Source organism: Ruegeria discodermiae (genome assembly GCF_030758345.1).
Classification (GTDB): domain Bacteria; phylum Pseudomonadota; class Alphaproteobacteria; order Rhodobacterales; family Rhodobacteraceae; genus Ruegeria_C.
The window spans coordinates 223,925-279,249 of the sequence record NZ_JAVAMO010000004.1; the positions used below are offsets into that span (position 1 = coordinate 223,925).

55 protein-coding genes (2 of these 55 running past the window's edge) are annotated in these 55,325 nt (G+C 60.3%); 23 read left to right on the plus strand and 32 right to left on the minus strand.

Features of this window, described 5'->3' with window-relative positions:
* From Q5Y75_RS12245 to Q5Y75_RS12295, 11 genes are all read right to left on the minus strand, one after another.
* Positions 1–722: the 5' portion of a zinc-dependent alcohol dehydrogenase gene (locus Q5Y75_RS12245; protein ID WP_306197697.1), read on the minus strand. It extends 319 nt beyond the left edge of the window; 722 of the gene's 1,041 nt are visible here — the first part of the coding sequence; it begins with the start codon at positions 720–722; its stop codon lies off the left edge, out of view.
* A 54-nt stretch (positions 723–776) separates the two neighbouring features.
* A complete protein-coding gene (locus Q5Y75_RS12250; protein WP_306197699.1) occupies positions 777–1,640 on the minus strand; it encodes a sugar phosphate isomerase/epimerase family protein in 864 nt (287 codons plus the stop codon).
* 12 nt (positions 1,641–1,652) lie between these two features.
* Positions 1,653–2,540 (minus strand): NAD(P)-dependent oxidoreductase, encoded by an 888-nt coding sequence (locus Q5Y75_RS12255; RefSeq protein ID WP_306197701.1) that lies wholly within the window; start codon positions 2,538–2,540, stop codon positions 1,653–1,655.
* Between the two features lie 135 nt (positions 2,541–2,675).
* Positions 2,676–3,566, minus strand: coding sequence for a DMT family transporter (locus Q5Y75_RS12260; RefSeq protein WP_306197703.1), 891 nt, complete (start codon positions 3,564–3,566; stop codon positions 2,676–2,678).
* Positions 3,567–3,582: 16 nt separating this feature from the next.
* Entirely contained in the window at positions 3,583–4,479 is an 897-nt protein-coding gene (locus Q5Y75_RS12265) for an NAD(P)-dependent oxidoreductase (RefSeq protein ID WP_306197705.1), read from the minus strand.
* A gap of 18 nt (positions 4,480–4,497) precedes the next feature.
* Positions 4,498–5,526 (minus strand): Gfo/Idh/MocA family protein, encoded by a 1,029-nt coding sequence (locus Q5Y75_RS12270; RefSeq protein ID WP_306197708.1) that lies wholly within the window; start codon positions 5,524–5,526, stop codon positions 4,498–4,500.
* A 7-nt stretch (positions 5,527–5,533) separates the two neighbouring features.
* On the minus strand, positions 5,534–6,481 hold the full coding sequence (locus tag Q5Y75_RS12275; protein ID WP_306197710.1) for a phytanoyl-CoA dioxygenase family protein: 948 nt from the start codon (positions 6,479–6,481) through the stop codon (positions 5,534–5,536).
* A 16-nt stretch (positions 6,482–6,497) separates the two neighbouring features.
* Entirely contained in the window at positions 6,498–8,126 is a 1,629-nt protein-coding gene (locus Q5Y75_RS12280; protein ID WP_306197711.1) for a TRAP transporter large permease, read from the minus strand.
* Positions 8,126–8,974, minus strand: a complete 849-nt coding sequence (locus Q5Y75_RS12285) for a TRAP transporter small permease subunit (protein ID WP_306197715.1) — start codon at positions 8,972–8,974, stop codon at positions 8,126–8,128. The genes Q5Y75_RS12280 and Q5Y75_RS12285 overlap by 1 nt, the downstream gene beginning before the upstream one ends.
* Positions 8,975–8,991: 17 nt before the next feature.
* Positions 8,992–10,158 (minus strand): mandelate racemase/muconate lactonizing enzyme family protein, encoded by a 1,167-nt coding sequence (locus tag Q5Y75_RS12290; RefSeq protein ID WP_306197717.1) that lies wholly within the window; start codon positions 10,156–10,158, stop codon positions 8,992–8,994.
* Between the two features lie 104 nt (positions 10,159–10,262).
* Complete coding sequence (locus Q5Y75_RS12295) at positions 10,263–11,282, minus strand: TRAP transporter substrate-binding protein (RefSeq protein WP_306197719.1); 1,020 nt, start codon at positions 11,280–11,282, stop codon at positions 10,263–10,265.
* Positions 11,283–11,467: 185 nt separating this feature from the next.
* On the opposite strand from Q5Y75_RS12295, the gene Q5Y75_RS12300 reads away from it, so the two are divergent.
* Positions 11,468–12,127, plus strand: a complete 660-nt coding sequence (locus tag Q5Y75_RS12300) for a GntR family transcriptional regulator (protein WP_306197721.1) — start codon at positions 11,468–11,470, stop codon at positions 12,125–12,127.
* Here the strand turns inward: Q5Y75_RS12300 and denD are convergent.
* Together denD and Q5Y75_RS12310 are read right to left on the minus strand one after the other, a co-directional pair.
* Positions 12,124–13,101 carry a D-erythronate dehydrogenase gene (gene denD / locus Q5Y75_RS12305; protein WP_306197723.1) on the minus strand — a complete coding sequence of 326 codons (978 nt, stop codon included), beginning with the start codon at positions 13,099–13,101 and terminating at the stop codon, positions 12,124–12,126. The two genes, Q5Y75_RS12300 and denD, sit on opposite strands and share 4 nt — an antisense overlap.
* Complete coding sequence (locus tag Q5Y75_RS12310; protein ID WP_306197725.1) at positions 13,098–13,985, minus strand: NAD(P)-dependent oxidoreductase; 888 nt, start codon at positions 13,983–13,985, stop codon at positions 13,098–13,100. Before Q5Y75_RS12310 ends, denD begins: the two co-directional genes overlap by 4 nt.
* A 141-nt stretch (positions 13,986–14,126) precedes the next feature.
* Between Q5Y75_RS12310 and Q5Y75_RS12315 the strand changes: the two genes are divergently transcribed.
* The 5 genes from Q5Y75_RS12315 (at position 14,127) to Q5Y75_RS12335 (ending at position 19,356) form a co-directional block, all read left to right on the plus strand.
* A complete protein-coding gene (locus Q5Y75_RS12315) occupies positions 14,127–15,923 on the plus strand; it encodes an IlvD/Edd family dehydratase (protein WP_306197727.1) in 1,797 nt (598 codons plus the stop codon).
* Between the two features lie 7 nt (positions 15,924–15,930).
* Positions 15,931–16,884: a 2-hydroxyacid dehydrogenase gene (locus Q5Y75_RS12320; RefSeq protein WP_306197729.1), complete on the plus strand. Its 954-nt coding sequence runs from the start codon at positions 15,931–15,933 to the stop codon at positions 16,882–16,884.
* A 172-nt stretch (positions 16,885–17,056) separates the two neighbouring features.
* Positions 17,057–17,764, plus strand: coding sequence for an FCD domain-containing protein (locus Q5Y75_RS12325; RefSeq protein ID WP_306197732.1), 708 nt, complete (start codon positions 17,057–17,059; stop codon positions 17,762–17,764).
* A gap of 22 nt (positions 17,765–17,786) precedes the next feature.
* Positions 17,787–18,719 carry a sugar kinase gene (locus Q5Y75_RS12330; protein ID WP_306197734.1) on the plus strand — a complete coding sequence of 311 codons (933 nt, stop codon included), beginning with the start codon at positions 17,787–17,789 and terminating at the stop codon, positions 18,717–18,719.
* Positions 18,720–18,792: 73 nt separating this feature from the next.
* Positions 18,793–19,356, plus strand: coding sequence for a DUF4202 domain-containing protein (locus Q5Y75_RS12335; RefSeq protein WP_306197736.1), 564 nt, complete (start codon positions 18,793–18,795; stop codon positions 19,354–19,356).
* 8 nt (positions 19,357–19,364) lie between these two features.
* On the opposite strand, the gene Q5Y75_RS12340 is transcribed toward Q5Y75_RS12335, so the two are convergent.
* Genes Q5Y75_RS12340 through Q5Y75_RS12350 form a run of 3 tightly spaced genes read right to left on the minus strand, consistent with a single transcriptional unit; the run spans position 19,365 to position 22,404 of the window.
* A complete protein-coding gene (locus Q5Y75_RS12340; protein WP_306197738.1) occupies positions 19,365–20,399 on the minus strand; it encodes an ABC transporter substrate-binding protein in 1,035 nt (344 codons plus the stop codon).
* Positions 20,369–21,742 carry a sensor histidine kinase N-terminal domain-containing protein gene (locus Q5Y75_RS12345; RefSeq protein ID WP_306197740.1) on the minus strand — a complete coding sequence of 458 codons (1,374 nt, stop codon included), beginning with the start codon at positions 21,740–21,742 and terminating at the stop codon, positions 20,369–20,371. The genes Q5Y75_RS12340 and Q5Y75_RS12345 overlap by 31 nt, the downstream gene beginning before the upstream one ends.
* Positions 21,739–22,404, minus strand: a complete 666-nt coding sequence (locus tag Q5Y75_RS12350; RefSeq protein WP_306197743.1) for a response regulator transcription factor — start codon at positions 22,402–22,404, stop codon at positions 21,739–21,741. Before Q5Y75_RS12350 ends, Q5Y75_RS12345 begins: the two co-directional genes overlap by 4 nt.
* A 105-nt stretch (positions 22,405–22,509) precedes the next feature.
* Between Q5Y75_RS12350 and Q5Y75_RS12355 the strand changes: the two genes are divergently transcribed.
* The 3 genes from Q5Y75_RS12355 to Q5Y75_RS12365 all read left to right on the plus strand — a co-directional run bounded on the left by Q5Y75_RS12355 (position 22,510) and on the right by Q5Y75_RS12365 (position 25,609).
* Positions 22,510–23,496 carry a Bug family tripartite tricarboxylate transporter substrate binding protein gene (locus Q5Y75_RS12355; protein WP_306197745.1) on the plus strand — a complete coding sequence of 329 codons (987 nt, stop codon included), beginning with the start codon at positions 22,510–22,512 and terminating at the stop codon, positions 23,494–23,496.
* Between the two features lie 84 nt (positions 23,497–23,580).
* Positions 23,581–24,084 carry a tripartite tricarboxylate transporter TctB family protein gene (locus tag Q5Y75_RS12360; RefSeq protein ID WP_306197747.1) on the plus strand — a complete coding sequence of 168 codons (504 nt, stop codon included), beginning with the start codon at positions 23,581–23,583 and terminating at the stop codon, positions 24,082–24,084.
* Position 24,085: 1 nt separating this feature from the next.
* A complete protein-coding gene (locus Q5Y75_RS12365) occupies positions 24,086–25,609 on the plus strand; it encodes a tripartite tricarboxylate transporter permease (protein ID WP_306197749.1) in 1,524 nt (507 codons plus the stop codon).
* A 96-nt stretch (positions 25,610–25,705) separates the two neighbouring features.
* Here the strand turns inward: Q5Y75_RS12365 and yghX are convergent, their stop codons facing one another.
* Together yghX and katG are read right to left on the minus strand one after the other, a co-directional pair.
* Positions 25,706–26,593 (minus strand): YghX family hydrolase, encoded by an 888-nt coding sequence (yghX, locus tag Q5Y75_RS12370; protein WP_306197751.1) that lies wholly within the window; start codon positions 26,591–26,593, stop codon positions 25,706–25,708.
* 290 nt (positions 26,594–26,883) lie between these two features.
* Positions 26,884–29,094, minus strand: coding sequence for a catalase/peroxidase HPI (katG, locus tag Q5Y75_RS12375; RefSeq protein ID WP_306197753.1), 2,211 nt, complete (start codon positions 29,092–29,094; stop codon positions 26,884–26,886).
* A gap of 208 nt (positions 29,095–29,302) precedes the next feature.
* Between katG and Q5Y75_RS12380 the strand changes: the two genes are divergently transcribed.
* Together Q5Y75_RS12380 and Q5Y75_RS12385 are read left to right on the plus strand one after the other, a co-directional pair.
* A complete protein-coding gene (locus Q5Y75_RS12380) occupies positions 29,303–30,202 on the plus strand; it encodes a hydrogen peroxide-inducible genes activator (RefSeq protein WP_306197755.1) in 900 nt (299 codons plus the stop codon).
* 25 nt (positions 30,203–30,227) lie between these two features.
* Entirely contained in the window at positions 30,228–30,563 is a 336-nt protein-coding gene (locus tag Q5Y75_RS12385; protein WP_306197757.1) for a DOPA 4,5-dioxygenase family protein, read from the plus strand.
* 154 nt (positions 30,564–30,717) lie between these two features.
* Here the strand turns inward: Q5Y75_RS12385 and Q5Y75_RS12390 are convergent, their stop codons facing one another.
* A complete protein-coding gene (locus Q5Y75_RS12390; protein ID WP_306197759.1) occupies positions 30,718–31,458 on the minus strand; it encodes an SDR family oxidoreductase in 741 nt (246 codons plus the stop codon).
* 88 nt (positions 31,459–31,546) lie between these two features.
* Positions 31,547–32,476 (minus strand): quinone oxidoreductase family protein, encoded by a 930-nt coding sequence (locus Q5Y75_RS12395; RefSeq protein WP_306197762.1) that lies wholly within the window; start codon positions 32,474–32,476, stop codon positions 31,547–31,549.
* A gap of 91 nt (positions 32,477–32,567) precedes the next feature.
* On the opposite strand from Q5Y75_RS12395, the gene Q5Y75_RS12400 reads away from it, so the two are divergent.
* Positions 32,568–33,404, plus strand: coding sequence for a LysR family transcriptional regulator (locus tag Q5Y75_RS12400; RefSeq protein ID WP_306197764.1), 837 nt, complete (start codon positions 32,568–32,570; stop codon positions 33,402–33,404).
* A 3-nt stretch (positions 33,405–33,407) separates the two neighbouring features.
* On the opposite strand, the gene Q5Y75_RS12405 is transcribed toward Q5Y75_RS12400, so the two are convergent.
* The 5 genes from Q5Y75_RS12405 to Q5Y75_RS12425 form a co-directional block, all read right to left on the minus strand.
* Entirely contained in the window at positions 33,408–34,100 is a 693-nt protein-coding gene (locus Q5Y75_RS12405) for an SDR family NAD(P)-dependent oxidoreductase (RefSeq protein ID WP_306197765.1), read from the minus strand.
* Between the two features lie 10 nt (positions 34,101–34,110).
* Positions 34,111–34,620 carry a nuclear transport factor 2 family protein gene (locus tag Q5Y75_RS12410; protein WP_306197766.1) on the minus strand — a complete coding sequence of 170 codons (510 nt, stop codon included), beginning with the start codon at positions 34,618–34,620 and terminating at the stop codon, positions 34,111–34,113.
* A 60-nt stretch (positions 34,621–34,680) separates the two neighbouring features.
* A complete protein-coding gene (locus Q5Y75_RS12415) occupies positions 34,681–35,634 on the minus strand; it encodes an alpha/beta hydrolase (RefSeq protein ID WP_306197768.1) in 954 nt (317 codons plus the stop codon).
* A 112-nt stretch (positions 35,635–35,746) separates the two neighbouring features.
* Positions 35,747–36,634 (minus strand): AraC family transcriptional regulator, encoded by an 888-nt coding sequence (locus tag Q5Y75_RS12420; protein ID WP_306197770.1) that lies wholly within the window; start codon positions 36,632–36,634, stop codon positions 35,747–35,749.
* 86 nt (positions 36,635–36,720) lie between these two features.
* On the minus strand, positions 36,721–37,617 hold the full coding sequence (locus Q5Y75_RS12425) for a LysR family transcriptional regulator (protein WP_306197771.1): 897 nt from the start codon (positions 37,615–37,617) through the stop codon (positions 36,721–36,723).
* Positions 37,618–37,758: 141 nt separating this feature from the next.
* On the opposite strand from Q5Y75_RS12425, the gene Q5Y75_RS12430 reads away from it, so the two are divergent.
* Together Q5Y75_RS12430 and Q5Y75_RS12435 are read left to right on the plus strand one after the other, a co-directional pair.
* On the plus strand, positions 37,759–38,253 hold the full coding sequence (locus tag Q5Y75_RS12430) for a nuclear transport factor 2 family protein (protein WP_306197777.1): 495 nt from the start codon (positions 37,759–37,761) through the stop codon (positions 38,251–38,253).
* Positions 38,254–38,444: 191 nt separating this feature from the next.
* Positions 38,445–39,047 carry an NAD(P)H-dependent oxidoreductase gene (locus Q5Y75_RS12435; protein ID WP_306197778.1) on the plus strand — a complete coding sequence of 201 codons (603 nt, stop codon included), beginning with the start codon at positions 38,445–38,447 and terminating at the stop codon, positions 39,045–39,047.
* Here Q5Y75_RS12435 and Q5Y75_RS12440 read toward each other — a convergent pair.
* A complete protein-coding gene (locus Q5Y75_RS12440) occupies positions 39,040–39,174 on the minus strand; it encodes a hypothetical protein (protein ID WP_306197779.1) in 135 nt (44 codons plus the stop codon). The two genes, Q5Y75_RS12435 and Q5Y75_RS12440, sit on opposite strands and share 8 nt — an antisense overlap.
* An 87-nt stretch (positions 39,175–39,261) precedes the next feature.
* Between Q5Y75_RS12440 and Q5Y75_RS12445 the strand changes: the two genes are divergently transcribed.
* A complete protein-coding gene (locus Q5Y75_RS12445) occupies positions 39,262–40,299 on the plus strand; it encodes an adenylate/guanylate cyclase domain-containing protein (RefSeq protein ID WP_306197781.1) in 1,038 nt (345 codons plus the stop codon).
* A gap of 401 nt (positions 40,300–40,700) precedes the next feature.
* On the opposite strand, the gene Q5Y75_RS12450 is transcribed toward Q5Y75_RS12445, so the two are convergent.
* The gene (locus Q5Y75_RS12450) at positions 40,701–42,329 is read right to left on the minus strand and encodes an acyl-CoA synthetase (protein WP_306197782.1); all 1,629 of its coding nucleotides are present in this window, start codon (positions 42,327–42,329) and stop codon (positions 40,701–40,703) included.
* A gap of 231 nt (positions 42,330–42,560) precedes the next feature.
* Between Q5Y75_RS12450 and Q5Y75_RS12455 the strand changes: the two genes are divergently transcribed.
* From Q5Y75_RS12455 to Q5Y75_RS12465, 3 genes are all read left to right on the plus strand, one after another.
* Positions 42,561–43,952, plus strand: coding sequence for an aminotransferase family protein (locus Q5Y75_RS12455; protein ID WP_306197784.1), 1,392 nt, complete (start codon positions 42,561–42,563; stop codon positions 43,950–43,952).
* A gap of 125 nt (positions 43,953–44,077) precedes the next feature.
* Positions 44,078–44,539, plus strand: a complete 462-nt coding sequence (locus Q5Y75_RS12460; protein WP_306197786.1) for a hypothetical protein — start codon at positions 44,078–44,080, stop codon at positions 44,537–44,539.
* A gap of 54 nt (positions 44,540–44,593) precedes the next feature.
* Positions 44,594–45,184 (plus strand): GNAT family N-acetyltransferase, encoded by a 591-nt coding sequence (locus Q5Y75_RS12465; protein ID WP_306197788.1) that lies wholly within the window; start codon positions 44,594–44,596, stop codon positions 45,182–45,184.
* Positions 45,185–45,194: 10 nt separating this feature from the next.
* Here the strand turns inward: Q5Y75_RS12465 and Q5Y75_RS12470 are convergent, their stop codons facing one another.
* Complete coding sequence (locus Q5Y75_RS12470) at positions 45,195–46,178, minus strand: quinone oxidoreductase family protein (protein WP_306197789.1); 984 nt, start codon at positions 46,176–46,178, stop codon at positions 45,195–45,197.
* 195 nt (positions 46,179–46,373) lie between these two features.
* Between Q5Y75_RS12470 and Q5Y75_RS12475 the strand changes: the two genes are divergently transcribed.
* Positions 46,374–47,231 (plus strand): DUF2189 domain-containing protein, encoded by an 858-nt coding sequence (locus tag Q5Y75_RS12475; RefSeq protein WP_306197791.1) that lies wholly within the window; start codon positions 46,374–46,376, stop codon positions 47,229–47,231.
* A 42-nt stretch (positions 47,232–47,273) separates the two neighbouring features.
* Here Q5Y75_RS12475 and Q5Y75_RS12480 read toward each other — a convergent pair whose 3' ends face one another.
* Positions 47,274–48,260 (minus strand): NAD(P)H-quinone oxidoreductase, encoded by a 987-nt coding sequence (locus Q5Y75_RS12480; protein WP_306197792.1) that lies wholly within the window; start codon positions 48,258–48,260, stop codon positions 47,274–47,276.
* 48 nt (positions 48,261–48,308) lie between these two features.
* Positions 48,309–49,013: a COQ9 family protein gene (locus Q5Y75_RS12485; protein ID WP_306197793.1), complete on the minus strand. Its 705-nt coding sequence runs from the start codon at positions 49,011–49,013 to the stop codon at positions 48,309–48,311.
* 111 nt (positions 49,014–49,124) lie between these two features.
* Between Q5Y75_RS12485 and rpsU the strand changes: the two genes are divergently transcribed.
* Positions 49,125–49,331, plus strand: a complete 207-nt coding sequence (gene rpsU / locus Q5Y75_RS12490; RefSeq protein ID WP_005614280.1) for a 30S ribosomal protein S21 — start codon at positions 49,125–49,127, stop codon at positions 49,329–49,331.
* A gap of 203 nt (positions 49,332–49,534) precedes the next feature.
* On the opposite strand, the gene ppk2 is transcribed toward rpsU, so the two are convergent.
* Positions 49,535–50,425 carry a polyphosphate kinase 2 gene (gene ppk2 / locus Q5Y75_RS12495; RefSeq protein ID WP_306197968.1) on the minus strand — a complete coding sequence of 297 codons (891 nt, stop codon included), beginning with the start codon at positions 50,423–50,425 and terminating at the stop codon, positions 49,535–49,537.
* A gap of 419 nt (positions 50,426–50,844) precedes the next feature.
* Here ppk2 and htpX point away from each other — a divergent pair, with 419 nt between their 5' ends.
* Positions 50,845–51,723, plus strand: coding sequence for a zinc metalloprotease HtpX (gene htpX / locus Q5Y75_RS12500; RefSeq protein WP_306197794.1), 879 nt, complete (start codon positions 50,845–50,847; stop codon positions 51,721–51,723).
* Between the two features lie 60 nt (positions 51,724–51,783).
* Complete coding sequence (gene htpG / locus Q5Y75_RS12505) at positions 51,784–53,649, plus strand: molecular chaperone HtpG (protein ID WP_306197795.1); 1,866 nt, start codon at positions 51,784–51,786, stop codon at positions 53,647–53,649.
* Between the two features lie 119 nt (positions 53,650–53,768).
* On the opposite strand, the gene Q5Y75_RS12510 is transcribed toward htpG, so the two are convergent.
* Entirely contained in the window at positions 53,769–54,503 is a 735-nt protein-coding gene (locus tag Q5Y75_RS12510) for an AraC family transcriptional regulator (protein ID WP_306197796.1), read from the minus strand.
* A gap of 90 nt (positions 54,504–54,593) precedes the next feature.
* On the opposite strand from Q5Y75_RS12510, the gene Q5Y75_RS12515 reads away from it, so the two are divergent.
* Positions 54,594–55,325 carry the 5' portion of an MFS transporter gene (locus Q5Y75_RS12515; protein WP_306197797.1) on the plus strand. It continues 468 nt past the right edge of the window, so 732 of the gene's 1,200 nt are visible here — the first part of the coding sequence; it begins with the start codon at positions 54,594–54,596; its stop codon lies off the right edge, out of view.

Sequence of the window (55,325 nt, forward strand, 5' to 3'; positions counted from 1 at the left end):
GACACCTCGAACACCACATCCGCACCCTTGCCGCCGGTACGTGCCTCGACAACGGCCTGCAGATCGGACTCGACCGGGTTTACGGTGTCAAACCCCAGCGCCTCAGCGATCGCCAGCCGGTTCGGATTGACCTCCGAGATCAGCACATTGCCCCCCGCATCGCGCGCGACCATCGCCACCAATACGCCAATAGGGCCGCCGCCGATCACCACAACGTCCTCACCCGGTTGCAGCCCCGAGAGCCGCACGTCGTGACAGGCCACGGCCACGGGTTCGATCAGCGCGGCATGGTCCATGCGCAGATCGTCGGGCAGAACATGCAGCGTATGGGCGGGAACCGTCCACAACTCCTGCATCGCACCATCGGTGTCGAGGCCGAGAAACTTCAGCTTGTGGCAGATATGCTCATGGCCCGCCTTACAGGCCGGACACTCCCCGCAAGGGTCCAGCGGACGCACCACCACTTTCTGGCCCGGTCTGACAGTCCCGACATTGGCGCCGATCGCCTCAACCGTGCCGGACATCTCATGACCGATCACGCGGTCAAAACCCACCCGCGCATCCATATTGCCGTGATAGACATGCATGTCGGTGCCGCAAATGCCGCAATAGGCGATGCGGATCGTGACCTCATCGGCACCCGGTTCAGGCGCTGTCCTCAGTTCGACCGAGAATTTCTTGTCGCCACGATAATAGGCAGCGGTAATGGTTTGATCGCTCATGATCTCGCCTCCTTGTCTAGCTTGTCTTTGCCCGCCCCGAGGACATTCCAATCGTCAACCGAAATGCGCTTTGAACCGGGCGATGCAGCGGCGAAACCCGGCCTCGAAATCGCCATTCCCGGGGTGGTAGACGGATTCGAAACTGATCACCCCGTCATAGCCATCTGCGCGCAGCGCATCGCCCATGGGCTGGAACTGATCGGCCAGTTGCCCCGTCCCTATCTCGCGCACCTCAAGCGTGGCCCTCGGAGTGTCGACCTTCACATCCTTGATATGGATATGGCCCAGATAGCCATCCTTCACCTCGTCATAGCCATCGGGATAAGCGCGTTCATGGCACCAGCAATTGTTGGCCGGGTCCCAGAGCACCTTCAGCGTGTCCTTGGCATCCAGATCGTCGATCAGTTTGCGGGCGGTGTAGTTGGAGTTGACCATGGTGCCGTTGCCGGTTTCGACCACCAAGGTCACACCCGCATTGCGCGCCAGATCAACCGCCGGGGCGACTAGCGGCAGCATCGCGTCCCAGGCGCCATGCGCCACATTCCATTTCTCTGCCCCGCCGAAGCCCCAGAGTATCTGCTCTTTCTTCGGCGTCATGATGCGGACCAGCGGTGACCCCACCACATGGGCCATATCGATCACGCGATTTAGCGCGTCCATGTGCAGGCTGTGCAGATCATCGCCGAGCTTGTTGGCTGCGGTCATCCCCGCAAAGATATGGCGGCTGAGGCAACTGACCAGCTTTCCTCGGGCGCGCAGCAGCGCGTCGATCTCGCGGATCTCATTGGACGAATGATCGCCCACCTCCGTATCGCCCACGAATTGCAGTTCGGCATAGGTCAGGTCAAATTCGTCCATCACATCAACCGCGTGAACCAGATCCCGGCTGATGCCGTCACAGATTACACCAAGCTTCATCTCCGCCTCTCCCTAGCGATGCAGTTCCGCGCCGACGATTTCTTCCATCACGCAGGCACAGATCCAGTTATCGCCATGTGGGTACTTGGTTTTGCCCTGGTGGAAGATCTGCATCGCGCTCGCCGCCATGAAAAGCGGCACGCCAAGCTCTTCGGCCATGCTGAGCGAGATGGTCAAGTCCTTGTGCATGGTCCCGATGCCCGAGCCGGTCCCCTCGAACTTGCGATCGATGATATTGCCAAGGGCGGTGTTGGTGATGCCGCAGCCCGCGCTTGAGGTGGAGACCACGTTGTAAAGCACCTCACCGCTCACCCCTGCCTTGGCGGCCAATGCCGCTGCTTCGAAGGTTGCGCCGAACATGGCACCGATCAGCGATTGCAGGCAGGCCTTGACCACCTGCCCCTCGCCCGGCTGCGTCCCAACCCGGTGGATCGTGGCCGAGACCGCCTCCATCACCGGTGCGAAACGATCCAGCACGTCCGCCTCACCTGCCGCCATCATGGTGAGCGTTCCACCCTGCGCGCCGGGAAACCCGCCCGAGACCGGGCTGTCAATCAGGTGGATGCCCGAGCCCTCCATCGCCGCGCCGATTTCGCGCGCCTCGGCGGGTTTGATCGTGGCGGTCAGGATCACCGCGCCGCGAGGCTGCATCTGGCCGATCAGGCCGTCCTCGCCCAGAATGACCGATTTGGCCTGATCGCCGTTCATCACCATGACATAGACCGCGTCGGAACGCGCCCCAACCTCGGCGGCGCTTACCGCAGGCGCACCGCCCATATCCGCAAAGGCCTGCATCCGCGCATCATCCAGGTCCAGACCACAGGTCTCAAATCCGTTTGCTATCAGGTTCCTGGCCAGCCCGCTGCCCATGTCGCCCAGTCCAATTACACCTACTCGCATATCAACTTCCCAGTTTCTTCCGGTGTCACCGGTGTTGCGTCTGGCGCCTTGGCGCCGGTTCAAGCCGGGGTTTCAGGCGCTATGCAATGCGCCGGGCGGTCCGGAAGACACCCCGTGCCCTATTTGAATGGCGCGCTAAGATACCGCGCCAGCAGGACGATCCCGCTTGCGTTCCCGTTGCCAGATGATCACGCCGGACAGAACGATCAGCGCCGCGCCCAGCAAGGTCGCGGCATCTGGCAGTTGATCAAACACGATATAACTGGCGATCGTGAGGTAGATGAGAAAGCTGTAGGAGAACGGCATCAGCACGCTTGCCGTGGCAAAGCGATGTGCGCGGGTCAGAAGCTCGTGCCCGGCCCAGGCGCAGGCTCCCAATGCCACCCACAGCGTCAGGACCAAAGGATCGGAAGAGGGCTGCCAGATCGCAATGGCAAACGGCGCAAGAAGTACCGTCCCCACCGCGCCGGTAAAGAACTGCATGGTGCGGCTGCTGACCTCACCCGCCAGATGCCGGGTCAGCAGGGCATAAATCGCAAGGCCCGTCGCATTCAGGATCGCGAGCGGTGCCGCCCAGTGGAAATCAGCGCCAAACGGGTTGATGGCCACCAGCACGCCAACAAATCCCAACAGGATCGCGCCCCAGCGCCAGGGCCCGACATGCTCTCCCAGCAGCGGGACGGATAGCAGGCAGACGATGATCGGGGCCGAGAACATGATCGCGGAGACAAGCGTCAGCGACAGGTAGGTCAGCACAAAGAAGTTACCGACCGTCGCCAAAGCCAGCGACGCCGCCCGGAGCGTCAAGAGCCCGAAATGCCTGCGAATGGGCGCAATCGGCCCCAACCCGCGCAGCCCCGCCTCGCTGAGCGAGATCACGAAATGGCCCGCATAGCGCAAGAAGGCCAGTTGCAAGGCCGGAAGCCCCAGCGCCAGCATCCATTTGACCGAGGTATCGACGACGGAAAACAGCAGATAGGCCGTCAGCATCATCACGATGCCCAGCGTGGGACGGTCAGAGAGCACCGGGGCCGTCAATGCCTCAGCCCGGTTTGGTCGCGAAACGCGCCACAAAGTGGTCAAGCATCTGGCTGACCATGTCATCGCCGCGCCCTTCATCCACCGCTTCGCGCAGCGCGCCCAGCGCCGCCGGGGCCATCTGCGAGGAAACCCCCGCATCACGTGCCATCTGGTCGTAATAGCCCACATCCTTGGCGGCATTCTTGATGGCAAAGGCCAGCATCGCCGGATTGCCATCAACCCCATAGGCCTTGACGAAATCCATCATGCCCGAATGCAGCGGCCCGGCGGCCATCACGTCGTAGACGCTCTGCCGCGGCACACCGGCGATATCGGCCATGGCGAAAGCCTCGGCCATGGCATTGGCCACGGTCATGCCGAAGAAATTGTTGATCAGTTTCGTGGTGTGGCCCGCACCCGTGTCACCTAGATGAAAGACATTCTCGCCCAGATCATCCAGCACCGGCTTGACCCTGTCATACGCCGCCTTGTCCCCCGCCGTCATGATGTTGAGCTGCCCCTCCAGCGCATGTGAGGGCGTCCGGCCCAGCGGCGCATCCAGATAGCTGCCTCCGGCGTCGGCGACCTCTGCGGCCAGCGCCCGGGTGCTGGCGGGCAGCGAGGTGCCGAAATCCACCACCACAGCGCCAGGCCGCAACCCGGCGATCACGCCATCGGGGCCACGCATCCGGCCCTCCACACTGGCCGAAGTGTCCATACACAGCATCACCACATCGCTGGCTTCGGCAACCTCCCGCGCGGTGCCGATCTCAGCCGCACCGCGCGCCACCGCCGCATCGATATTGGGACGGGACCGGTTGGCGGTGACCGTCACATGATAGCCCCGATCCTGCAGCCGGTTGACCATGGCCGAACCCATAAGACCGAGACCGATGAATCCGATGTCAGGTTTGTTCATTTACAGCCCTCCCAGGCGTTAGGATTTTGCAAATTCAGGCACATGCGCACCCTTGCGGGTCTTGATATCGGCGGCCAGCAGGGCCTCGATCCGGCAGGTTGCCTCAAGCGTCCGGCTGGCATCTTCCAGATTGATGATCGGCGCAGTATCCCCACCTATCACGTCGATAAAGTGATCGAGCTGCGCCTCAAGCGGGACAGCGCTTTGCACCGGCAATTGCGCGGGCTGAGGTGCTTGCGACCAGTCTTGCGCACCGGTCCAGAGCGTCAGAGATGGGAAAGAAACGGCGCCTTTTGTGCCGGTGATCCACCACATATCCTGACCGCTGCTCGCGATGTTGGGGTTTTCATCCGTTGCCGCCTCGAACCCCCAGGGGCTTGGCGTGGTATCGGCGAAGCTGATTGTCCCGCAAGCACCGGAGTCGAACCGAAGCGCCACAGCCCCGCTTTCAACCCGTGCACCGTTGCGCTGATGATCCGTGCCAAAGCCGCAGATATCGGTGATCTCGCCCAGCACGAAACGCAGCAGGTCGATGTCATGGACCAGATTGATCATCACCGGGCTGCCCTCGGACTGACGCCAGAGCGTGTGGAAATAGTCGTCGGGCTTGCGCATCGACCAGATCAGCGTCGAATTCACCGGATCGCCTATGGCCCCGGAGGTGATCACCTCGCGCAGTTGGCGCACAGCCGGGTGATAGCGGCGGTGATGCCCGACGAGACAGCGCACATTTGCCCGCGCCGCGCTGCATGCCAGTTCATGCGCTTGTTCCACCGTGGTCGCCACGGGCTTTTCGATCAGCATATGCCAGCCGCGCGCGGCGCAATGCGCGCCCTGTGGGTGATGCAGCCCGGTCGGCGTTGCAATGATCGCGCCGTCAACCTCCACATCTACATCAAAGAGATCCTGAAAGAACGGTGCCGTTCCATCCGAGCGCGCCGGATCCGCATCAACCACCCCGGCAAGATGGCAGCGCGGATGCTGGCGCACCGCCTGCACATGACGACTGCCGATCAGCCCGGCCCCTATGACGAGAATGCGCTTCACCTGTCCCTCATGCACAGAACGGCGCATCCGCTGGCCAGCGGTGCTGCGGCCTATGCGCGGTATTGGCCAGATGATGGCGGGCGTCCCGCCAGCTTTGCAGCCACATGCGCCAGTCCTTGAGCTCGGTTTCCGGCGCCGCACGAGAACGCGCGACAAAATCTGGAAACTGAGGCCGCCCCGTTGGTTGCCCTATCACGTTGTAGCGAATGTCAAAGGACCAGCGATACCCGTCCGACCGGTTTGGCCCGGCACTATGGGGCGTATACGGGTCAATCAGGATGATCCCCCCTGCCCCGATCTCAGCCGCGACCGCGCGCGACGCATCAAGATGGCCGGGCGCGATGGCGGTCTGACCTTGCGGGCAATGCGGCAGCATTTCAGCGGGCGGGTTGGGGATCAGTTGCAGGCATCCGTTCCTGACATTGGCATCCGTCACCGCGATCCAGACGGTCACGAAATCCGTCTCGTCAGCTTCTTCAAGCGTCACGCCCTGATCCTGATGCCAGGCGGTTGAGACGATATGCGCCCGCGCCTCATCGCCCGGGACCTCGCGTTGCGGGGGTTTGATCCGTACATGCTGGATCGGGTTCGAGGTGATCTCTCCTCCGATCAGCGTCTCGACGATGTCCAGAATGCGCCGATGGGTCAGTAGGTCGAACACGGCGGGACCGAAATGCATCGGCGTGTCTTCGGTGATCCCGTCATGAGGCAGGCTGATATCCATCGGCTGGAACCACTCCAACCCGGCGGCGCGGATGCGATCCAGCCTCTCCCAAAAGCTCCATCCGGGATCGGGCACGGGTAGCAGACCCTGGCGCTGCCACCCCTCATAGAGCCCATCCAACAGCCCGGCATATTCGGCTTGCACCGCATCCAGTGTCGTCGTGTCGATCACGTTTTCCACAACCAGATATCCGTCTTGCCGGAACTGGCGGATTTGGGTTTCGGACAGCATGAGACGCCCTCCCTCTCTAAAGCAGTACGGTCACGATGGACGGCCAGATCAGCAGCACCGCCAGCGCCACAAGCTGCACACCGATAAAGGGCAGGAAACCGCGGAAGATATCGGTCAGCGAGATATGCGGCGGGGCCACGGATTTGAGATAGAATGCCGCCGGTCCAAAGGGTGGAGACAGGAAACTGACCTGCATGTTCATACAGAATAACACCCCGAACCAGATCGACACATGCTGCGGGCTGAGTTGACCGATGAAACCGATCTCTTCGATGGGCAGGCGCTGCACGATGGGCAGGAAAACCGGGATGATCAGCAGAACGATCCCGACCCAATCCATGAACGCGCCCATGAAGAGCAGGATCAGCATCATGGTCAGCAGCACCAGCATCGTTGGCATTTCAGCCCCCACGATCAGATCAGCGATGTAGCGCGGACCGCCCGCCAGCGTGTAGGCCCCGGACAGTGCCGCCGCGCCCACGGTGACCCAGATGATCGTACCGGTAGAGCGCAGCGTGCGCATCAGGCTATCCCAGACTAGCGCGACCGAGGCTTCCCCCCGAAACAGCGCGATGATGAACACCGCCATCGCGCCCATGCCAGCGGCTTCGGTAATCCCGGTAATGCCTCCATAGATCGAGCCGAGCACCACGCCGATTACCGTAAACGGCGGCACCAACCCCTTGCCATGCGCCCAACCGAGCTTTGAGCGCTCGCGCCCGAAGATGACAAAGATCAGCGCCAGCCCAACAACAAAGCAAATGGCCAGCCACGGGATATGATGCGGCATACCGAGTGCGATCGGATCGACATTCTCGCCGAGCGCCGCGTTCTGACCGGTGAGCGTCAGGAATCCGACCCGCACCAGCAGCAGGGCAGAAACCCCCGCCAGCAGGATAGACAGGAAGGCCGCAAACATACCCAGCTTCTGCACCCCGGTCGGATCGCCGGGCTGCGGTTCGGGCAGCGGCGCGTCCTCGGGCCTCAGCTGGGTGCGGATCACGATATAGAGGATGATGAAACTGGCCAGCATGAAGCCCGGCACAAAGGCCCCGGTAAACAGCGCCTTGATCGAGGTTTCGGTGATCAGCCCATAGATGATCAGAACAATCGAGGGCGGAATCATCGTGCCCAGTGAACCGGAGGCACAGATCGTGCCGATGGCCAGGTTCTGATTATAGCCCAGCCGCAGCATCTGCGGCAGCGCGATCAGGCCCAGCAGCACAACCTCACCGCCGATGATCCCAGACATGGCCGCCATGATCACCGCCATCAGCGAGGTGACAATCGCAATCCCGCCGCGCACCCGGCTGAGCCAGAAATCCAGCGCGTTATACATCTCTTTCGCGATACCGGATCGTTCCAGCAGCGCCGCCATGAAGATGAACAAGGGCACGGATATGAGCACATATTCCGTTAAGAGATCGAATATCTTCTGGGTCAGGATATAAAGCGCGCCTGTGCCGGGCCGCCCGGTCAGCATCCCTTCGCCAAAGCTGAGCGGGTTGAAGATCAACTCCGGCTCGAATTTCATGATCATAACCGCCAGCGCCAGCACGGCAGAGGCAAAGCCCAGCGGCATCCCGATCGCCAGCAGAATGATCAGGCCAAAAACCAGAACAAGTGAGATCGTTCCTACATCCATCAGTCAGACCCCACGCTGCGTTTGATTGCTTCTAGTTCTTCTTCGTCGATATCATCCGCCGCCGAATGCACGGTCGGCTCCAGGTTCCAGTCGGCGATCAGGTTAACCAAGGCCTGCAGGGCGACCAGCACGATGGTGATCAGCACCATGGGCTGCATAGTGGCCGGAATGGGAGGGTCGAAAGCAGTGCCGAACATCTCCCATTTGTAGAATTTCGTGACAAACACCTGGTGGTAGCTGCCAAAGACCAGAAAGAAGGCAAAGACCGCCAGCAATATGACCGAAATCGTGTCGAAGAGCTTCTGCATCCAGCGGGGCGCCAGATCATAAATAATGAAGATCCGGATATGGCTGCGCTGCTGCATGGCATAGATGCCCGATGCCATGAACACGAACCCCGCGATCCATAGCGTCAGCTCATTGGCCCAAAGCGTCGGGGCCTCAATCACGTAGCGCAGGAACACCTCATAGAGCATCACGCCGGTCATAGAGATGATCATCATCATCGTGACCCGGCCGATGAACAGGGCGATCCGGTCGATCGAGCGCCAATGCGGGTATTCCATCGGCGCGACCTTCACGTTCAGACAGCCGATCACGAAGATGATCGGGATCAGCACTAGCGCGGCCCAGTCCAGCACATCGGCAAACCCGCCGAACAGCCCCGGCAGTCCGGGGACCACATCCTTGCGTTGATGCAATTCGCTCATCTGGTCGAACAGGCTGGGATTGTCTGGCGGGATGAAATCCAGAATGTAGGCGGGCGTGTGCCAGATCGCCCAGCCCGTGCAGATCAGAAAGGCAAAGGGGATCACCCATTCCCAAAATCCACCGGTTTCCTCTTTCAAGACGTCCCCTCCCTTTCTTATGTGATCTCATAGTGCCGGATGATATCCGGGTCAGGCTCAACGCCCAGGCCCGGCCCGGTCGGTACCGTCACGCGACCACCGTTCTTTTGAACCTGTCGCTGAATATCGAGCGGCTCGGTCAGCAATTCGTCGCGGAACCTGTTGTCGGTCGTGTCGAATTCGAGCATCGGCTCCCACGGGTGCAGCCCACCCGGCATCGGCGGCATCGCCGCCAGAAGCTGTAAGTTCGCCGCCACCGCGATGGCCGAGCCCCAGACATGGTTCACCACCGGCGTGAAGTGCGCGTGGCACAGCGCCAGCACCCGCAGGTATTCGGTGATGCCTCCCAATGCGCAAACCTCTGGCTGGGCGATGTCCAGCCCCCGGTTCTCCAGTATCTGGCGCCAGCCCCAGCGCCCGAACTCTGCCTCGCCACCCGAGATGTTGATCTTCAGCCCCGCCCGCAACTCGCGATAGCCGTCATGATCTTCGGGCGCGACGGGTTCTTCGAACCAATAGGCGTCCAGTTCCTCCAGCGCCCGCCCGACATAGAAGGCATCGCTGGTCGTATAACAATGGTTAGCATCGACCATAAACGGGAAGTCATCTCCGACGCTGCGGCGCACAGCTTGGGCCAGTGCGATATCCGGTTTCGGGCCGAACCCGACCTTCATCTTGGTGGCGACAAAGCCCATTTCGCGAATTGCGACGGCCTCATCCTCGAACCGGCGGGCCAGGTCAGCGACGGGTTCATCGCGCAGCATCATGCCATAGCCATAGACCGGAACATCGCTGCGATGGGCGCCGCCGATCAGCTTATGCACGGGCAGGCCCGCCGCCTTGCCCGCAACGTCCCAAAGCGCGATATCGACCCCGGACAATGCCTGCATTGGCATGCCTTTCTGCCCGTGATCACGCAGAAGATTGTAGACCTTGTGCCAGATCACATCGCGGTCCAGTGCGTCCATACCCAGCACCATGGGCTGAATTACGCGCTCGACGATGGTTTTATTGGCCAATGCCACAGATCCGGGGCCAAAGCACTCTCCCCAGCCGGTCAGCCCTGCATCGGTCTCAACCCTGACCAGATGTGCGCTGCGTTTGCTGTAATATTGCTGCGAATAGCCCAACGGTTCCGGCAGGTCGTACTGCAGCACATGGCTGGTGATCCCGGTGATCTTCATCCTGCGCCAGTCTGTCAGATATCGGTTGTCAGATTTTGGATAAGTCGGCAGGGCTGTCTGCGCCCTGCCGGCCTTCGCATATTGTGCAAAGCACGTGTGCTGGGTTACATCGCACCCATGCCGGTCAGGAACTCGATATGGCTGTTCAGCAGTTCCTTGGATTCCGGCGTGGTGGCAAACTCCGTCCAACCGGCCTTCACCGCCTGGCGGAACTTAGCAAGCTCTTCGGGCGACCATTCATAGAGGTTCACGCCCTGATCCCGCAGCAGCTTGGCGTTCTGCGCGTTCTTGACCTCGTTCAGCGTGGCGTTGTGCAGCGCCAGCGAATCCATGGCCACTTCCATGATGGCCTTGTGGTGGTCTGGCATTGCCTCCCACACATCCATGCGGCAGGCCAGATGGTCAGCCGGCATCGAGTGGAAGCCCGGATAGTTGGTATGCTTGGCGATGTCATAAAGGCCCAGACCAATGTTGTTGGTCAGGTTGGCCGCATCCGCACCGTCGATGATACCGGTTTCCAGCGCTGTGAAGATTTCGTTGAAATCCATCACGATGGGCGAGGCACCGAGATTCTTGAATACCAGTGTCGCCATGCCCGGAGGCGAGCGGAATTTCCAATCCTTGAAATCTTCGACACTGCTGATCGGCTTGGTCGAAGACAGCGATTCAGGCCCCGGAATCCACCAGCCAATGAACTGCATGTTGTGGCCGTTATAGAGCTCGTTGATCTTCTCACGACCATCACCATGCAATAGCCAGGCCATCTGCTGATAGGGGTTGGCATAGCCGCCCATCAGGTCGCCCGCGAACTGGAATGCCGGGTTCTTGCCGGTCTGATAGGCCCCGCCGGTCATGTCGCAATCGAGAATGCCGGTCGCGGCCGCGTCAAAAGTCTCAGCCGATTTTACGACGGCAGAGGAATAAAACATCTCGATTTCAATCTCACCATTGGACATGGCGGTGACATCATCGACAAATTTCTTGGCCAGTTGGCCAGACAGCGTCTCGGGTGAGAAATGGGTCTGAATGCGCAGCGTGGTGGTCTCTGCCGAGGCCGAAAGCGCCGCCCCAACCGATAAAGCCGCAGCCGATACTGCAACCGAAAATGTCCTGAGTAATTTCATTATGTCCTCCCTGGTTTTTCAGATTCGACGGACGGCTCCTCTTCCCTCCGCCGAATTTGGTATGACTAAACTAGTCAGGCCCCGATTTTCTGACAAGATAATTGTGCGGTTTTGAAAAATTTCGTAAATCAAGTTGTTCCGCGAAATTCTTTGCGTATTTTAAACCAGTAATTTGGAGCAGCTTCATGACCCCGACGCCCTCGCTTCATGACATTCTGCGCGACCGCGTTGTGAATGGGGAATTCGCGCCGGGACAACGGCTTAGGCCGGAAGCGTTGCGAAAAGACTGCAATTGTTCCGCCAGCGCGGTGCGCGAAGCCCTGTTCCGCTTGTCCACCGTGGGGCTTGTCGATTTTCAGGAGCAGCGCGGCTTTCGCATCCCGCAGCGCTCACCCGCCCTTCAGCATGATCTGACGCAATTCCGAATCCTTCTGGAATCGGAAGGGGCGTGCCGGTCGATCCGCAATGGCGGTGTCGCATGGGAGGCGCGCCTGGCGGCGGCGCATCACAAACTGTCCCATATCGAAAGCCGGATTGGCGGTGGCATGGGCGCACCCAAGCTGCTGACGCTCTGGACCGAGGCGGAGCTGGAGTTTCACCAGACCCTGATCGAAGCCTGCGGATCGGACGTTCTCAAACAGACCCATGCGCGGATATACCAACAGTTCCGCCAGCAGATGATCAGTAGCGACCGGGAGTTTTCCTATATCGCGGAAAACGTCGAAGAGCATCGCGGAATTCTCGAAGCAGCATTGGCTCATGACGAGGACCTCATCCGGCAGCGCATCCACAATCACCTGTCGCGCAACCTGCTGCCATCCGAGCACAGCCGGGCCGATATTTAGGCCCGGCCCATGTCATCGGCCATATAGACCGCAATGATCTCGTCATAACTGCGCTCGGCCACGAACCCCAGATCACGCGCCCGAACGGTGTCGAAATCGCGCGGCCATCCTTCGACGATGCGCATGATCTCAGTGTCTGGTTCATAGCGGATCAGATCGACCGCCGATTGACCAGCGGCCCGGCGCAGCGCCTCTATCTGCTCGGCGACCGTGCAACTCAGCCCCGGCATGTTGAGTGCCCTTCGCCCCGCCAGACGCTCCAGATCCAGCGTTGCGGCATGGGTCAGAAACCCCGCTGCGGATCGGGGCGAGGCATGCCAGTGGCGCACGGTGTCTGGCACCGGCAGGATCGCAATCTGGCCATTGAGCGGTTCACGGATGATTGAGGAAAAGAAGGACGAGGCAGCTAGGTTCGCCTTGCCCGGACGCACCGTGATCGTGGGCAGACGGATCGAGATGCCCTCAAGAAACCCCTTGCGGCTGAAATCGTTCAGCATCGCTTCACTCACGGCTTTCTGCGCCCCATAGCTGGTTTGCGGCGCCGACAGGAACGTATCGTCGATCTTATCGGGATAAGGCCCCCCGAACACCGCGATCGACGAAGTAAAAACCAAACGGGGGCAATAGGTTCCGCCACTGGCCGCGTGTTCAGCCTTGATGGCGCTCAGCAGGTGCCACATTGCGAACATGTTGACCTGCCACCCTTTGTCGAAATCGCGTTCGGCTTCGCCTGACACAATCGAGGCGAGATCGAAGATCACGTCAGGGCGCGCTTGAGTCAGCGCTGCGACCGCGCCCGTTTGCGACAGATCGCCCGTGACCTGAGCCACGCCTTCTGGGGCTGCCCCCGCAAATGCGAGGTCGTGCAACGTGACCTGTAGGTCGCGATCACCGTTCAAACCGTCTGCCATCAGTCGCGACAACAACTTTTGCCCGACCATGCCACCGCCGCCGAGAATCAGAACCTGTCTCATGATTTCAATCCATTCAAGTCCAGCAATTCCTCATACAGGCCCGAATGATCACGCTCGCCGCCATCCAGACCACTCACATATCGTTGGAACCGGTCACGGATTGCGCTGGCCGTGGGCAACACAAGGCTCAGACCCTCTGCCTCTGCCAAAGCGTTGTCCAGGTCCTTGACCTGCAAATGCGAGGGCCCGCCCGGCGCGAAATCACGGGCGCTCATCCGAGCACCGTGCTGTTGCAGGATGGTGCTGTCGGCAAATCCGCCTTTCAGCGCGTCACGCACCGCCGCCACATCCGCCCCGCCAGCCTCCAACAGCAGCGTGGCCTCGGCCACGGCGCCGATGGTGATGGCAACGATGGTCTGATTGGCAAGTTTCGCCAATTGCCCCGACCCGGTTGGCCCCACATGTACCGGCCTCCCCAGCGCCTGCAGGACGGGACGGGCGTGCTCCAGCACCTCCGGGGCGCCACCGACCATGATGGCAAGGCTTGCCTGCTCTGCCCCACGCGTTCCGCCCGAGACGGGCGCATCCAGCACCTGAACGCCGATCTGCTGCAAGCTGGTCGCCAGCGCCCGCGCCTCCTGCGGTTTGGTGCTGGACATGTCGATCCATGTCGCCCCCTGCCCCAATGCCGCGCGCAGATCTTCCTGCCCGGCAAGATCCAGCACCGCCGCGCCATCCGACAGCATGCTGATCACGACATGCGCCCCGGCGACCGCATCAGCAGCCGTGGCGGCGACCCGCGCACCGAAGCCGGCCAAGGGTGCGGCCTTGTCGGCGCTGCGGTTCCATACGGCAATGTCAAAGCCCCCAGAACAGAGGTTCCGAGCCATCGGAAATCCCATCAAACCGGTCCCTAGCACCGCGACTTTCAGTTCTGATTGCATATCCCGTCCCCTTTCCCAGTCGACCAGATGGCATCTCCGTAAAGCTACAGGCCAAAATTCGCCCTTGCAGCCCCGCGCCGCTTCCTGTCTGATTGCGCTAACGTCAAATTTGGTCCGACAAAACTCATGGGAGGGGAAATCATGGCGAAAGTAAAGCCCGAAGACCTGCGATCACGGCAATGGTTCATGAACCCGGAAAACCCGGAGATGACCGCGCTCTATCTTGAGCGCTATCTGAACTACGGGCTGACCCGGGAAGAGCTGCAATCCGGCAAGCCGATCATCGCCATTGCCCAGACCGGAAGCGACCTGAGCCCGTGCAACCGGCACCATCTGGAACTGACCAAGCGCGTGCGCGACGGGATCATCGCAGCGGGCGGCACACCGCTGGAGATCCCCGTGCACCCCATACAGGAGACCGGCAAGCGGCCCACGGCCATGCTAGACCGCAACCTCGCCTATCTGTCACTGGTCGAGACGCTGTTCGGTTATCCGATCGACGGAGTGGTGCTGAATATCGGCTGTGACAAGACCACGCCTGCGCTGCTGATGGCCGCCGCCACGGTGAATGTGCCCGCCATTGCGCTGAGCGTCGGGCCAATGCTGAACGGCTGGTACCAAGGCGAGCGTGCCGGGTCGGGAACCGTGATCTGGAAGGCGCGCGAATTGCTGGCCGCCGGTGAGATCGACGATAACGAGTTCATGGAGATCGCTGCTGCGTCAGCCCCTTCGGTGGGTTATTGCAACACGATGGGCACGGCAACCACGATGAATTCGCTGGCCGAAGCGCTTGGCATGCAACTGCCCGGCGCGGCGGCAATCCCTGCGCCCTATCGCGAGCGCGGGCAGATCAGCTATGAGACTGGCAGACGGATCGTAGACATGGTCTGGGAGGACTTGCGCCCCAGCGACATCATGACCCGCGCGGCCTTCGAGAATGCTATCGTCATCAACTCCGCCATCGGCGGGTCGACCAATGCACCCATCCACCTCAACGGCATCGCCCGGCATCTGGGCGTGCCGCTGGACAATGACGACTGGCAGGCAGTGGGCCATCAGGTGCCTTTGCTGGTCAATCTTCAGCCTGCCGGTACCTATCTGGGTGAAGACTACCACCGCGCCGGGGGCGTGCCGGCGGTGATCGGAGAGTTGCTGGCGGCCGGGCTGCTACCCCACCCTGGGGCGATCACCGCAAACGGGCATAGCATGGGTGATAATTGCCGATCTGTGCGCTCGGGCAATGCAGACGTTATCCGGCCCCTTGCTCAGGCGTTGAAACCTGAGGCGGGATTCATCAACCTCAAGGGCAACCTGTTTGACAGCGCGATCCTGAAAACCAGCGTCATCAGCGCGGATTTCCGCGCCCGCTACCTGTCAAACCCCGATGATCCAAACGCCTTTGAAGGGCGCGCGGTGGTCTTCGACGGGCCGGAGGATTTTCATCACCGAATCGATGACCCGGCAGAAGAGATCGACGAGACCTGCATCCTGTTCATGCGTGGCGCGGGCCCCAAGGGCTATCCCGGCGGGGCCGAGGTGGTGAACATGCGCCCCCCCGCCTATCTGCTGAAACGCGGGATCGACGCGCTGCCTTGTGTCGGCGATGGGCGGCAATCGGGAACCTCCGGCTCGCCGTCCATTCTGAACGCCTCGCCCGAGGCGGCGGATGGCGGCGGTCTGGCGCTGCTGCGGACCGGGGATCGGGTCAGGTTCGACCTGAGCAAAGGGACGGCGGATATGCTGGTGGACGAGTCAGAACTGGCGGCGCGCAGGGCGGATTTGCAGGCGCGGGGCGGCTATCCTGTCCCGGATAGCCAGTCGCCCTGGCAGCAGTATTTCCGCGAACTCGTGCAGCCTTTCGACAAGGGCATGGTGTTGCGGGATGCACCAGAATATCGAGACATCTCGCGCAAATCGCTGCCTAGAGACAATCACTGAAATCGGGATGAGTGACCTTCTTGTTTTAGCCCCGCTGACCGAACACATGCGCGCCCTGTTAGATGCAGACTTTACGCTGCATCACGTATCGGACATGGCTGATCCGCAGCTCTGGCTGGACAAAAATGGCGCAGGTATCCGATATGTGTTGACCGACGGGCATTTGGGCCTGCCTGCCGCCTATCTGAACACTCTGCCCGCGCTGGAACTGATTTCAAGCAACGGTGTCGGGTATGACGCAATCGACACCGATGCAGTGGTCGAGCGCGGGGTGCTGGTCACCCATACTCCGGATGTGCTGAACGAAGAGGTCGCCAGCACCGCCTTGCTGCTTTACCTGTCCTGCTACCGCAACTGGGAAGCTCAAATGGCACAGGCCCGGACAGGTCGGTGGCAAACCGAGGGCGAACTGCCCCTGGCTCAGAGCGCAGATGGGCGGACCGTCGGCATTCTGGGATTGGGCCGAATCGGTATGGCGATTGCCCGAAAGCTCGAAGCTTTCGGCTGTACCATTTGCTACACGGCCCGTGCGCGCAAGGATGTCGGCTATGCGTTTTATGACGATCTGGTCAAGCTGGCCCATTCCGTGGATGCGCTGATCTGCGTGATACCAGGTGGTGCCGCCACGCGGCACATGGTGAATGCCGAGGTCATCGCCGCACTGGGTCCCCAAGGCGTTCTGATCAATGTCGGGCGCGGCTCAGTTGTCGACGAGGCAGCGCTTGTAGTGGCACTGCAGGAGGGTCACCTTGGTTGGGCGGGGCTGGATGTGTTCGAGAACGAACCTCACATCCCTCACGCCCTGCGCGCCCATCCCCGCGCGATCCTTACACCGCATATTGGCAGCGCGACCGTGGAAACCCGTGCCGCGATGGGACAATTGGCGGCGGAAAACCTCTTGCTGCATAAGCGCTCCGGCCGGGTCAAATCTCCGGTACCGGAATGCGCCTCGCTGCTCTAGCGGGTGCGCAAGATGTTGGCTGAATAATTTGGTACAACCAAACCTAGAGCATTTCCAGAAAATCCCTCGCAATCTCGCCCATATTGCATTTCTCGCGCCCATTTTGTATGACAAAATGAGGCGTTTCGCCAACTCTGCCAGCCGAGGGGCTCGTGAGACAGGAGTCACAGATTTGAACACAGGCGCAAGATCGGGTCGGGCCGCTGACCAGATCGTTCAGTCACTGGAAGACAGGATCAGATCCGGCCGATTGGCGGACGGCTACCCGTTGCCCTCGGAACGCGAGTTGATGGAAGAGTTCGACATCTCGCGCACGGTGGTCCGTGAGGCGGTGCAGACGTTGTCGAGCAGGGGCCTGGTCGAGACCCGGCCCCGGTACCGCCCCGTGGTGCGCAAGCCGGGCTTTGACACTGCGATAGCAACGATCAGCGGCGTGGTCGGGCATCTGCTGAATCAGCCGGGCGGCGTGCGCAATCTGTTTGAGACCCGCATCATGGTCGAGGCCGCCCTGGTGCGCGAGGCCGCAAAGGACGCGACGCGTGATGACATCGCAGCGCTCAAATATGCGCTGGACGAAAACCGGATGGCGATTAACGACTCCGAATTGTTTTATCTGACCGACACCCAATTCCATGCCGTGTTCTTCAACATTTCGGGCAACCCGGTCCTGCCTGCGGTGCAACGCGCCTATACCACCTGGCTCGCGCCGCAATGGATGCGCATGCCACGGCTGCCCGAGCGCAACCAGCGTAATTACGAGGCGCATCAGGCGATCTTCGAAGGCATCCTGATGCGCGATCCCGATGCTGCCGAAGCGGCCCTGCGCGACCACCTTGCCGAAGCCTGGGCACAGGTACGGGCCACATTTGGCGATATCTGACCCTGACGGAGAGACCCCGACCATGACGCCCAAGCGTAGCATCCGCAGGCTTGCCTGCATCGGCGAAGTGATGATCGAGTTGTCGACCGATCCACAGGGCCAAACCCGGCTGGGCATCGCCGGGGACAGCTATAACACTGCCGTCTACCTCAAACGCTTGCTGCCCGGGGCGGACACGACTGTCTCTTATGTGACTGCGCTTGGGACCGACCGGTTCTCGACGCGTATTCTGGACGATATGGCCACGCATGACCTCGACACGACGCATATCGAGCGGCGCGCGGACAAATCCCCCGGCCTCTACGCCATCGACACCGATGCAAGCGGTGAGCGCAGTTTTACCTACTGGCGCTCGGATTCGGCGGCGCGCACATTGTTTTCTGCGCCGTGCGAAGTAACACCGGATGTGCTGGATCAGTTCGATCTGGTCTATCTTTCGGCCATTACGCTTGCGATCCTGCCTGATGCGGTCCGCGCCCTGCTGGCCGAGCGGATCGACAGGTTCCGCGAAGCGGGGGGGTGGTTAGCCTTTGACAGCAATTACCGGCCAACGCTGTGGGAAGATTCCGAAACAGCGCGCGACTGGACCATGCGGTTCTGGAGGTCGTCCGATCTCGCAATGCCCTCGGTCGATGATGAAATGGCGCTGTTTGGAGACAGCAATGAGAACGCGGTTCTGGCCCGGCTGACCAAGGCCGGCGTAAAACGTGGGGCGCTGAAACGCGGGGCCGAGGGGCCGTTGAGCCTGGCCGATGGATCGGTGCCGGATGGTCTGGCGCGGGTGGATCAGGTGATCGACAGCACCGCCGCCGGTGACAGTTTCAATGCGGGCTATCTGGCGGCCATTGCCGAGGGCGGCTCGGATCACGAGGCGATGCGGCGCGGCCACAATCTGGCAGCGCGGGTGATCGCGCATCGCGGCGCGATCATTCCGCCGCAGGAGATGGCCGGTTAGCATAACTGGACAAGCCCGGAAAACGCTGCGCCAATAGGGCCGATTGTTAAGACAGCCACAGCTGGAGTCCGCCATGACCACTGCCCTCGCCCGCGTGATCGACGCCATCGACGCCGCCAATGCCAAAGACCCGCGCCAGGATGAGGGCCAGCCCGAGGCGCTGCTTTATGGTCAGCGCATGAGCGAGGAACTGGCACGCTTGTTCCCTGATGCCTCTGAACCGCTGCAGATCGCGGCGCGCGGCCAGCATGTGGAACGCTGGAAACTGGCGCGCAGCGAATATCCCGAAGGCCGCGCCGGATATCTGGCCTGGCGGCGCGCGCAGGCCGAACATCACGCGGAGGTGGTCTGCACCCTGATGGAAACCGAGGGCTATGGCGTCGAAGATACCGAGGCTGCGGGCCGGATGCTGCGCAAACAAGGCATCAAGCGCGACACCGAGGTGCAGGCGCTTGAGGATGTGATCTGTTTCGTTTTCCTGAAATGGTATTTTGCCCCTTTCGCCGAGAAACACTCACCGGAGAAGATTGAAAGCATCGTGCAGAAGACGGCACGCAAGATGTCATCTGAGGCGCGCGCGCGCGTGTTGACCGAGTTCGATCTGCCCGCCCCTCTGGCCACTGCGTTTCAGGACTAACGCCAAGCTTACCACCGCATCGCATCACGCCATTCCGACAGAAAGGCACGGCGTTTCAAGCCGTCGAGATAGACCAGCAGCCCCGGCCCCAGCCGGATTGGGCGGCGGGTGGCGCTGACCGCGCCCTCCGGTGCGGGAAAGCGGGGGAATGGGTAATAGTCAAGCTCGGCAGGCCCCCAGGCTGCGCGGATCAGGTGGTCGATGAACAGGCCTGCCGCCTGTGGGTTGGGGGCGTCACGCAGGATGGCGGCGGTTCGTAGCATCATGATCGTGTAATCCTGCAACTCGACGATACGGATACCGTCGGCAAGGTCGGTGCGGGCAGTGGCGTAGCTGCCCAGCACGTTGTAGGCCATGGCGATCTCGCCTGTGGCCACCTTCTCGATCATCTCACTGGTGCAGCAAAAGAACCGCGTGCCGAGATTGCCCATCACCTCGGACAACCGCCAATAGCTTTCCGAGGCGCGCGCATCCTGCGTGGCAAAGAGATAGCCCGCCCCGCTCTGCGAGATGTCATAAGTGCCGATACGCCCCCGGAACCGGTCTTCGTGGTCGCGCAGCAGGCGGATCAGGTCCTGCCGTGTTTGCGGGATGTCGAGTCCCTCGAAGGCGGCGGGCGAGATGACCAGCGTCACGGTTTCCTGCGAAAAGGCAAAGAGGTGATCGCGCCAGTTGCCCCAATCCGGCACCAGATCGGTGGCGGCCGAACTATAGGGCTGGGTGTACCCGTCATTGGACAGTTTGGTCTGCAGATCCATGGCCGAAGACAGAACCAGATCAAATGGCTCGCCCCCCTGCACCGCCTTCATCACCTCGGCGCTGCTGGCGACCACATAATCGATGGCAATCTCGGGATTTGCGGCGACAAATGCGGCCAGGAAAGGCTCGAACAAGTCAATATCGGTGGTCGAAAGGATGCGCAATTGGGCATCCGCATCCGGATCACCCACCATCAGTTCATCTTCGATTTCATAGGCATGCAGCGCGCTGGCATAGCTGAGCCAGAACGAAATCAGGAGGCCGGGAACCACAGCGTGACGCATGCGCCATCTCCTTTGTTTTCAAGGGTAAGCCTGCCACCATGCGCTTCCAACACCTCGCGTGCGATAGTCAGGCCAAGGCCCGAACCAACCGTGCCACCGGCATTGTCGCCGCGCGCAAAGCGCTCGGTCATGCGGTGCAAGGCCCCTTCGGGGAAGCCACCGGCATGATCTCTCACCATGATGAAGCAATCGGACGCCTCGCGCCCGATACGGATATCCACGTCGCTATCGGGCGCGGAGTATTTGATCGCGTTATCCAGCACATTGCGCAGGGCGTTTTCGATCAGCACCGCATCGCCCAGCACCTCTGGTGTGCCCTCGCTCTGCATCGAAAGCCCGATATCGCGCAGATCGGCAACCGGGCGCAGCCGGTCGACCAGTTCTTCGGCCAGTTCGGTGAGCAGCACCCGCTCCTTCTCAAGATGGTCGGTGCGGAAAGTGACCATCGCGTGATCCAGTAGCTGTCCGGCGGCGCGCGAGCTTTCATCAAGCGCCCGGATCATCTCTTTGATCGCGGCGCGGTTTTCGGGGCGCTCGACACGCCTGAGCGCGATTTCGGCCTGCGTGCGCACGGTGAAGAGCGGCGTGCGCACGCGATGCGCCGCTTCGGCAATGAAGTCCTCGGACCGGGACAAGGAATAGCGCAGCCGGTCAATGAACGAATTGAGCGAGATAACCAGCGGGGCCATTTCCTGCGGCACCGGGCCTTTGACCGAACGCAAATCCTTTGGGCCGCGCCGTGACACGGCGCCTGCGAGATCGCGCAGCGGCCGCAGGCCGAATTCGGTGGTCAACACGGCCAGCAAAGCCGCCAGCACAAAGAAGCCGATGCCCACCGCTGCGCCCCTGCGCGAGACCTGCGCAAGGGTCTGCATCAACCCCTGCCGGGTCTGAGCAACAGAGACGGTGACCATGATCGGCGTCCCCGCAACAGACAGGCGGCGCTCAGCCGTGGCCATGCGTACTTCGGTCCCGGCATAAGGCGCGGTGATATAGCCGCCATCGCGGCCCGGATCACCGGGATCGGGCAGATCCTCATAGCCGGTCAAAAGCTGGCCATCGGCCAGAATGCGATAGAACACGCGATCTTCGCTGACATTTCCCAGCATTGACAGCGCGGCATAGGGTAGATCGACGGAAATCTCGCCGTCGCGCACCGTCATCGTATCGAGGATCGAGGTCACACTGGCCATCAGGATGCTGTCCTGCGTGTCCTGCGCCACGTTACGGGCCAGATTGGTCACCAGCAGAACCAGCACAGCCGCCAGCACAGCGGAACCCAGTACCAATTGCCCGATCAGGCGGCGGCGGATCGAGCCGCTGATCTGTGCCGCACGGCTCATGCGCGTGAAATCCTGTAGCCCATACCGCGCACCGTGACGATTTCTACGTCTGATCCGACCAGATGCTTGCGTAACCGACCCACATAGACCTCGATCGCATTGTCCGAGACATCCTCGTCATAGCTGAACAGGCGGTCGACCAGTTTGGGTTTGGAAAAGATGCGGTCCGGCGCGCTCAGGAAAATCTCCAGCAGACGCAATTCCTTGTTGCGCAGGCTGACACGACGATCGCCCACGGTAAGTGTCCCGGCCAGCGGATCGAAGGTGACATCACCGAATCGCTGGACGGTCGATGCCCCCCCGCCCCGCCGCCTGAGAACCGCGCGGCAACGGGCCTCAAGCTCGGAAAAGTCGAACGGTTTGGTGATGTAGTCATCCGCGCCAAGGTCCAGAACACTGACCCTGTCCGACACTGCAGACCGCGCGGTCAATACGATTACGGGCGTCTCGTTGCGGGCCTGCCGATGCGATTTCAGGAAGTCGCGCCCATCGCCATCGGGCAGCATAATATCCAGCAAAATCAAATCGTAATCGGCCGCCTCGGCAAAGGCGCGCGCTTGTTCCACATCCGGTGCATGATCCACAACATGACCGTCCAGACGCAACCGGTCCAGCACCGCAGAGGCGAGCGTCATCGAGTCTTCTACCAGCAGGAACCGCATCCTTGAGCCTTCGCTTTCGTCCGCCGCGACAGGTTTGTGTCAGCTTCGCGTGTTTGACTCCAGTGATGGGCGGCCCGGCCGCCTTTTGTCAAACGGGAGGACACCATGACAAAACTGAACGTGACCCGCCGGGTCATGATGGCTGCGACTGTGGCTGCGCTGAGCTTTGGGGGCCAGGCGGCAATGGCGGCGGATCAGGTCGTAGAGAGCATCCACTTCCTCATCCCCGGCGGCGCAGGCGGCGGCTGGGATGGCACCGCGCGCGGCACTGGTGAAGCACTGACCAAGGCAGGGCTTGTGGGCACTGCATCTTACGAAAACATGTCCGGCGGTGGCGGCGGCAAGGCGATCGGGTATTTGATCGAAAATGCCAACAGCCAGCATGGCACGCTGATGGTCAACTCGACCCCCATCGTGATCCGCTCGCTGACAGGCGTATTCCCGCAGAGCTTCCGCGATCTGACGCTGGTTGCCGGTACCATTGGTGATTATGCAGCACTTGTGGTCCCTGCGGATAGCGACATTCAAGACCTCAATGGTCTGATCGAAGCCTTCAAAGCAGACCCCAACGGCACGGCCGTGGGCGGTGGCTCGGTTCCCGGTGGTATGGACCATCTGGTTGCGGCCATGGTGATGGAATCCGCCGGAGCAGACCCGGTTGCGATGAAATACGTCCCCTATGATGGCGGTGGCGCCACCATGGCGGGCCTGCTCTCGGGCGAGGTTCAGGCGGTGTCTACCGGGTTCTCAGAAGCGGTGGAACTGGCCAAGGCCGGTGAGGTGAAGATCATCGGCGTGACCGCGGACGAGCGCGTAGATGCGTTCCCCGATGCACCCACCATGAAAGAGCAGGGCAACGACACCACCTTCGTGAACTGGCGCGGTTTCTTTGCTGCCCCCGGCCTGCCCGAGGACAAGCTGGCCGCCTATCAGGCCGCGATCGAAGCAATGTACGCGACACCCGAATGGGCGGAAGTGCGTGACCGGAACGGCTGGGTCGACATCCACAACAATGGCGACGACTTCAAGGTCTTCCTCGAAGGCCAGGAACAGACCATTGGCGATCTGATGAAGAAGCTGGGCTTCCTCTGATCCGGGCTTAAGCCACTCACTAAGCAGCGCCCGGGGCACCAAAATCCCCGGGCGTTTTTTTAAAACAAAGGGAGGGACACCGAGATGGCGCTGGATCGCTGGATCGCCTTTGTCATTCTTCTGGTCTGCATGGCCTATGGCTATGCCGCCTATTTCACCATGGACTCGGTGTTGCCACCGATCATGCAACGCAGCCCGATCTGGCCGTCGAGCTTTCCCAAGGTTCTGGCCGTGGGTGCCATCCTGTTCTCGCTGGCAATTGTTCTGGGGCTTGAAAAAGCGCCCGAGAAAAAAGACGCCGCCGATATCAACCTGTCTCGGCTGGGCGACTACAATGTCGGTCAAGCACTGATGCTGCTGGGACTGATGGTGGCCTATGCGCTGCTCTTGCGGCCTCTGGGCTTTCTGGCGGCGACCTTCCTGTTCCTGTTTCTGGGATCTTTCATCCTGGGCGAGCGGCGATTTGTGTTGATGGCGGTGGTTGCCGCGATCGCGGCGGGCTGTGTTTGGTACCTGGTCGATGCGGTTCTGGGCATCTTCCTGAGCCCTCTGCCCGGCTTCATGAACAGCGTAGCAAGCGGAGGCTGACATGTTTGAAGGCATTATGACGGGCCTCGCAACGGCCTTTACATTCACCAATATCATGATGGTCATTGGCGGCTGTCTGATCGGGACCTTCATCGGCATGTTGCCGGGTCTTGGCCCGATGTCGATTATCGCGATCATGATCCCTGTGGCGATCACCATCGGCGATCCCTCGACCGCGCTGATCCTGCTGGCGGGCGTCTATTACGGCGCTGTCTTTGGCGGATCGACCTCGTCCATTCTGATCAACGCGCCGGGGGTCGCGTCAACCGTGGCTACCAGCTTTGACGGCTATCCGCTCGCCCGATCCGGCCAGGCGGGCAAGGCATTGACCGTGGCCGCGATCTCGTCCTTTGCAGGGGGCTCGATTGGGGCGATCCTGCTGATGATCTTCGCGCCCATGCTGGCCTCGGTAGCGTTGCTTTTTCACTCGTCCGAATATTTCGCCCTGATGGTGGTGGGACTTTCGGCTATTGCCGCATTCGCGGGCACCGGACAGGTGGCCAAGGCATTGCTGATGACCTTCCTGGGTCTGATAATGGCCACCGTGGGCGAAGGCGTTCTGTTCAACATGCCGCGCTTCACCATGGGGATCATGGACCTGCAATCTGGCTTCGGCTTCATCACGCTGGCCATGGCGATGTTTGCCTTGCCCGAGGCGATCTATCTTGTGCTCGACCCGAGCCGGTCCAAAACCGGCGATGGTGAGGATGGCGGCAAGATCACCAATCTGCGCATCAACCGGCAGGAGGCAAAAAGCATCGCGCCGGTGATTGGCCGCCAGTCGCTGCAAGGCTTCTTCATCGGCGTTCTGCCGGGTGCAGGGGCAACCATCGCGTCCTTCCTCGGCTACGCGGTCGAACGCAACATTGCCCCCAAGGAAGAGCAGGAGCAGTTCGGCAAAGGCGCGATCAAAGGCATCGCCGCACCGGAAAGCGCCAACAACGCCGCCTGTACCGGATCTTTCGTGCCGCTGCTGACGCTTGGTATTCCCGGTTCGGGCACCACCGCGATCCTGCTCGGTGCGCTGATTGCGCTCAACGTCTCGCCCGGCCCGCGCCTGATGGTGGATGAGCCGCAGATCTTCTGGGCGGTCATCATCTCGATGTATCTAGGCAACCTGGTTCTGCTAATCCTGAACCTGCCGCTGATCCCCTATATCGCCAAGGTGCTGGCGGTGCCGCGCAACTTCCTGATCCCGTTCATTTTGTTCTTTACCCTGATGGGGGCCTATATCGGGCAGAACAACGCAACGGAGTTACTGATCCTGGTAGGCTTCGGCATCTGCGCGACGATCCTGCGCTTTGCCGATTACCCGCTGGCACCGCTGCTGATCGGATTCATCCTCGGCCCGCTACTGGAGAACAACTTCTCGCGCGCGATGCAGCTTTATGACGGGATGGGATTCATCTGGTCACGTCCGATGACGCTGGGGCTGCTGATCTTTGCGGTGGTCCTGGTGGTGCTGCCCAGCTACCGCGCCCGCCGCGCCCGCGCCCGGGCCGAAGGGGTGGCCGACGGCGATTGACCCGGGTTTCCGAAGAGTTGGAAGGGGCCGGCGCAAGCTGGCCCCTTCGTGTTTGGATAGCTACAAGGCAGAGCGTTGGCGCCAGCCGCTGTCAGATCATCTCAGATAGGTATTGAACCAATCAATCGTCCGATCCCAAGCCAATTCAGCCATGGCCTCGTCATATCGCGGCGTGCTGTCATTGTGGAAACCGTGGTTCGCCCCTTCGTAGATATACGCTTCATAGACGTTGCCGTTGGCTTTCAAGGCCGCTTCGAAATCAGGCCAGCCCGCGTTGATGCGCTCATCGAGTTCACCCATCTGGATCAACAAGGGCGCCTTGATCTTTGACACATCCTCTGCTGCGGGCTGACGCCCGTAGAACGGCACCCCGGCAGCAAGCTCCGGGTACGCCACAGCGATGGCGCTCACAACACCTCCGCCATAGCAGAACCCGACCGCACCGACCTTGCCGGTGCTGTCCTCGCGCGTTAGCAGATATTCGAAACCCGCGAAGAAGTCGTTCATCAGCTCGGTCCGGTCAACCGTGCGCTGAAGCTCGCGCCCATCGGCGTCATTGCCGGGATAGCCGCCGACCGAGGTCAGCCCATCTGGGGCCAGTGCCATGAAACCGGCCTTTGCCAGTCGGCGCGCCACATCCTCGATATAAGGGTTGAGCCCGCGATTCTCGTGAATGACCAGAACGGCAGGCAAGGGCCCTTCGACTCCGGCAGGGCGCACCAGATAGCCCCGGACGTCCCCCGTGCCATTGGGCGAGGGATACATGACGTACTCCGCATGGATGTCAGGGTCATTGAACGATACCTGCTCGGCCAGTGCGTAGTTGGGGCTGAGCATGTTCAGCAGTGCGGCGCTAGTCACGCCACCGACCGCAAACTTGCCTGCACGATCTAGGAATTCGCGTTTGGTGATCTTTCCGTGGGCGTAGAAATCGTAGAGATCAAGAAGTTCCTGATCGAAGTCTTTTGCGGTCATGCGGGTCATGACACGTCCTCCTGGGTTCAGTGTGACAAGGTGATCTTTCTGAAAAAGTGAGGGTATTGCGGGACAGTCTACAAGAAGACTCCGACTTGTGCGTCTTAAGAAACCTCCATGTTGAGAAAATCCTCCTGCGCGGGGGTGGTGCCATAGATGATGCGAACGGAGCGGTAGCGGCTCAGATCCGCATTCAGGTCGAAACTACCCGCGCAATCAAACGCCCGCAGGCATAGCGCGAGGCACGAAAAAAGGCGCGCCGCTTCCGGCGCGCCCTGATGCGAGTGAGTGGCGCATCTTTAGGTCAGATCGAATCGATCCGCATTCATCACCTTGGTCCAGGCCGCGACGAAATCGCCAACAAAGCGCGCGCCGCCGTCATCCTGCGCATAGACCTCGGCCAAAGCCCGCAATTGCGAGTTGGAGCCAAAGACCAGATCAACCCGCGTGCCGGTCCATTTGACCGCGCCGCTCGCCCGGTCGTGACCTTCATAGAGACCGTCATCTGCCAGTTTCCACTCTGTGCCCATATCGACCAGATTGACGAAGAAATCGTTCGTCAGCTTGCCCGGCTGATCTGTAAAGACACCATGCGGTGCCCCATCGGCATTTGCACCCAGCACGCGCAGGCCACCCACCAGCGCCGTCATCTCGGGCGCGGTCAGTGTCAGCAGTTGCGCACGATCGACAAGCAGTTCCTCAGCCGAGACCGCGTATTCGGCCTTCTGGTAGTTCCGGAACCCGTCAGCGGCAGGTTCCATTACGGCAAAGGAATCCACATCGGTCTGCTCTTGCGAAGCGTCGGTGCGACCGGGGGCGAAGGGTACCTCGACCGCGTGACCGGCCTCTTTGGCGGCCTGTTCCACTGCGGCACCACCTGCCAGCACGATCAGATCGGCCAGCGACACTTTCTTGCCGCCGCTTGCAGAGTCGTTGAAGGCGGTCTGAATGCCCTCAAGCACGTCCAGCACACGGGCCAATTGTGCAGGCTGGTTGACCTCCCAGTCCTTTTGCGGGGCCAGACGGATGCGCGCGCCATTGGCACCGCCCCGCTTGTCCGACCCGCGGAAGGTCGAGGCCGACGCCCATGCGGTGGAGACCAGCTCCGATGTCGAGAGACCCGATCCGAGGATTTTCGCCTTCAAATCAGCCACATCCGCCGCATCAATCAGCGCGTGGTCCACCGCCGGAACGTTATCCTGCCAGAGCAGTTCCTCCGCCGGCACCTCGTCCCCGAGATAAAGCGCGCGCGGCCCCATATCGCGGTGGGTCAGCTTGAACCATGCGCGGGCAAAAGCGTCGGCGAACTCTTCGGGGTTCTCGTGGAAGCGGCGCGAGATCGGCTCATAGATTGGGTCCATGCGCAGCGACATATCCGCCGTGGTCATCATCGGCGCATGTTTCTTCGAGGGATCGAAGGCGTCGATGACCATATGTTCCTCGGCCACGTCCTGCGCCTGCCACTGGTTGGCACCAGCCGGGCTTTTGACCAGCTTCCACTCGTACCCGAAGAGCACGTCGAAATAGCCATTGTCCCAGGTGGTCGGGTTCGGTTTCCACGCGCCTTCGATGCCGCTGGTGGTGGTGTCACCCGCCTTGCCCGAGCCGTACTGATTGATCCAGCCCAGCCCCATATGTTCGATCGCGGCGCCTTCGGGCTCGGCCCCAACCAGATCGGGATTGCCCGCACCATGCGCCTTGCCGAAAGTATGGCCCCCGGCGACCAGCGCCACGGTTTCCTCATCATTCATCGCCATGCGCGCGAAGGTCTCGCGCACGTCACGGCCCGAAGCCACCGGGTCGGGATTGCCGTCAGGCCCTTCGGGGTTCACATAGATCAGGCCCATCTGCACGGCGGCCAGCGGGTTTTCCAGATCGCGCTCACCGGAATAGCGGCTGTTTTCCTTGTCGCTGGTGGCCAGCCACTCTTTCTCCGCACCCCAATAGATGTCTTCTTCGGGTTCCCAGATATCGGCGCGGCCACCGGCAAAGCCAAAGGTCTTGCCGCCCATGGATTCGATGGCGCAATTGCCCGCAAGGATCATCAGATCGGCCCAGGAGATCTTGTTGCCGTATTTCTGCTTGATCGGCCAGAGCAGGCGGCGCGCTTTGTCGAGGTTGCCGTTATCAGGCCAGGAGTTCAGCGGCGCAAAGCGCTGCGTGCCGGTCGAGCCGCCGCCGCGACCATCCGCGGTCCGGTAGGTGCCCGCGCTGTGCCAGGCCATGCGAATGAACAGACCGCCATAATGGCCATAATCGGCAGGCCACCAGTCCTGGCTGTCGGTCATCAGGGCATAGAGGTCCTGTTTGAGCGCCTTCAGGTCGAGTTTCTTGAACTCTTCGGCATAGTTGAACCCCTCGCCCATCGGGTCCGACAGGCTGGAATGCTGGTGCAGGACGCGCAGGTTAAGCTGGTTTGGCCACCAGTCCGAGTTCGATCTGCTGGCAAAGGTTGTATGTGCGTGCATCACCGGGCATTTGCCGGTGTTGTCGATGTCGTTGCCGTCCATCTAAAGTCTCCGATCGTGGCTGCGTTATGTAACTCTGTCTGCGCAAGACTCCGATGCGCCCGGTTCCCGTCCAGTGGCGTGGACCGCCCGTAGCCTGGGCATATCAACCGGATTCGCATCATCCTCCCCGTAGCTGATGACGGAATGCTAGCAAAACCTTAGAATTGTTTTAAGTTGCATTTTCCGATTGTGGCGATAATTTTTAGTTATGGCAAATCTGACGCTCCGGCAGTTGCGATATTTTCAGGCGCTGTCGCGGCACGCGCATTTCGGACGTGCCGCAGATGCCTGCGCGATCTCGCAACCCGCCCTATCCGTGCAGATCAAGGAGTTGGAGGAAAACCTTGGCGTTCAACTGTTTGAACGTAGCGCGCGACATGTGCGGCTGACCAGCTTTGGTGAGGAGTTCGCCCTGCGCGTTCGCGACATCCTGCGTTCGGTGGATGAGCTGGCGGATATGGCGCGCGCCTCTCAAGCAGAGTTGGCGGGCCGGTTGCGCATCGGGGTCATTCCGACCATCGCCCCCTATCTGCTGCCATCCCTTGTCGGCGCGCTGACCCGAACCCATCCGGGACTCGATCTGCACATTCGCGAGACGCTGACATCCAAGCTGCTGGAGGAGGTCACCGAAGGCCGTCTGGACACCGCCATCGTGGCGCTCCCGGTGTCAGAGTCCGCTTTCACCGAGGTGGAGCTTTTTGCCGAGGATTTCGTCCTGATCCGGCCGGAGGCGGACGCGGGCAAACCGACACCCAGCGGCGAGTCTTTGCGCAAGATGCGCCTGCTGCTGCTGGAAGAGGGGCATTGTTTTCGCGACCAGGCGCTGTCCTTCTGCAACATCCAATCGGCGGTGCCGCGCGAGGGGCTGGATGGCAGTTCGCTGTCAACGCTGGTCCAGATGGTCGGCGCCGGGATCGGCGTCACGCTGATCCCGGAAATGGCGGTTCCGGTGGAAACCCGTTCAGCCGCCGTATCCGTCGCACGCTTCGACGCCCCCCGCCCCTCGCGCACCATCGGAATGATCTGGCGCAAGACCAGCCCGATTGCCGGTCAGTTGCGGGTGATTTCCGAATGTGTTCGCGAAGCCGGGATGGAACAGCTAGCGTGATCAGGCACAGATCAGGGAAACTCAAATGTCACAGATCACCAGCTTCCATGCCCATGTCTATTTCGACGAGGCCACGCAGGATGTGGCCCAGCAGGTCTGCGAAGAGGCCGCAAAGCTCTTTCCGGTCGAAATGGGCCGGATGCATGCCAAACCCGTCGGCCCGCATCCGCGATGGAGCTGCCAATTGGCCTTTGCGCCCGAGGTCTTCGATCAGGTGATCCCCTGGCTGATGCTGAACCGGCAGGGGCTGACGGTGTTCACCCATCCCGAAACCGGAGACCATCTGGCAGACCATCGCGACCGCGCGATCTGGATGGGTGAGATGCTGGATTTGAACCTATCGATATTTGACAAGCTCTGAGCACCCAAGCGGTTTCGGAACCGCTTGGACAAGGCCGTTGCAAAGGTGTGAAGGGCCATAGGGTGTGAACCCTATGGCCAGCACTTTGACACTGATTGAAAGTGAGATTGTTTTTTCGCGCGTTGTGTCCTCTACGTTGGATTTGGGTTGGGCATCAATCACGCACAAGGTGGCCGCCATCTACATCCAGCACGGTGCCGGTCAGGAACTCGTTTGTCATTGCCATGATGACAGCTTGCGCAACGTCCTGCGCCTCCCCAACCCGTCCGACAGGCAGTCTGCCGCCAACTTGCGCGTACATGTCTTCGCGCGCCGCATCCGGCATTGCCGCATAGGCTTCGGTTGCAACCATGCCAGGGCTGATGCAGTTCACCCGCGCGCGACCGGACAGTTCCAGCGCCAGCCCCTTCGCCAGTGCCTCAACCGCCGCGTTTACTGCGCCAAGACCTGTGGCGCCGGCAGATGGGCGGCGGCTGAGCACGCCGGAAAAGAGCGTGATAGACCCGCCGTTGCTCAACACAGGCAACACTTCGCGCGCAGCTACATAGGGGCCGAGGAACTTAGCCTCGACCATGTCGCGCAGATCGTCTGTGGGCAGATCCATGAACGCCCCATGCGCAGCGCTTGAGGCAGTGATCACCAGATGATCCACCGGTCCCAGCCCTCCGACCCAGGATTTAACGTCGGCTTCCTGGGTCGTATCCACAGGCGCGGCCTTCACCCCGCCCCCAATTTCGTCCGCTGCGGCCTGTAACTTGGCCGGATTGCGGCTGGCGATCGTGACCTTTGCGCCAAGGGCGGCGGCCATCTTTGCGGTGGCCTTCCCCATGCCACTGCTGCCGCCGACGATGACGAGATGTTTGCCCTTCAGGGCAGTCTCAAAAACCGTGCTCATTGCTATGGTTCCTTTTTTGTCGGGTCGGTCAATCAATGCTCAGTACAAGCTTGCCGGTGGTTTCTCCTGCTTCCGGACGGCGATGCGCCTAGGCGGCTTCGGCAATGGGTAGGGTGGCAATCTGCGGGGTCAGAACGCCGGTCTCTAGCAGGTCGAACACCGTGGCCATATCCGCGCTGAACCCATCGGGGCGGTTGAGGAAATAGGTATAGATGTCGCTGACCCGCACTGAGACCGATTTCTGAAAATGCTTCGCTAGATCTTCAGCAAAGCCACCTGCGGGCGGACCAGCTATGAACCCGAACAGGACTGCCGTACCAAGCGGAGCCAGCACGTCGAGGTCGGATTTCAACGACTCGCCCGAGATCGGGTTCAGCGTCAGATCCACGCCGCGCTCGTCGGTAATTTCCATCACCCGTGCGGTGACATCCTCGGTGCGATAGTCGATCACGTGATCGGCGCCTTGATCTTTGGCGTACCCGACCTTGTTGGTGCTGGTCGAAGCGATCACAGTCATGCCCAGATGTTTGGCGATCTGCAGGGCCATAGTACCGACGCCCCCCGCAGCCGCATGAACCAGCACGGATTTACCCGCCCCGCCCAGATTGACCAGCATATGATAGGCCGTCATTGCGTTGACCGGGATGGCGGCTGCGATGTCAAAGCTGATCGGGTCGGCCAGCCGGGTAACATAGGGCGCTCCGATCACAGAATGGGTGCCATAACCGCCCGCACCGATTGGCCCTATCCACGCCACGCGGTCACCCAAGGAAAAACCGTCTACACCCTCGCCCAGCGCTTCGACGATTCCGGCCCCCTCAACACCCGGCACATGAGGCAGATCGGGCATCATCCCTTCGGGCATTTCGCCCCTGCGGATGACCGTGTCGATAAAGTTGACCGCCCCGGCATGGTTGCGGATCAGGATTTGCCCGCCACCGGGCTGCGGAATTGTCCGGTCGGTTTTGCTCAGAACGTCCGGCCCGCCGGTCTGAGTGATTTCAATTGCGTAGGGCATGGTGTGTCTCCTTCTGTTGAGCAGAAGGTAGCGGTTGCATACTTACGTGATAATAGTTGATTTTGAGATATATTATCTCATAAATAGGATTATGATCTATAACGACCTTGCTCTGTTTACTGTCGTCGCCAACCACCTCAGCTTTTCCAAGGCTGCAGACCGCTTGGGCATACCGCTCAGCCGGATCAGCCGCAGGGTAGCTGAGTTAGAGGGCCATCTGGGCACCAAGCTGTTTGAGCGCACGACCCGCCAGGTTCGCCTGACCGAAGAGGGTCGGCGCCTTCTGGATCGCTGTCAGAACCCGATTGAAGCGCTGCAGGGAGTTGTTGGGTTTGCAGACGATACCAGACGTCAAAGCATCCGCGTTACCGCGCCACCACTGGCCGCCCGCACAACAATAGGCCCCCGACTGCTGGATTTTGCGGAACAGAATCCGGATGTGGAACTTGAGCTGACCACAACAAATGTCATGCTGGACTTCTTTCGTGATAATATTGATCTAGCCTTCCGGGTCGGCCCATTGACGGATTCCAGCCTTGTCGCAAAACGGCTCTGGTCGGTTCCCTACTGCTTTTGCGCCGGTTTGGGTTTGATCCAGGAACGCGGGCTGAACGCTTCGGTCCCGCGCCAGGATTTTCTGGCCTTGCCCGCACTGATATCTGGTCAGCCCTGGGTACTTGAAACCGGCGAAGTGCTGCACCCAAAGCATATCGCGCACAGCTTAACCGACCTTGATGTCATTGCGCAGGCCGCCCGCCGGGACTTGGGCGTAGCAATGCTGCCTCTGGATATGATGGGTGGCGATTTGCAACGGCTTGACGTCACGGACACCATGCCGCTGACGCGGGACATGTTCGCCGTTTATCCCAGCCGTCGCCTCTTGCCCGCACGGATCAGGAGACTGATTGATTTCATGTCGCCCGGGTAAGGCCTACCACTCAATCGCAACACCGTCGCGAAAGAACCCTCCGGTCGGGCCGCTATTCGGCAGGGTTGCAGCCCAGACGACACCTTTGGCGCCTTCGGATACGGGGCGTCCGCCGCCGCCCATATCGGTGGCGACCCATCCGGGGCACACTGCATTGACGAGGATGCTTTGGGGTTTCAGTTCCGCAGCAGTCTTGATGGTCAGCGCATTCAATGCTGCTTTGGAAATACCGTAACCGGGCGTACCCGCTGACATACCGGTCAATGCCCCTGCCCCAGAAGACACGTTGACGATCCGGGCGTTCTCACCGCGTTGGAGCAACGGATTTGCCGCAATCGTTGTTGCCCAAGGACCAAAGAAGTTGGTGTCGAACGCGCGTCGTACGCGCTCAAGATCAGCATGATAGGCCCGCTGATCCGTATCGTAATCCGCCCCCGCGTTGTTCACCAAGACATCAAGACGCCCGAACGCAGCTTCAATTTGCGCGAAGGCCGCTGCAACAGAGGTCTGATCGGACGCATCCAGTTGCACGGCTTGCGCCCCATACCCGATCTCATCCGCAGCAGCCCGCCCTTTTGCCAGATCGCGCGCACCTACAAGAACTTTCATCCCATGGTCTCGCGCCAATTGGCGGGAAACTTCCTTGCCGATGCCGCGATTGGCTCCGGTCACGAGCGCGATGCGTTGGCTGGTCATGGTTTTTCTCTCAATTCGCCTCGGCAGCGCGCTGGCCAGCAATCGTCACAAGACCACGGTCGCCGGTTTCCCAGAGTGCAGTCATGGTCATCGAGGTGACAACCCAGCGGTCGTCTGATTTTTCCAACGCATAGTCATAGCGGCCGCCCAGAACCCACAAGCCATCATCAAGGCGATGGGTCGCCGTGAAATCGGCCTGCGCTGTGGCGGTGTTCCCTGAAAGTGAGGTGATCGTATGGTTGGTTACCATATGGTGCGTATTGTCGAATCCAGGCAAGAAGGCGGACCACCCCGCCACCAGATCATTGGCGGGTTGCGTTGCTGGTTCTCCACCCCAAAGGCTGGTGTAATCAATGGTCACGTCGTCAGCAAACGCACCTCGTACACGAGCCCAGTCATGACGATCAGCGCCAGCGGCGATATCCGTGATTGTGGTCGAGATACCGGTCTGTTCCTCGGCAAATGCTGCGGTTCCAATCATGGCAACGGCCGCAAGGGTGGATGTGAGTTTTCTCTGCATGGGGAGGCTCCGATAGAGTGAGGAGGGACGCCGAATAGTACTCCGGCGTCCGGACAAGGCTTAGTTCTTCAGGCCAGCGCGGAAGTGGTCGGCCACGGTGTCTGCGGCGCGGGTGACATCCTCGGGATTGTCGTAGAAATCGAACTGAGTGACGTCTTCCAGCCATTGCGCCGTCGCTTCACCCGCGTACCCGGCCAGGAAAGTCTGCACGCCCTGTGGGATCGCCGCACTTTCCGAATGAACGATGGCCAGAGGTTTGTCCAAACGCTGTGGGTTGTCGGCGGGGTGATAAGTCAGCCACCCTTCCCAGCCTGCGTTGTTCCACTTGTCGTCATATTCCGGGATCGCGCCACGGTCGGCCTCGTAATAATACCCACCAATGGGCATCAGGACACCTTCGGCACCTTCGGGGCCCGCGGCGGGAATGATCTGACCGCCCGCAGCCTCGGCGGCATGCGAAACCTTGATCAGCCCCGCGACGCCTTCGGCACCTCCATAGACCGCCTCGACAATCTCGGCGTTTTGCAGCCAGGGCGCGACCAACCCCAGACGCTGAACCAGCGGGTTGCCGGACACAGCGTCAACCATGTACCCGGCCGAGGCGCAAATCCCCAGGCCGTTGATCTGATCGGTGTCCACTTCGGGCAGGGTTGCGACGAACGCGATCGCGGCCTTGATGTCCGAGGTCTTGGCCGCGGGGCTTTCAACAAAACGCACTTTGTTTGGCAGATCACCTGATTTCCCCCAACCACGAAAGTCGAAGGTGAAGGCGGCAAAGCCCCGTTCGGCCATTTCGCGGGCATAATTGGCAGGCATCTGCTCCTGAACTGAGGTCCAGGCCCCAGTTACCACAACCGTCGGCAGCGGTGCCTCCCCACGCTCTTCCGGCAGATAAAGCGTGCCGGACAGGACGGAGCCTTCGTTTTCAAAGGTTACGGTGCGGGTTTCGACCTGCGCGACGGCGGCGGTCGAGGCCATCAACGCGGCGGCAGTATTCAGAGCGAGGGTCTTCATGGCGGTATCTCCCAAAGTCATGCTGATTGGGCGCAAGCCCGATGACCAAGAGATACGGGGATTGGACCGGCCAGACTTGCACCGGACTGCCGCGTTTTTGAATGATCCTGCTTCAGGCGTTGATCGTGGCGCGGTATGCGCGCGGGGTTTGACCGACCACCTGTTTAAAGCTGCGTGTGAAATGCGCCTGATCGGAGAAGCCACAGGCAAAGGCTATGTCGCCAAGCGGACGGGCGGCATCCTCCATCATCTTCATTGCCTGTTCGATCCGGAAGGCCATGACATACTGCATGGGGGTCGAACCCAGTGTCTCTTTGAACACCCGCGCGAAATGCGAAGGGCTCATACCGGCCTCGGACGCCATCTGATCAACAGTGATGGTCTGATCCAAACGGTTCTGCACATAGGCCAGAACGCGCTGGTAGTGCTGAGACGTAAAGCGCGCAGACAGCTCGACCTCTTCGGTGCGGCGTTTGCCGTATTTCTGCAGCAGCTTGACCAGAAACACCCGGCTCATGGCCTCGAACATGACAACCGAGGACATATCGTCGGTTTCAAGCGCATCGCGCAGAATAACACCGGCGGCACACAAATCAGGATCAGAAAACTGGGGGAGGTCGTGGAACTGTTCCGGTGCCAGCAGCATCCCAAGCTCGGCCTGTGCAAAGTGCTGAACCTTGCCCGGATGCAGGGTAATGACGATCACGTCGGACTGCCCGTACCACTGCCAGCCCGATCGCATCCCTGCAGGGGTCACGATGACCTCGTCCTTGCGAAAGATGAAATCCCTTAGTTGACCATCCCGCCAGTTCTTCACGCGGTGGCCGTTCTGCTGCAGGTTCAAAAGGACATGATGCTCTGAAAATACGTCCTCGGGCATCCGGTCCGGTTCGGCCCGAAAGTACCGGACAGACATCAGCCCCGCTGCCGAGGGGCGCTGCATCGCGTCGCTGTTGAGCAGCGGTTCCGATGGGTAGATGTCTTCGTACTTTAAGGGCAATCACAGGCTCCGGTTGGGGATATGGTCAGATTTGCAGCTATCGGCTGGGCAGACAACGCCGGAAGTGGACAGTTGAGCGGTCTCGATCAGGGCAGGTCTTGGGTCTTTATGTGCTGGATGAACAGCCTGAGAGGCACCATGGATCTGTATTCCCGCGGAAAATACAGGAATATACCGGGTGTCTGACCAAGGTGGGCCTCCAGGACCGAGCTCAGATCACCCGCGCGAATGTCATCGGAGACATAGGCCCGAAAAGTATAAGCCAGACCCAACCCCTGTTTGGCCAGACCGACCGACGCAGGCAGAATGTTCGTGGTCAGAGTGCCCTGCACATCGACAGAATAGTCGCCCTCGTCCGACTGAAAATCCCATGGCGCGATGTGGCCCGAAGACTGAAACCTGTAGCGGATACAGTTATGCTGCAGCAGGTCACGCGGGGTTTCAGGCGTCCCGTGCAGGGACAGGTAATCCGGGCTTGCCACCACAGCAACCGGCAACGGCTGCGTCAACCGCACCGCAACCATGTCCTGCGCGATGCGATCCCCCAGGCGAAACCCGGCATGGAGTTCCTCGCTCAGAATGTCCGACAGCGCATCGGTCAGTGACAGTTCCAACTTGATCTCGGGGTATTCGGCGCAAAAGCTCTTGAGGATTGGGCTGACAAACAGGTGGTAGACAAATTCCGGCATCGCCAGTTTCAGCGTCCCCCGCGCGACGTGGCCGGTGGTACGTGCGCTTTCGACCGCCTCAGAGAGTTGATCGAACGCCGGGCCTGCACCACGGATCAGGGCGCGCCCGGCCTCGGTCAGGCTGATCGACCGCGTGGTTCGAACGAACAGCGCGGTGCCAAGCCGTTCTTCCAGCGTTTTCAGCTGATGGCTGACGGTCGATGGCTTGAGGCCCAACGCCTCAGCCGCTGCCCGCAATGACCCGTGGCGCGCGATGGCGGTGAAGACTTCAAGCGTTGCAAGTGGCAGGCGCATCATATCCTCAGACTTCCTTATTATTCGATGTTATACATGAAAGAAGTGCGATTAGGGTGAATTATCACCATCCAGAAAGATTATTATGTTCACCGCATCGACGCCCGGAAGGCTGTCGTGAAATTTCTAGGAGGACACAAAATGAAAGCCCTAACCAAAGTTGCTGCCCTCACCGCCACTCTGATCGCAGGACAGACCACCATGGCCGCATCCCCCGAAGACAACATCAAAGTCGTACAGGATTTCTTTGCCGCCTATGGCGCGAACGATCTGGACGGTATCGCCGCCGTAATGGACGAGAACGTCGAGTGGCACATCCCCGGTCGCCATCCGCTGTCCGGCACCAAAACCGGTCGTGCCGAGGTACTCGCCTTTTTTGAACAACTGGGCGTCGCCGGTTTTCAGGCCGACCCGATCTATTTCGGAGCGGATGAGACCCATGTGGTCGATATCCACCGCGGCTGGTCGAATGCCGAGGGCAAGCCGAATGTCGATACCACATGGGCGCTGGTCTATCGGATCGAAGACGGCAAGATCGTCGAAGCGACCAACCTCTCCGCCGATCAGGACGCGGCAAACACGTTCTTCTGGTCGCAATACGATCTGGCCCCGGTGCCGGAACGGCTGGCCAAGTAACCCATCGACCGAGCATCACGTCAGCAAGATCGCCCCCCCCGATGCTACACAAATCGAAGTTTTGTTCCGTGCCAAAACCGTTGCAGGAAGAGCCTCGAAGACCGTGCGCAAGAGAATTGGCGCTTTGGCACCCGACCCGATGCCCCCCCAATCACCTTCTATTCCGCAAAATTCCCGCAAGAGGTCGACAGATGAAAACCCTCGTTCTTACCGCCCACCCGGACCTGATCAGTTCACGTATCAACAGCGCATGGTTTCAGGCGCTCTCGGGTGCAACTGATGTGACCACCCGCGATCTGACCACCATCGGCGGCCCCGAAATGCGCTTTGACATTGAGGCCGAGCAAGCCCTGCTGTTGGCCCATGACCGGATCGTATTCCAGTTTCCGTTCTATTGGTATTCCGCGCCGCCGGTCATGAAAGCCTGGATGGATCAGGTCCTGAGCTATGGCTTTGCCTATGGCCCGGGCGGTGATCGTCTGAAGGGGCGGGAGCTTTTGATCCTTGTCTCGACCGGTGGACCCGAGCACAGCTATCATGCGGGTGGGTACAACAACTTTTCAATGGCGGAGTTTCTGAAACCGTTCCAGCAGACGGCAATCCTGGCCGGTATGACCTATCTGCGGCCGTTTGTGGCGCATGGTATGGCCTTGGCGGCCCAGGAGCAGATTGACGAAACCGTGCCGCACATGCTGGCTTGTCTGAGCGATCCAGAGCTGGACCCAAAGGTCAGACAAGCGCGACTGCTCAAGCAGTTGGAGGATGATCCGACCCTCGCGGCAGCGGTCAGCTGACGTCTTCCAGTCTCGCGTCTAAACGAAAGCGGGTCTGCGGGGTGCGTTCAGGGCCGATGATGGGTAGAATACCGGCGCGGAAGCAGACTGTGAGATTGCCGTGGCCGATATTGATCACCTGAACCATTGGCTGATTTCCGAAGGCAGATTGCTTGGTGATGAGACACAAACCGTCCGAGGCTATTGCGAAGGTCTGGTGCAGCTTGGGGTTCCCTTGTCCCGCGCGCGGATTGCGCAGAACTACTCTAACCCATTGCTCAGTGCCTGGGGCATCATCTGGACACCTGAAGAGACACATCGCTACACGGTACCGACAACGGTTCTGGCAACCAGCGCGTGGCATGGCAGCCCTTTTGAGTATGTCGTCACTCAGCGGCGTCCCTTGCGCAAACGCCTGACCAACCTCGACCTCAAGACGGAACACCCGGTCTATGCCGAGCTAGCCGAAACAGGTGCCACCGACTTTCTGGCCATCCCTCTGGAGCATGGCAACGGATCAGTTCAGGGCACCAGTTTCACCTCGAGTGCGGCCGCAGGATTTTCAGACGAGCACATCCGATATATCGAAGACACGCGATATGCACTTGCTGCGGCGTTGGAGCCTATCGCGATGCGCCATTCGCAAAAGAGCCTTCTGCAAACCTATCTGGGTCACGGTCCCGCCGAACAAGTGGGTCAGGGGCACATAAAGCGCGGAGAACACAGGACAGTTTCCGCCGCTATCCTGTTTGCGGATCTCCGTGGCTTTACCGAGAAAGCCTCCGCCTGGCCCGAAGCCGACTTGCTTAGCATGATGGGTGAGTATTTCGAAATGGTGGTGACGCCCATTCAGGATAAGGGTGGTGACGTTCTCAAATTCATGGGGGACGGCATACTTGCTGTTTTCGATATTGATGACGACGCGCAAGCATCCTGCAGAGCTGCCATCAAAGCGGCACATCAAGCCTTGGCCAACCTGCGCGACTATAACGATACAGCCGGCGACAAAGGCAAAGAGGCAATCGAATTTGTAATCGGCATTGATTTTGGTCGCGTCACATTTGGCAACATCGGCAGCCCCGATCGCTTGGATTTCACAGTCGTCGGTCAGGCCGTCAACGTCGCCAGTCGCCTTCAGGGATTGTGCAAGAAGCTGGACGAAAAGATACTGGTGACACAGAGCGTCGCAAAACGAATGACGAGTGATGTGCAGTCAACCGGCTATCATTCCGTCCGCGGTTTGCCTGAGGAGATCGAAGTTTTTAGAGTCTGAAAGAAACTCTTCCGAAGCGAACTGTTCGTTAAACGTGGTTGTTTTGACCGTACCGATGGCATGAGTTTACCTTTCGCGCGGGGCCGTCGGGTACATCAGCATTTGCCTACATGTCGACGCTTGAGACTGTGTCGCTGAATATGGCTGAAATAGAGGTCTGCCTCCGGTGACATTGGACTGTTGCATCAGTCCCCCAGAGCAGGACCGCAGCCCGCCCACGGTGTTTTTCGCCACCGGTGCTAGGCGCCCAAAGCGATGGTAGGGGCGTTGACATCGAACAGCAGGTTTGTTGCGTCCTGTTGCCGGTCTAAGCTGCACCAGAGATCGGCAGGTTTCGTAGGAATCTGAACCTCGCAGGCAAACTATCTGGCATTTCACATAAGGCCCTGGCGGCACCGCGCCTAAAGCGCGCGGGCCCGGTCCCGCAGCAGGAATTTCTGGATCTTGCCGGTGGAGGTCTTGGGCAGAACACCAAACACCACCGTTTTCGGCGCCTTGAAATGGGCCATGTTGTCCCGGCAGTGGGTGATCAGGCCTGCCTCATCCACCTCTGCCCCCGGTTTGAGTTCCACAAAGGCGCAGGGGGTCTCGCCCCATTTCTCGTCAGGGCGCGCCACGACCGCCGCTTCAAGCACCGCAGGGTGTTTGTAGAGTATATCCTCAACCTCGACCGATGAGATATTCTCGCCGCCCGAGATGATGATGTCCTTGGAGCGATCCTTGAGCGCGATATAGCCGTCAGGGTGCATGACCCCCAGATCGCCCGAGGCAAACCAGCCGCCACGGAACGCCTTGTCCGTGGCATCCGCGTTCTTGAGATACCCTTTCATCACGATATTGCCCTGCATAAAGATCTCGCCCATCGTCTCGCCATCCGCCGGGACCGGCTCCATCGTTTCCTGATCGGCCACCATCAGGCCGGACAAAGCCACGTATTTCACGCCCTGCCGAACCTTCAGAGCGGCGCGTTCCTCACCCGAGCGCGTATTCCATTCGTCTTTCCACGCACAGACCACCGAGGGGCCATAGGTCTCGGTCAGCCCATAGACATGGGTCACCTCGATCCCAATTGCCTCCATCTTTTCGATCACGGTGGCGGGCGGCGGCGCGCCTGCTGTCATGACCTTGATCGCATGGTCGAACTGTTTCAGCGCATCCGGCGCATTGGCCAGCATGTTCAGCACGATAGGCGCGCCGCAGAAATGGGTGACCTGATGGTCGCGAAACGCCCGGAACACGGCCTCGTCCCGCACCGCGCGCAGACAAACGGAGGTGCCCGCATTTGCCGCCATGGTCCATGGAAAACACCAGCCATTGCAGTGAAACATCGGCAGGGTCCACAGGTAGACCGGATGCTGCGGCATCCCCCATGTCAGAATGTTCGAGGTCGCGTTCAACGCCGCACCGCGATGGTGATAGACCACCCCTTTAGGGTTACCCGTCGTGCCGGACGTATAGTTGAGCGAGATCGCGTCCCACTCATCCCCCGGCAGCGACCAGTCGAACTCCGGATCGCCCTCGGCCAGCAGGGCGTCATAGGTCATCGCGCCGATGGGTTCAGCGCTCTCGAAACTGGGATCGACAATGTCCACCACCAGCAGGCCCGGCAGATTCACCTGTTTCAGCGCTTCGCTGACAACGCCCGAAAACTCGGGATCGACCAGTAGCACCTGTGCCTCGGCATGACCGAGAATGAACGCGATGACAGCCGCATCCAGTCGCGTGTTGATCGTGTTGAGTACCGCGCCCGCCATCGGCACGCCAAAATGCGCCTCATACATCTCGGGTATATTCGCCGCGATGATCGAGACGGTATCCCCCTTGCCGATCCCGCGTTGCGCCAGCGCGCTTGCCAGGCTACGACACCGGGCATAGGTCTCGGCCCAGTGATAGCGCCGCTCGCCATAGATGACAGACGGGTGGTCCGGATAGACGGTGGCGCTGCGTTCGAGATAGCTCAACGGTGACAGGGGTGTGAAATTCGCACCGCACTTGCCAAGGTGCTGATCATAGATATTTACCTGCGACATGTGCGCTCCTCCGCTTCACGGCATGATAATGCCCAGAATGGCGCTACATGAAAATCCCTAACCATTGTATCGGCTTGCAACCGGGCAAGCCTAATTTGGCTATAAACCACCCTTCATTCTGGCCCTATCGGTCCCTTTCGTTTTGGCGTTTCTGGATGGGTAGGACATCGCAACGCCGCCGGGGTCCCTTGATCGATCCGGCGCGCGCAGACATAGCAGAAAGGACATGTCATGGACGGCACGTTCAACGAAAACGACCTGAGCCGTGTGGTCGAAGCCGACCGCGCCCATATCTGGCACCATCTGATTCAGCATAAACCCTTTGAAACAAACGATCCGCGCATCATTGTCGAAGGCAAGGGCATGCGCGTCTGGGACCAGAAGGGCAAGGAACATCTGGATGCGGTATCCGGCGGGGTCTGGACCGTGAATGTGGGCTATGGACGCGAATCGATCGCCAAGGCTGTCTATGACCAGCTGATGAAGCTGTGTTATTTCGCCAATTCCGCAGGCTCAATTCCGGGCTCGATCTTTGCCGAAAAGTTGATTGAAAAGATGCCGGGCATGAGCCGGGTCTACTATACCAACTCCGGTTCCGAGGCGAATGAGAAAGCATTCAAGCTGGTGCGCCAGATTGCGCATAAGCGCTATGGTGGCAAGAAGACCAAAATCCTCTATCGCGACCGCGACTATCATGGCTCGACGCTGGCGACGATGTCGGCAGGCGGTCAGGACGAGCGCACCGTACAATACGGCCCCTTCGCCCCCGATTTCGTGCGGGTGCCCCATTGCATGGAATACCGCAAGCACGAGTTGGACGGCGCGCCTGAAGAGAGCTTTGGCGAGTGGGCGGCAGATCAGATCGAAGAGGTCATCCTGCGCGAAGGCCCCGACACCGTCGGTGCGCTCTGCCTGGAACCGGTGACCGCCGGTGGCGGCGTAATTGAGGCACCCGAGGGCTATTGGCAGCGCGTGCAGGAAATCTGCAAGAAATACGATGTGCTGCTGCATATCGACGAGGTCGTCTGCGGCGTGGGCCGGACCGGCACCTGGTTCGGCTATCAGCAATACGGCATCAAACCCGATTTCGTGACCATGGCCAAGGGCGTAGCCTCGGGCTATGCGGCCATTGCCTGCATGGTGACCACCGAGGAGGTGTTCAACATGTTCAAGGATGATGTCGAAGACCCGCTGAACTATTTCCGCGACATCTCGACCTTTGGCGGCTGCACCGCGGGTCCCGCGGCGGCGATCGAAAATATGCGCATCATCGAGGACGAGAACCTGCTGGACAACTGCGCTGCGATGGGCAACCGGATGACGGCCAACCTGCAGGCGCTGATGGAAAAGCACAAGGTCATCGGTGACGTACGCGGCAAGGGCCTGTTCCTGGGCGCTGAACTGGTTGCGGACCGGTCCACAAAGAAACCGGTGGACGAGAAACTGGCGCAGGCAGTTGTGGCGGACTGCATGGCACAGGGTGTGATCATCGGCGTCACCAACCGCTCGATCCCCAGCCGCAACAACACGCTCTGCTTCTCGCCCGCGCTGATCGCAACGGCGGATGATATCGACCAGATCACCGATGCGGTCGATGGCGCGCTGGGGCGTGTCTTTGGCTGATCTGCCATGAATTGACGATGAAAACCGGCGCACACCGCGCCGGTTTTTTTGTGCGCTCAGCAGATTGCCAAATGGCTGAACTTGGCTAGCCTGACGCCAACACAACCAATGCAGGAGATCGCCCCATGATACGCAACCTTTTCCGCGGCCTGGCTGCAGTTCTCGTACTTGCGCTCAGCATCCCGGCCAGCGCGGATGAGGGGGAGGGTTTCCCGCAGATCGTGGGTACCTGGACCGGCACCTATCTGGTGGCCTTTGCCAAATCGAACCCGAACCACGAAAAGGGTCTTTTGCGCACGGAAATGGAGCTTGAGATCACCAAGCTCGACGGCAACCTCATCACCGCCACCAACCGATGGCGCCGGATCGGGGATAGCGAATGGATTGTCGAGGAGGCGATGGGCACGTTCAGCCTCGATGATCCGACCCGTTTCGTGCTCGCCGAGGCCGGGATTTCGGGTGAGGACGTGTCATCGGGGATCTTCAACGGGGTGTATCTGGATGACGTGCTGATGATCACCTATGCCGGTCCGGGCACCGGCGTGGCCTTTGCCGCGCAACTGGTAAAAAAGGACAGCGACAAGTAGGTCCGGCACCTGCATCACCCGCCGCGCCAGCTGTTTATCTGAGGGATTTCCGCCATGTGGGCTAAGCCCGTTACTCTGACCGGTACGCATGTCTCGGTCGCCCCCCTATCGCAGGACCATGCCGCAGACCTGACGCAGGCAGCGGCAGATGGGGATTTGCACCGGCTCTGGTACACGTCGGTTCCCGCCCCCGAGGCGGTGGCGGATGAGATCACCCGTCGCCTGTCGCTGCTGGGGGCGGGCAGCATGGTGCCCTTCGCCATTCTGGATCCAGGCGGAAAGGCAGTTGGAATGACCAGCTACATGCATATCGACCACGCCAATCGTCGGCTTGAGATAGGCTCGACCTGGTACCGCAAATCGGTGCAGCGCGGCCCGATGAACAGCGAATGCAAATTGCTGCTGCTGACCCACGCGTTCGAGACGCTCGATGCCATCGCGGTCGAGTTCCGAACCCATTTCATGAACCACCAGAGCCGCCGCGCTATCGAACGGCTGGGGGCCATGCTGGACGGGGTGTTACGGTCTCATATGATCATGCCCGATGGCAGCCTGCGCGATACGGCGGTTTATTCGATCACCGCGGCGGAGTGGCCCGCCGTCCGGTCCAACCTGCGCTGGAAGCTGGAACAGCCGCGCGAATAAACCCCGCGCGTCAGACCTCCAATATGGTGCTGCCGGTTGTTTGGCGCGCCTCAAGCGCGCGATGGGCATCCGCCACCCGCTCCAGTGGGAAACGCTGGTCGATACGGATCTGGATGTCGCCCTTGGTTACCTTGCCAAACAGATGTTGCGCCATGTCCTGACAGGCGGTGGCATCGGCAGTATGGGTGAACAGGGTTGGCCGCGTGATCTTGAGCGATCCGCGCTGCGCCAGCATCGCCAGTCCAAAAGGCGGCACCGGCCCCGAGGCATTGCCGAAGGAAATCATCATGCCCAGCGGTTTCAGCGAGTCGAGCGAGCCGACAAAGGTATCCGCCCCGATTGAATCCATCACCACATCGACCCCTGCCCCATCGGTCAACTCGCGCACTTTGCTGGCAAAGTCCTCGCTACGGTAGTTGATGCATTGGCTCGCCCCATGATGCAGCGCCAGCTCGCATTTCTCGTCTGATCCGGCGGTACCGATCAGCTGGATACCTTCGGATCGCGCCCATTGGCAGGCAATCAACCCGACCCCGCCTGCCGCCGCATGAAACAGCACGGTATCGCCCCGTTTGAGCGGTGTGGTTCGGTGGAACAGATATTCGACCGTCATCCCCTTTAGCATCATCGCCGCCCCCTGATCGAACCCGATGGCAGCGGGCAGCAGGCAGACCTGCGCGGCAGGCATCACCCGCGCCTCGGCATAGGCGCCGGGCGGGGCTGCGGCATAAGCCGCGCGATCACCGGGTTTCAGGTGGGTTACACCGGTCCCAACCGCCTCGATCACGCCGGCGGCCTCCATGCCCAGCGCATGCGGCAGTTCCAGCGGATAAAGCCCCATGCGCTGATAGACGTCGATGAAGTTCAGCCCGCAGGCATGATGGCGGATACGGATCTCGCCCGGGCCGGGCGCTACGACGTCACGGTCTTCGATGCGCAGCATCTCGGGGCCGCCGGTCTCATGGATCACGATGGTGCGGGCGGTCTGTGACATCTTCGCCTCCTTCTGGCTGTTGCGGGCAGGCTAACAGGCAACAGTCAAAGGGCAAGCGCGTCCTCGCCAAGCCGTGACCGGCAGCGCGCGCAACCTATGCTATACTGAGAGCAGCTGTCGCGGACTGACCGAGTCTGATGCGATTGTCGGACTTCTTGGGCGCGGCGCATTCGCACTGCCAAGGAAGGATACGCCATGGCGAAAACAATCGGAAATCCAATCAGCTGGGCCGCGCAAAGTCTGAGCAGTACCGGCGATCACATGGGCGAGGCCATTTCAGGTCTGGGCGGCGAGGCCAAGGCCGAGTTGCCGATGGTTCAGGTCCTCACGATGAGCGATATCGCCGCCTGCCTGCGGGCCGGATATGACGATTTCATTACTACCCGCGCCGATGCGATCTTTGCCATCGTGGTCTACCCGATCGCGGGGCTGATCCTGTTCGGGATGGGTATGCAGATGAACCTCGTGCCGCTGCTTGCGCCGCTGGTGCTGGGCTTTGCGCTGGTCGGTCCCGCCGCAGCGGTGGGGCTTTATGAGATCAGCCGCAGACGCGAAGCCGGTGAGGACGCGCATTGGCGCCATGCCTTCAGCGTGTTCCGCTCGCCCGCCTTCGGGTCGATCTTTGTGCTGGCCGCCTATCTGACCATGCTGCTGCTGGTCTGGCTGATGGCCGCGCAAAGCATCTATGCCGCCACGCTGGGGCCCGAACCTCCGGCCTCGATCATGAGCTTCGTCACGGCTCTTTTTACCACACCCGCAGGCTGGGCCCTGATCATAGCAGGCAACGCGGCGGGCCTTCTGTTTGCCATCGTGGCATTGGCGATGAGCGTGGTCAGCTTCCCGCTGCTGCTTGAACGCAAGGTCGGGGTGCCGATTGCGGTGGTCACCTCGGTCCGGGTGCTACGCCGCAATCCCGGCGTCATCATCACCTGGGGCGCAATGGTTGCAGCACTGCTGGTTCTGGGATCGATCCCGTTCATGCTGGGGCTGATCGTGGTGCTGCCGGTGCTGGGTCATGCCACATGGCATCTCTACCGGCGGGCCGTGGCCTAGAGCATCGCGCGGATACCACGCGATGCTCTGTCCATTTGCGTGCTAGCCGCCGACGTTCAGGACGATCTTGCCAATATGGTCCGACGCCTCCATCCGCGCATGGGCCTGCGCCGCGTCGGCCAGATCAAAACTGCTATCCATGACCGGGCCAATGCGCCCGGCCTCCAGCAGCGGCCAGACTGCCTCGCGCAGGTTCTGCGCGATCTGCGCCTTGGCTAGATCGCTTTGCGGGCGCAGCGTGCTACCGGTCAGCGTCAGGCGCTTGACCATCATCATCGCAAAGTTCAGCTCGACCACCGGACCTTGCAGAAAGGCGATCTGCACTAGTCGCCCATCATTGGCCAGCGCCTTGACGTTGCGGGGAATATAGTCGCCCCCCACCATGTCGAGGATCAGATCGGCCCCGCCCTCAGCTTTCATCGCCTTGACGAAATCTTCTTCGCGATAGTTGATCGCCCGTTCCGCACCCAGATCGGTACAGGCCTTGCATTTCGCCTCGGACCCGGCGGTGGCAAAGACCCGCGCGCCAAGCGCATTGGCAAGCTGGATCGCGGTTGTACCGATCCCGCTGGAGCCGCCATGGACCAGAAACCGCTCTCCGGCCTTCAGGCCACCACGGGTAAACACGTTGGACCACACGGTAAAGAAGGTCTCGGGCAAACACGCCGCTTCTTTCATTCCCATCCCCTTCGGCACAGGCAGGCAATGTGCGGCGGGGGTTGCAACATATTCGGCATAGCCGCCACCGGGCAGCAGCGCACAGACCTGATCACCGATCGCCAACGAGGTGACGCCCGCGCCCAGCGCCACAACCTCGCCCGAAGCTTCCAGCCCCGGCAGATCGCTGGCACCCGGTGGCGGGTCATAGGCCCCAGCCCGCTGCAGCGCGTCCGGCCGGTTCACCCCGGCATAGGCAACCTTGAGCACCACTTGGCCCTGATCCGGTTCGGGCATGGGGCGCTCGACAAGGGTCAGCACCTCGGGGCCGCCGGGTTGGGAAATTTCGACGGCACGCATCATTTGGGTCATTCTTTAGGGGTCCTTATTGTTCAATGAGTTGGCGGCGGGCAGCGTGGCTCAGGGTCTGGGGCGCAACATACCCGGTAGATCAACACGCGGCGCCCGGACGGGCGCACGGATCTGTTTTGACAGCCAGTTCGGTCCGATCAGCAGCGGCTTCAGCAGTGGATTGCCATTGACCTGTGCCTTGACCTTCTCGATGAGCATCACGTCGTCGATCCGGCGGGCCAGAAAGGTCCAGCTTGCACTGTTGCCGTCCGAATCGTCGCCCATCCAGAACAGCAGGGTCGAGGAATAGACCCCCGACAGGATGGCGCGTTTGGAGTACCAGTTGAAATCATCCGACGTGTCGCCCAGCGCGGTCCAGATCTGGTCGCAGGTGTTCCACACCGCCCGCGCGCCTTCGGCCGCCAAATGCGGCAGCGCGAACAGGGTCAGGCCACGGCGCACCGCCTCGCGTTCATTCGGCCCGCTCACGGCCTCCAGCCGGTAACGCACGGCCAGCGCCACGCGATCGCGGTACTTCAGCGCGTTCAGGTCGGTTTCTTCAAGGCGTTTGAGCATGATGGCATCACCGCGCTGATGAAAGGCCAATGCCAGATCGACCGCCCCGCGCGGGCAGGCGGCCTCGGCCACAGTCCGGTCCAACCCGGTATCCGTGATCGCTGCGTCAAAGCAGGTGGAGGACCAGCCGTCAAAGGGAACATGCTCAAGGGCTGCATCCAGAAGCTGGTCGCGCACTGTCTCATAAGGCATTGTCATGGCGTAACTCCTTTGTCTGACCCACTACTAGACAAGATAGCAGCGCTTTGCTATATCGCCACTTCCTGCAATTTCCTTGCAACTCATATCTAGAAAGGTGGTGACAACCACATGCAGGTTAGTGTTCGCGACAACAATGTCGATCAGGCGCTCCGCGCCCTGAAGAAGAAGCTGCAGCGCGAAGGCGTATTCCGCGAAATGAAGCTCAAGCAACATTTCGAGAAACCGTCCGAGAAGAAAGCGCGCGAGAAGGCAGAAGCGATCCGTCGTGCCCGTAAGCTGGCACGTAAAAAAGCCCAGCGCGAAGGTCTGCTCTGATCCCTTCCCGTCCAGCTTTGGACGACACTATTTGACGACCCCCGAGGCATCGCCCGGGGGTTTGTCGTTTTAAGGGCGAGTTTCGGGACCAAGGCCCGGTTTTAAAGCAGAAATCGGTAAATCTGAATCATCCAACGCCGCCTGAAATCAAATATTTCAACGCGTTAGGTGATGCTCATGGTTCAGATTAAACCGATTTCGCTCTAGTAGATTTTCGGGACATAGAGCTCGTCCGGCAGGACCTGGCGCTCGTATTCTGGGTTGTATTTGCGATCCGGCAGCGTGACTTTTTCGCTGGGGACATCCTCATAGGGGATTTGCGACAGCAGATGCTCGATGCAATTGAGCCGCTCGCGTTTCTTGTCATTGCCTTCGACGATATACCAGGGCGCCTCGGGGATGTTGGTGCGTGCGAACATCTCTTCCTTGGCCTTGGTATAATCCTCCCAGCGGATGCGGGATTCCAAATCCATCGGGCTCAGCTTCCACTGCTTCATCGGGTCGTGGATGCGCATGAGGAATCGCAATTGCTGCTCTTCATCGGTGATCGAGAACCAGTATTTCAGCAGGATGATACCGGACCGTTTCAACATCCGTTCGAATTCGGGAACGTCCTGAAAGAACTGTTCGACCTGATCTTCGGTAGCAAAGCCCATCACCCGCTCGACCCCAGCGCGGTTATACCAGGATCGGTCGAACAGCACGATCTCGCCGCCTGAGGGCAGATGTGGCACGTAGCGCTGGAAATACCACTGGCTCTGTTCCCGGCGCGAGGGCGCGGGCAAAGCAACGACACGCGCAACGCGCGGGTTCAAGCGCTGGGTGATACGTTTGATCACGCCACCCTTGCCAGCCGAGTCCCGCCCTTCCATCAGGATCAACACCTTGGAATTGGTGTGCTGCACCCAGTCCTGCAGCTTGATCAGTTCAGATTGCAGCCGCAACAGGTTGCGGAAATAGACCCTGCGGTCGAGCATGCCGGGGTGCTGCGATTTGTAGAGCTTGCGGATCTCCATCGACAGCATGGGTTCGCTGAATTCGATCTCGAAATCCTCGTCCAGCGTATCCTCCAACTCGGCCTCAAGCCATTTCATGCCCAGGTCTTCGGAATCGTCGGTCAAGGTCAGCTCCTTCATTCGGTTCACAATCGGATTTATGCCATATCCGGCGTGTGTAAATCTCTGATGTCGGTCAAATCGGGGCGAACACCCGGTTCCGAACGCGACATACTCGCCCGCCGCTTTGGGCGAGGCAAGCCCCTTGCACGGCACAATCGACCTATCCTGCGGGAAAGCTGCGTGTTGCGGCGCGGAAAGCGGCACCTCTTTCAGAGACTCCGTTCCGCTTGCCGACCCCTACGCCCTGGCAGCTCTAACGCCATGGTGGCCGTTTAAAAGTCACGTTGCGAGCCCTCGCCTCAAGGGTTCCGCAGCATGAGTTTGCCTCGACGATCATTGTCGTCGCAAAAGGCACATCCTATATGCGCGGCAACAGGTTTTGGAGGCCAAATCGGATGGTGCGTACATTTGTTCTTATGGCCGCTATGACGGCTTTCGTGGGTGTCATCGGGCTTATGCTGGGCGGTGAGGTGGGTCTTATCATCGCGCTCGGGCTGGCCTTTGCGATGAACTTCTTCTCCTACTGGAATTCGGACAAAGCCGTCCTGCGCATGCATGGTGCGCGGCGCGTTGATGCGCGCTCGGCACCGGAACTGTGGAAGATGACCGAGGCGATGACCCGGCAGGCCGGTATGCCCATGCCCGCGCTCTACATCATGGAAACCGAGCAGCCCAACGCCTTTGCGACCGGGCGTAACCCGGAGAATGCCGCTGTCGCCGTCACGCGGGGTCTGATGAGCAACATGAGTCGCGAAGAAGTTGCGGGTGTCGTGGCCCATGAGCTCGCACATATCAAGAACCGCGATACGCTCACGATGACCATCACCGCTACGCTGGCCGGGGCGGTGTCGATGCTGGCGAATTTCGCGCTTTTCTTTGGCGGCGGACGCGACCGGCCTTTGGGTATTGTTGGAACCATCGCGATGATGATCCTTGCGCCCCTGGCCGCGGGCATGGTGCAGATGGCGATCAGCCGGGTGCGTGAGTATGAGGCGGATGCCGAAGGAGCGGCGATCTGCGGCAATCCAGACTGGTTGGCCTCTGCGCTCGCCCGCTTGGGCCGTCTCTCTGGCCGGATTGACAATATCGCCGCCGAGCGCAACCCGGCGACCGCGCATATGTTCATCGTTAACCCGCTTCACATGCAGGCGGTGGATAGCCTTTTTGCAACGCACCCGCCGATCGAGAAACGCATCGCGAAGCTGCGGGCGCTCGGTGGCACCAGAGAGCAAAGAGGCAGCGCTCAACCGCCGAAAAGTGGTCCTTGGGGCTAGTTGAAACAGGCGTGATAGATTACTAATCTGCGCCGCGATTGCCAGTTGGAGCCAGATGCCATGACAGAGACCCTCGAGAAAGAAACGTTTTCCTTCCAGACCGAAGTGGGCCAGCTTTTGGAAATCGTCGCGGGGTCACTCTATTCCAACCGCGAGGTGTTTTTGCGCGAGCTCGTCTCAAACGCGTCCGACGCCTGTGACAAGCTACGCTACGCGGCCCTGACCGACGCGTCGCTCGCACCCTCCGAAGACTTTGCGATCACGCTTGAGATCGATACCAAGGCCAAGACGCTGTCGATTTCCGACAATGGCATCGGTATGAATCACGCCGATCTGCTGGAGACACTGGGCACCATTGCCAAATCCGGCACCGGCGCTTTCATAGAGGCGCTCAAGGCCGACGACCAAGACAAGCCCGGCCTGATTGGCCAATTCGGTGTGGGCTTTTATTCAGCCTTCATGGTGGCGTCTCGGGTCGACGTCGTGACCCGCAAGGCAGGCGAAACAGAGGCCTGGCTTTGGTCCTCCGACGGCAAAGGTGAGTTCTCTATCGAGCCGACCGAGCGCGCGACCAATGGAACCACGGTCACGTTGCACCTCAAGAAAGACGCCAAGGAATTCGCCGAAGAGGCCCGAATCCGACATATCATCAAGACCTATTCCGAGCATATTGGCTTCCCGGTCAAACTTGGGGCAGAGACGCTGAACGCCGCCGAAGCACTCTGGACCCGCCCGGCCAAGGACATCTCGGAAGAACAATATGCCGAGTTCTACCGTCATACGTCCCACGCCTTCGATGCGCCATGGCACGTGATGCACAACAAGGTCGAAGGTACGCTTAATCACACAAGCCTGCTTTTTGTGCCCAGCACCCAGCCCTTCGATCTCTTTGAGCCTGAGCGCAAAAGCCATGTGAAGCTTTACGTCAATCGGGTCTTCATCTCCGAGACCACGGACGATCTGATCCCTGCCTATCTGCGCTTCCTGCGCGGGGTGGTGGACAGCCAGGACTTGTCTCTCAACGTCTCGCGCGAGATGTTGCAGACCGACCCGCAGCTTGCCAAGATCAAAACCTCCATCACCAAAAAGGTGCTGAACGAGCTGAAGAAAAAGACGCGCAAAGCGCCGGAGGAGTACGCGGAGTTCTGGGGCAATTTCGGCGCGGTACTCAAGGAAGGGCTGGTCGAAGACGCTGCGCTTCGCGACCGTATCCTTGAGGTTTGCCGCTTCGCCTCTACCGGCACGAGTGAACTTACCAGCCTTGCTGATTACGTAACCCGGATGAAAGAGGGCCAAGAGTCGATCTTCTACATCGCAGGCGAGGACGCAGCCAAACTGGCCCAATCACCCCATCTGGAGGGCTTCAAAGCCAAAGGGGTTGAGGTGCTGCTCCTGTCCGATCACGTGGATGAGTTCTGGCTGCAGCACATCACCGAGTTCGAGGGCAAGCCTTTCAAATCCATCACCCGTGGGGCTGCCGATATCGACGAAATCAAAGCGGATGAAACACAAACGGAAAACGAAAAGCCTGAAGAGGCCGATCTCTCTGACTTGATCGCCGCGATCAAGACCGAACTAGGCGAGGTGGTCAAGGACGTGCGCCCGTCGAAACGTCTGACCGACAGCCCGGTCTGCCTCATCGCCGATGATGGGGACATGGACGTCAACCTGGAGCGGCTGTTGAAGCGTCACGGGCAGTTACAACACGGCGCCCCACGCGTCCTTGAGCTGAACCCAAGCCATGCGATCATCAGCAAACTTGCAGAGCGCGCCAAGGAACAGGGTGCGAGTGACGATGATCTTCTGAAAGACGCAGCACACCTCCTGTTGGACCAGGCCCGCATCGTCGAAGGCGAAGCGCCCATCGACCCGTCGGCATTCGCGCGACGCATGGGCACCGTCCTGGCACAAGCCTTCGCCTCATAAAGGTGACGTCCCGGTTTTTCATGTTCGCGACGAACAGCAGGGATGGAGGACTGCACCGCAGCACTCGCGCCTGATGCTGGACAGCGGTTTGGCGCCGTTTGAGCTGGCATGAGTGGATATCAGCCTTCGGAAATGAACTGCCGCGGTGTCTTCCCGACCAGAAGCCGGAAGGCATGAATAAAGGCGCTTGGCGTTTGGAAGCCGACCTCAAAGGCGATTTCCGTAACGAATTTCCCGGCGGACAGCCCGTCAAGCGCGACCATAATGCGTGTAAGACGCCTGAGTTCGCGAAAGGTCATCCCCGTTTCGGCACGAATTGATCTGATCAGGCTCCGTTCGGAAAACCCCAACCGTTTCGCCCAAGCTGCCAGCGTGGTCTGATCCGCCGGATTGGCCAGCAAGAGCCGCGCAAGTTCTGCGATACGCGGATCGCGGGGGATCGGAATGCTGAGCGGTTCAAGCTCCCCGCGCTTGATTTCGTTCAACAACACATCAGCCAAAAGCAAGTTCTGTTTGCGGTCAACCACTTCGGACAGTCGCACCAAAACTTCCCGCATCAACGGCGAAACCGAGACCACGACCGCGCTGGCCTGAACAGGCGGATAGGCTTTGCTCAGATAGGCGGTGCGCATTTCAACCCGCCCAACACATTCAATAGCATGTGTTGCGTTGGCGGGAATCCACAGGGCACACCCCGGCGGCACGAACCACTGCGTATTCTGCACCGATACCCGCATCGTGCCCGAAATCGCATGCGCAATCTGATGCGCGTCATGCGCATGTGGCGCGATAACCGTGCCCGCTTCGTAACTCGACGCCAGGCCAACGATATCCCGCCGATCATCTTTTGGCATTTCAGGCGTATGGATTGACATTATGTCGACAGATCGTACTTGAAAATGCTGCGATAGATCAAGTTAACGGTCCAGCCTTGAGAGATGCAAATGTCGCGAAACGAAGCCCTTCACTTCATCAATGTGGCCCATTTCTTTGATCACTTCTTTCTTTTGATCTTTCCGACTGCGGCACTTGCCATTGCGCCCGCCTGGGGCATGAGCTTCGCCGATGTGCTTTTCCTCGGGACACCCATTTACATTATGTTCGCCCTCGGGACCCTGCCAGCCGGGTGGTTGGGGGACAGGTTCGACAGGCTGACTCTGATCGCGGTGTTCTTCGTCGGCTGCGGGTGTTCAAGCCTTTGGATTTCTTTCGCAAGCGATCCAAAGGCCCTGACGTTCGGGCTTGCCTCGCTTGGATTGTTCGCTGCGATTTATCACCCGGTAGGACTGGCGCACATAACGCAAATCGGGTTGCGGTCAGGTCGGGCGCTGGCAATCAACGGCGTGTTCGGCAATATGGGCCTGGCCGGGGCGGCGGTCACGACCGGTTTTCTTGCGCAGTTCTTCGGCTGGAAAAGTGCCTTCGCGCTTCCCGGGGCGGTGTCTGTGGTCATCGGCGGCCTATTGATTTATCGGAACAGAGGCAATCGCTGCCTGACCGCTCCCCAACAAGCAGGTGGCAAAAGCGCCACTAGAATGTACGACCGACGGACACAACGCACCGTGTTCCTCATTATATGTCTGGCGGCACTGTTTGGCGGGCTGGTGTTTAACATGGTCACCATCTCACTTCCCAAATTCCTTGAAGAACGGCTGGCTGATGACAACACCAAGCTG

What these genes read in the sequence shown, in the direction of transcription:
- Q5Y75_RS12360 (WP_306197747.1), top strand. Translation starts at nt 23,581, where the DNA reads ATGGCGCTGGATCGCTGGATCGCCTTTGTCATTCTTCTGGTCTGCATG.
- Q5Y75_RS12430 (WP_306197777.1), top strand. Translation starts at nt 37,759, where the DNA reads ATGAAAGCCCTAACCAAAGTTGCTGCCCTCACCGCCACTCTGATCGCA.
- rpsU (WP_005614280.1), top strand. Translation starts at nt 49,125, where the DNA reads ATGCAGGTTAGTGTTCGCGACAACAATGTCGATCAGGCGCTCCGCGCC.
- Q5Y75_RS12395 (WP_306197762.1), bottom strand. Translation starts at nt 32,476, where the DNA reads ATGCCCTACGCAATTGAAATCACTCAGACCGGCGGGCCGGACGTTCTG.
- Q5Y75_RS12345 (WP_306197740.1), bottom strand. Translation starts at nt 21,742, where the DNA reads ATGAGCCGTGCGGCACAGATCAGCGGCTCGATCCGCCGCCGCCTGATC.
- Q5Y75_RS12400 (WP_306197764.1), top strand. Translation starts at nt 32,568, where the DNA reads ATGATCTATAACGACCTTGCTCTGTTTACTGTCGTCGCCAACCACCTC.
- Q5Y75_RS12315 (WP_306197727.1), top strand. Translation starts at nt 14,127, where the DNA reads ATGGCGAAAGTAAAGCCCGAAGACCTGCGATCACGGCAATGGTTCATG.
- katG (WP_306197753.1), bottom strand. Translation starts at nt 29,094, where the DNA reads ATGGACGGCAACGACATCGACAACACCGGCAAATGCCCGGTGATGCAC.
- Q5Y75_RS12355 (WP_306197745.1), top strand. Translation starts at nt 22,510, where the DNA reads ATGACAAAACTGAACGTGACCCGCCGGGTCATGATGGCTGCGACTGTG.
- Q5Y75_RS12350 (WP_306197743.1), bottom strand. Translation starts at nt 22,404, where the DNA reads ATGCGGTTCCTGCTGGTAGAAGACTCGATGACGCTCGCCTCTGCGGTG.
- Q5Y75_RS12415 (WP_306197768.1), bottom strand. Translation starts at nt 35,634, where the DNA reads ATGAAGACCCTCGCTCTGAATACTGCCGCCGCGTTGATGGCCTCGACC.
- Q5Y75_RS12250 (WP_306197699.1), bottom strand. Translation starts at nt 1,640, where the DNA reads ATGAAGCTTGGTGTAATCTGTGACGGCATCAGCCGGGATCTGGTTCAC.
- htpG (WP_306197795.1), top strand. Translation starts at nt 51,784, where the DNA reads ATGACAGAGACCCTCGAGAAAGAAACGTTTTCCTTCCAGACCGAAGTG.
- ppk2 (WP_306197968.1), bottom strand. Translation starts at nt 50,425, where the DNA reads ATGAAATGGCTTGAGGCCGAGTTGGAGGATACGCTGGACGAGGATTTC.
- Q5Y75_RS12455 (WP_306197784.1), top strand. Translation starts at nt 42,561, where the DNA reads ATGGACGGCACGTTCAACGAAAACGACCTGAGCCGTGTGGTCGAAGCC.
- Q5Y75_RS12365 (WP_306197749.1), top strand. Translation starts at nt 24,086, where the DNA reads ATGTTTGAAGGCATTATGACGGGCCTCGCAACGGCCTTTACATTCACC.
- Q5Y75_RS12385 (WP_306197757.1), top strand. Translation starts at nt 30,228, where the DNA reads ATGTCACAGATCACCAGCTTCCATGCCCATGTCTATTTCGACGAGGCC.
- Q5Y75_RS12295 (WP_306197719.1), bottom strand. Translation starts at nt 11,282, where the DNA reads ATGAAATTACTCAGGACATTTTCGGTTGCAGTATCGGCTGCGGCTTTA.
- Q5Y75_RS12335 (WP_306197736.1), top strand. Translation starts at nt 18,793, where the DNA reads ATGACCACTGCCCTCGCCCGCGTGATCGACGCCATCGACGCCGCCAAT.
- htpX (WP_306197794.1), top strand. Translation starts at nt 50,845, where the DNA reads ATGGTGCGTACATTTGTTCTTATGGCCGCTATGACGGCTTTCGTGGGT.
- Q5Y75_RS12470 (WP_306197789.1), bottom strand. Translation starts at nt 46,178, where the DNA reads ATGTCACAGACCGCCCGCACCATCGTGATCCATGAGACCGGCGGCCCC.
- Q5Y75_RS12380 (WP_306197755.1), top strand. Translation starts at nt 29,303, where the DNA reads ATGGCAAATCTGACGCTCCGGCAGTTGCGATATTTTCAGGCGCTGTCG.
- Q5Y75_RS12300 (WP_306197721.1), top strand. Translation starts at nt 11,468, where the DNA reads ATGACCCCGACGCCCTCGCTTCATGACATTCTGCGCGACCGCGTTGTG.
- denD (WP_306197723.1), bottom strand. Translation starts at nt 13,101, where the DNA reads ATGAGACAGGTTCTGATTCTCGGCGGCGGTGGCATGGTCGGGCAAAAG.
- Q5Y75_RS12410 (WP_306197766.1), bottom strand. Translation starts at nt 34,620, where the DNA reads ATGCAGAGAAAACTCACATCCACCCTTGCGGCCGTTGCCATGATTGGA.
- Q5Y75_RS12265 (WP_306197705.1), bottom strand. Translation starts at nt 4,479, where the DNA reads ATGAACAAACCTGACATCGGATTCATCGGTCTCGGTCTTATGGGTTCG.
- Q5Y75_RS12485 (WP_306197793.1), bottom strand. Translation starts at nt 49,013, where the DNA reads ATGACAATGCCTTATGAGACAGTGCGCGACCAGCTTCTGGATGCAGCC.
- Q5Y75_RS12340 (WP_306197738.1), bottom strand. Translation starts at nt 20,399, where the DNA reads ATGCGTCACGCTGTGGTTCCCGGCCTCCTGATTTCGTTCTGGCTCAGC.
- Q5Y75_RS12440 (WP_306197779.1), bottom strand. Translation starts at nt 39,174, where the DNA reads ATGGTTCAGGTGATCAATATCGGCCACGGCAATCTCACAGTCTGCTTC.
- Q5Y75_RS12510 (WP_306197796.1), bottom strand. Translation starts at nt 54,503, where the DNA reads ATGCCAAAAGATGATCGGCGGGATATCGTTGGCCTGGCGTCGAGTTAC.
- Q5Y75_RS12390 (WP_306197759.1), bottom strand. Translation starts at nt 31,458, where the DNA reads ATGAGCACGGTTTTTGAGACTGCCCTGAAGGGCAAACATCTCGTCATC.
- Q5Y75_RS12275 (WP_306197710.1), bottom strand. Translation starts at nt 6,481, where the DNA reads ATGCTGTCCGAAACCCAAATCCGCCAGTTCCGGCAAGACGGATATCTG.
- Q5Y75_RS12310 (WP_306197725.1), bottom strand. Translation starts at nt 13,985, where the DNA reads ATGCAATCAGAACTGAAAGTCGCGGTGCTAGGGACCGGTTTGATGGGA.
- yghX (WP_306197751.1), bottom strand. Translation starts at nt 26,593, where the DNA reads ATGACCCGCATGACCGCAAAAGACTTCGATCAGGAACTTCTTGATCTC.
- Q5Y75_RS12425 (WP_306197771.1), bottom strand. Translation starts at nt 37,617, where the DNA reads ATGCGCCTGCCACTTGCAACGCTTGAAGTCTTCACCGCCATCGCGCGC.
- Q5Y75_RS12405 (WP_306197765.1), bottom strand. Translation starts at nt 34,100, where the DNA reads ATGACCAGCCAACGCATCGCGCTCGTGACCGGAGCCAATCGCGGCATC.
- Q5Y75_RS12330 (WP_306197734.1), top strand. Translation starts at nt 17,787, where the DNA reads ATGACGCCCAAGCGTAGCATCCGCAGGCTTGCCTGCATCGGCGAAGTG.
- Q5Y75_RS12460 (WP_306197786.1), top strand. Translation starts at nt 44,078, where the DNA reads ATGATACGCAACCTTTTCCGCGGCCTGGCTGCAGTTCTCGTACTTGCG.
- Q5Y75_RS12450 (WP_306197782.1), bottom strand. Translation starts at nt 42,329, where the DNA reads ATGTCGCAGGTAAATATCTATGATCAGCACCTTGGCAAGTGCGGTGCG.
- Q5Y75_RS12480 (WP_306197792.1), bottom strand. Translation starts at nt 48,260, where the DNA reads ATGACCCAAATGATGCGTGCCGTCGAAATTTCCCAACCCGGCGGCCCC.
- Q5Y75_RS12475 (WP_306197791.1), top strand. Translation starts at nt 46,374, where the DNA reads ATGGCGAAAACAATCGGAAATCCAATCAGCTGGGCCGCGCAAAGTCTG.
- Q5Y75_RS12255 (WP_306197701.1), bottom strand. Translation starts at nt 2,540, where the DNA reads ATGCGAGTAGGTGTAATTGGACTGGGCGACATGGGCAGCGGGCTGGCC.
- Q5Y75_RS12465 (WP_306197788.1), top strand. Translation starts at nt 44,594, where the DNA reads ATGTGGGCTAAGCCCGTTACTCTGACCGGTACGCATGTCTCGGTCGCC.
- Q5Y75_RS12435 (WP_306197778.1), top strand. Translation starts at nt 38,445, where the DNA reads ATGAAAACCCTCGTTCTTACCGCCCACCCGGACCTGATCAGTTCACGT.
- Q5Y75_RS12320 (WP_306197729.1), top strand. Translation starts at nt 15,931, where the DNA reads ATGAGTGACCTTCTTGTTTTAGCCCCGCTGACCGAACACATGCGCGCC.
- Q5Y75_RS12280 (WP_306197711.1), bottom strand. Translation starts at nt 8,126, where the DNA reads ATGGATGTAGGAACGATCTCACTTGTTCTGGTTTTTGGCCTGATCATT.
- Q5Y75_RS12290 (WP_306197717.1), bottom strand. Translation starts at nt 10,158, where the DNA reads ATGAAGATCACCGGGATCACCAGCCATGTGCTGCAGTACGACCTGCCG.